38 protein-coding genes are annotated in these 41,972 nt (G+C 41.9%); 22 read left to right on the forward strand and 16 right to left on the reverse strand.

Annotated elements, in window-relative coordinates; translation table 11 throughout:
- Positions 1 to 880, reverse strand: an 880-nt coding sequence (locus tag AC37HE_RS16110) for a S10 family serine carboxypeptidase-like protein (RefSeq protein ID WP_500784007.1), incomplete at its 3' end; no start/stop codon positions are given.
- A gap of 189 nt (positions 881 to 1,069) precedes the next feature.
- On the opposite strand from AC37HE_RS16110, the gene AC37HE_RS16115 reads away from it, so the two are divergent.
- Entirely contained in the window at positions 1,070 to 1,720 is a 651-nt protein-coding gene (locus tag AC37HE_RS16115) for an HAD hydrolase-like protein (RefSeq protein WP_500784009.1), read from the forward strand.
- 304 nt (positions 1,721 to 2,024) lie between these two features.
- Here the strand turns inward: AC37HE_RS16115 and pheS are convergent, their stop codons facing one another.
- The 4 genes from pheS to AC37HE_RS16135 all read right to left on the reverse strand — a co-directional run bounded on the left by pheS (position 2,025) and on the right by AC37HE_RS16135 (position 6,068).
- Entirely contained in the window at positions 2,025 to 3,044 is a 1,020-nt protein-coding gene (pheS, locus tag AC37HE_RS16120) for a phenylalanine--tRNA ligase subunit alpha (protein WP_500784011.1), read from the reverse strand.
- A 68-nt stretch (positions 3,045 to 3,112) separates the two neighbouring features.
- Entirely contained in the window at positions 3,113 to 4,435 is a 1,323-nt protein-coding gene (locus AC37HE_RS16125) for a peptidylprolyl isomerase (RefSeq protein ID WP_500784013.1), read from the reverse strand.
- A 2-nt stretch (positions 4,436 to 4,437) separates the two neighbouring features.
- A complete protein-coding gene (locus AC37HE_RS16130) occupies positions 4,438 to 5,250 on the reverse strand; it encodes a peptidylprolyl isomerase (protein WP_500784015.1) in 813 nt (270 codons plus the stop codon).
- Positions 5,247 to 6,068, reverse strand: a complete 822-nt coding sequence (locus AC37HE_RS16135; protein ID WP_500784017.1) for a peptidylprolyl isomerase — start codon at positions 6,066 to 6,068, stop codon at positions 5,247 to 5,249. Before AC37HE_RS16135 ends, AC37HE_RS16130 begins: the two co-directional genes overlap by 4 nt.
- A 196-nt stretch (positions 6,069 to 6,264) precedes the next feature.
- Between AC37HE_RS16135 and AC37HE_RS16140 the strand changes: the two genes are divergently transcribed.
- From AC37HE_RS16140 to AC37HE_RS16155, 4 genes are all read left to right on the forward strand, one after another.
- A complete protein-coding gene (locus AC37HE_RS16140) occupies positions 6,265 to 6,804 on the forward strand; it encodes a GNAT family N-acetyltransferase (protein WP_500784018.1) in 540 nt (179 codons plus the stop codon).
- A gap of 258 nt (positions 6,805 to 7,062) precedes the next feature.
- The gene (locus tag AC37HE_RS16145; RefSeq protein ID WP_500784020.1) at positions 7,063 to 7,299 is read left to right on the forward strand and encodes an acyl carrier protein; all 237 of its coding nucleotides are present in this window, start codon (positions 7,063 to 7,065) and stop codon (positions 7,297 to 7,299) included.
- A gap of 142 nt (positions 7,300 to 7,441) precedes the next feature.
- Positions 7,442 to 8,254 (forward strand): mechanosensitive ion channel family protein, encoded by an 813-nt coding sequence (locus AC37HE_RS16150; RefSeq protein ID WP_500784022.1) that lies wholly within the window; start codon positions 7,442 to 7,444, stop codon positions 8,252 to 8,254.
- Positions 8,255 to 8,260: 6 nt separating this feature from the next.
- Entirely contained in the window at positions 8,261 to 9,136 is an 876-nt protein-coding gene (locus tag AC37HE_RS16155; RefSeq protein WP_500784023.1) for a DUF3078 domain-containing protein, read from the forward strand.
- 610 nt (positions 9,137 to 9,746) lie between these two features.
- On the opposite strand, the gene AC37HE_RS16160 is transcribed toward AC37HE_RS16155, so the two are convergent.
- Genes AC37HE_RS16160 through AC37HE_RS16170 form a run of 3 tightly spaced genes read right to left on the reverse strand, consistent with a single transcriptional unit; the run spans position 9,747 to position 10,699 of the window.
- The gene (locus AC37HE_RS16160) at positions 9,747 to 9,953 is read right to left on the reverse strand and encodes an RNA-binding S4 domain-containing protein (protein WP_500784025.1); all 207 of its coding nucleotides are present in this window, start codon (positions 9,951 to 9,953) and stop codon (positions 9,747 to 9,749) included.
- An 8-nt stretch (positions 9,954 to 9,961) separates the two neighbouring features.
- Entirely contained in the window at positions 9,962 to 10,315 is a 354-nt protein-coding gene (locus AC37HE_RS16165; protein WP_500784027.1) for an MmcQ/YjbR family DNA-binding protein, read from the reverse strand.
- A 21-nt stretch (positions 10,316 to 10,336) separates the two neighbouring features.
- A complete protein-coding gene (locus AC37HE_RS16170) occupies positions 10,337 to 10,699 on the reverse strand; it encodes a YraN family protein (RefSeq protein WP_500784028.1) in 363 nt (120 codons plus the stop codon).
- Between the two features lie 119 nt (positions 10,700 to 10,818).
- Here AC37HE_RS16170 and AC37HE_RS16175 point away from each other — a divergent pair, with 119 nt between their 5' ends.
- The 4 genes from AC37HE_RS16175 (at position 10,819) to AC37HE_RS16190 (ending at position 17,434) form a co-directional block, all read left to right on the forward strand.
- On the forward strand, positions 10,819 to 12,054 hold the full coding sequence (locus AC37HE_RS16175) for a TolC family protein (protein ID WP_500784031.1): 1,236 nt from the start codon (positions 10,819 to 10,821) through the stop codon (positions 12,052 to 12,054).
- An 11-nt stretch (positions 12,055 to 12,065) separates the two neighbouring features.
- On the forward strand, positions 12,066 to 13,262 hold the full coding sequence (locus AC37HE_RS16180) for an efflux RND transporter periplasmic adaptor subunit (RefSeq protein WP_500784033.1): 1,197 nt from the start codon (positions 12,066 to 12,068) through the stop codon (positions 13,260 to 13,262).
- A 14-nt stretch (positions 13,263 to 13,276) separates the two neighbouring features.
- Positions 13,277 to 16,360 carry an efflux RND transporter permease subunit gene (locus tag AC37HE_RS16185; protein ID WP_500784034.1) on the forward strand — a complete coding sequence of 1,028 codons (3,084 nt, stop codon included), beginning with the start codon at positions 13,277 to 13,279 and terminating at the stop codon, positions 16,358 to 16,360.
- A gap of 108 nt (positions 16,361 to 16,468) precedes the next feature.
- Entirely contained in the window at positions 16,469 to 17,434 is a 966-nt protein-coding gene (locus AC37HE_RS16190; RefSeq protein ID WP_500784035.1) for an NAD-dependent epimerase/dehydratase family protein, read from the forward strand.
- Here AC37HE_RS16190 and AC37HE_RS16195 read toward each other — a convergent pair.
- Positions 17,431 to 18,339, reverse strand: coding sequence for a S66 peptidase family protein (locus AC37HE_RS16195; RefSeq protein WP_500784037.1), 909 nt, complete (start codon positions 18,337 to 18,339; stop codon positions 17,431 to 17,433). The genes AC37HE_RS16190 and AC37HE_RS16195 overlap by 4 nt on opposite strands.
- Before the next feature lie 119 nt (positions 18,340 to 18,458).
- Between AC37HE_RS16195 and AC37HE_RS16200 the strand changes: the two genes are divergently transcribed.
- Entirely contained in the window at positions 18,459 to 19,103 is a 645-nt protein-coding gene (locus AC37HE_RS16200; protein ID WP_500784039.1) for an NADPH-dependent F420 reductase, read from the forward strand.
- 66 nt (positions 19,104 to 19,169) lie between these two features.
- Here the strand turns inward: AC37HE_RS16200 and AC37HE_RS16205 are convergent, their stop codons facing one another.
- On the reverse strand, positions 19,170 to 20,108 hold the full coding sequence (locus AC37HE_RS16205) for an HU domain-containing protein (RefSeq protein WP_500784040.1): 939 nt from the start codon (positions 20,106 to 20,108) through the stop codon (positions 19,170 to 19,172).
- A gap of 169 nt (positions 20,109 to 20,277) precedes the next feature.
- Between AC37HE_RS16205 and galE the strand changes: the two genes are divergently transcribed.
- The 5 genes from galE (at position 20,278) to AC37HE_RS16230 (ending at position 25,919) form a co-directional block, all read left to right on the forward strand.
- A complete protein-coding gene (galE, locus tag AC37HE_RS16210; RefSeq protein WP_500784042.1) occupies positions 20,278 to 21,306 on the forward strand; it encodes a UDP-glucose 4-epimerase GalE in 1,029 nt (342 codons plus the stop codon).
- A gap of 189 nt (positions 21,307 to 21,495) precedes the next feature.
- Entirely contained in the window at positions 21,496 to 22,416 is a 921-nt protein-coding gene (locus tag AC37HE_RS16215; RefSeq protein ID WP_500784043.1) for an RluA family pseudouridine synthase, read from the forward strand.
- 38 nt (positions 22,417 to 22,454) lie between these two features.
- Positions 22,455 to 23,510, forward strand: coding sequence for a dTDP-glucose 4,6-dehydratase (gene rfbB, locus AC37HE_RS16220; RefSeq protein ID WP_500784044.1), 1,056 nt, complete (start codon positions 22,455 to 22,457; stop codon positions 23,508 to 23,510).
- 99 nt (positions 23,511 to 23,609) lie between these two features.
- Positions 23,610 to 25,223 (forward strand): amidase, encoded by a 1,614-nt coding sequence (locus tag AC37HE_RS16225; protein WP_500784046.1) that lies wholly within the window; start codon positions 23,610 to 23,612, stop codon positions 25,221 to 25,223.
- Positions 25,224 to 25,310: 87 nt separating this feature from the next.
- Positions 25,311 to 25,919: a riboflavin synthase gene (locus AC37HE_RS16230; protein WP_500784048.1), complete on the forward strand. Its 609-nt coding sequence runs from the start codon at positions 25,311 to 25,313 to the stop codon at positions 25,917 to 25,919.
- 63 nt (positions 25,920 to 25,982) lie between these two features.
- Here AC37HE_RS16230 and AC37HE_RS16235 read toward each other — a convergent pair whose 3' ends face one another.
- A complete protein-coding gene (locus AC37HE_RS16235; RefSeq protein ID WP_500784050.1) occupies positions 25,983 to 27,083 on the reverse strand; it encodes a universal stress protein in 1,101 nt (366 codons plus the stop codon).
- Positions 27,084 to 27,356: 273 nt separating this feature from the next.
- On the opposite strand from AC37HE_RS16235, the gene AC37HE_RS16240 reads away from it, so the two are divergent.
- From AC37HE_RS16240 to tnaA, 5 genes are all read left to right on the forward strand, one after another.
- The gene (locus tag AC37HE_RS16240) at positions 27,357 to 28,088 is read left to right on the forward strand and encodes an SDR family NAD(P)-dependent oxidoreductase (RefSeq protein ID WP_500784052.1); all 732 of its coding nucleotides are present in this window, start codon (positions 27,357 to 27,359) and stop codon (positions 28,086 to 28,088) included.
- Positions 28,089 to 28,170: 82 nt separating this feature from the next.
- Positions 28,171 to 28,524, forward strand: a complete 354-nt coding sequence (locus AC37HE_RS16245) for a dihydroneopterin aldolase (protein ID WP_500784054.1) — start codon at positions 28,171 to 28,173, stop codon at positions 28,522 to 28,524.
- On the forward strand, positions 28,521 to 28,898 hold the full coding sequence (folK, locus tag AC37HE_RS16250) for a 2-amino-4-hydroxy-6-hydroxymethyldihydropteridine diphosphokinase (RefSeq protein ID WP_500784056.1): 378 nt from the start codon (positions 28,521 to 28,523) through the stop codon (positions 28,896 to 28,898). The genes AC37HE_RS16245 and folK overlap by 4 nt, the downstream gene beginning before the upstream one ends.
- A gap of 23 nt (positions 28,899 to 28,921) precedes the next feature.
- Positions 28,922 to 30,175 carry an alpha/beta hydrolase family protein gene (locus AC37HE_RS16255; protein ID WP_500784058.1) on the forward strand — a complete coding sequence of 418 codons (1,254 nt, stop codon included), beginning with the start codon at positions 28,922 to 28,924 and terminating at the stop codon, positions 30,173 to 30,175.
- 259 nt (positions 30,176 to 30,434) lie between these two features.
- Positions 30,435 to 31,814, forward strand: coding sequence for a tryptophanase TnaA (gene tnaA, locus AC37HE_RS16260; RefSeq protein WP_500784060.1), 1,380 nt, complete (start codon positions 30,435 to 30,437; stop codon positions 31,812 to 31,814).
- A gap of 78 nt (positions 31,815 to 31,892) precedes the next feature.
- Here tnaA and AC37HE_RS16265 read toward each other — a convergent pair whose 3' ends face one another.
- Entirely contained in the window at positions 31,893 to 34,145 is a 2,253-nt protein-coding gene (locus AC37HE_RS16265; RefSeq protein WP_500784061.1) for an inorganic phosphate transporter, read from the reverse strand.
- 292 nt (positions 34,146 to 34,437) lie between these two features.
- Between AC37HE_RS16265 and AC37HE_RS16270 the strand changes: the two genes are divergently transcribed.
- On the forward strand, positions 34,438 to 35,472 hold the full coding sequence (locus tag AC37HE_RS16270; protein ID WP_500784063.1) for a sensor histidine kinase: 1,035 nt from the start codon (positions 34,438 to 34,440) through the stop codon (positions 35,470 to 35,472).
- A gap of 91 nt (positions 35,473 to 35,563) precedes the next feature.
- Positions 35,564 to 36,271, forward strand: a complete 708-nt coding sequence (locus AC37HE_RS16275; protein ID WP_500784065.1) for a response regulator transcription factor — start codon at positions 35,564 to 35,566, stop codon at positions 36,269 to 36,271.
- Positions 36,272 to 36,372: 101 nt separating this feature from the next.
- Here the strand turns inward: AC37HE_RS16275 and AC37HE_RS16280 are convergent, their stop codons facing one another.
- From AC37HE_RS16280 to asnS, 4 genes are all read right to left on the reverse strand, one after another.
- Entirely contained in the window at positions 36,373 to 36,978 is a 606-nt protein-coding gene (locus AC37HE_RS16280; protein ID WP_500784067.1) for a phosphatase PAP2 family protein, read from the reverse strand.
- 13 nt (positions 36,979 to 36,991) lie between these two features.
- Positions 36,992 to 38,446 (reverse strand): RNA polymerase factor sigma-54, encoded by a 1,455-nt coding sequence (rpoN, locus tag AC37HE_RS16285; protein WP_500784069.1) that lies wholly within the window; start codon positions 38,444 to 38,446, stop codon positions 36,992 to 36,994.
- Positions 38,447 to 38,625: 179 nt separating this feature from the next.
- Positions 38,626 to 40,095 carry a DUF5723 family protein gene (locus tag AC37HE_RS16290; RefSeq protein WP_500784071.1) on the reverse strand — a complete coding sequence of 490 codons (1,470 nt, stop codon included), beginning with the start codon at positions 40,093 to 40,095 and terminating at the stop codon, positions 38,626 to 38,628.
- Positions 40,096 to 40,354: 259 nt separating this feature from the next.
- Positions 40,355 to 41,791: an asparagine--tRNA ligase gene (asnS, locus tag AC37HE_RS16295; protein ID WP_500784072.1), complete on the reverse strand. Its 1,437-nt coding sequence runs from the start codon at positions 41,789 to 41,791 to the stop codon at positions 40,355 to 40,357.
- Positions 41,792 to 41,972: the final 181 nt, after the last annotated feature.

Below are 41,972 nucleotides of genomic sequence, written 5' to 3' on the forward strand. Positions count from 1 at the left end.
CATCACTGAGCTGGTCCCCTTTCAACAGGGCCGGACCGTAGACGTTTTGTGTAAATTTTTCTACCTCGGCCAGGAAATTTTCCAGGTTTTCGGGCTTGTTTTCCAACGCATCATGGTACCAGGCCGTAGCTGCGTAGGTGGGCAGAAAAACATAGTAAGAAGTATCATCGTTGGGCGGGAATATAATTGATCGTAAATCAAAAACGGAGGAAACCATGATAACTCCCCGGAGGGTAATTCCCTGATCGAGCAAGTATTTCATGACTCCGGCATTTCGGAATGTTCCGTAGCTTTCACCCAACAGGAATTTGGGCGAATTCAGTTTTCCGTTAGCAATAAGAAACTGCTGGATAAACAGGCTTATGCTTCGGATGTCCTGATCGACGCCCCAAAAATCAGCATATTTTGCTTTTCCGGCCGGGACACTGAGACCGGTTCCAACAGGATCGATCATTACCAGGTCGGTCACATCAAGAATGGAATACTCGTTATTGACCACCTCGTAAGGTGCCGATTTATTGGGATTCGGATCGTCCAAAACCACACGTTTAGGCCCCAGGATAGCTATATGCAGTGGCACAGAGGCCGAACCGGGTCCACCGTTGTAAGCAAACATAATCGGTCGATTCGGGTCGCTTCCTTCTTTGGCGTAATAAGTAAATCCGAACTCTGCAATTGGTTTGTTTTCTTCATTGCGAAGGACCATTGTTCCGGCTTTGGCGGTCAAATTGATTGTTGTACCATTAATTTTTACCGACTGTTTTGTTGTGGAAATGTGATCCTTCGGAGTCGGTGCCGGAGATTTTATGGAATCAGTCGGCTGACCAATTGCGGATACCCCGAAGGACAGGATAAACAAAACGAGGTTAATTTTTTTCATATTAAGAGCTTTAAGGTATAGGATTGATTAACAATGTATTTGTGTTGATTGTTTAAGGGGCTGTTTAATCTTTTGAACTGATTAACAGGCAAGAGAACGAGTGAAGACTCTAAGGAGACCAGACATTAAAATGATTTTCAGTTTTACAAAAAGCAAATTTTCCTTTTTCTTTGCTTGAAAGATTTACAAATGGCCAACTTCTCACATATCATTTTCGATTTAGACGGAACCCTGATTGATTCTAAACCGGGTTTGTTAAATGCCCTTCGGGTTGTTCTGAGTAAAATGGGCTTGGACCGGCCGGCTGAAGAAATTATTGATTCGCTGATTGGCCCGCCGGTGCAACAAGGAATGCGTAATATTTTAGGTTTTAACGATCAACAGGTTGAAGTGAGTTCGCGCCTGTTTAGGGAATACTACCGTGAGCGCGGTTTGTATGAAGGAGCGGTTTACCCGGGAATTCAGTTGTTGCTGGAAGCGTTGCTTGCGGATGGCGCTAAGCTTTACATTGCTACCTCCAAACATGCCGTCTTTTTACCCATTATTTTGCGCCATTTTGAGCTGGAGCGCTACTTCGATGATACGGAAGCTTCGGAAGGGACTACGATTCAAACTAAGGCCGAATTAATCACCAATTTGATGGATCGGAACCGCTTGCAGCCATCGCACCAAATTGCGATGATTGGCGATACGAAATTCGATATCGTAGGTGGAAAAGCCAATGAAATTACCACAATTGCTGTTGGCTATGGATTTGGTATTAACGAGGAACTTCAGGAGCTCGAACCGGACTATTTTGCCGAAGATGTAGATGATCTGACAGAGATTTTGCTGGGCTAGCATCTGAATGACAGATTTCCTGAACACCTTGATTTTATTAGCCCCGAGGTAGGTGAGACCCGTCCCCCAGCAGTTTTTTTAATCCAATCGGCAAGGGGAACCGTCCCCGAGGCAATTTTTTTGGTCCAATCGGTAAGGTGGAGCGTTCAATCGGTAATTTTTTTGATTTAATTGGCTGCGGTATGCCTCCCATTGGCAATTTCTTGATCTCAACAGGCAAGATGGAGTCTTCCATCAAAAAAAAATTGCAGGACAGCCGTGGCGATCCTGCAACATATAATTGGACTGGTTTATCTAGTCGTTCTTAAATGCTTGATTCGAACTGGCGCAGGAATCGAACATCATTCTCGAAGAAGTGGCGAATATCTTTGATACCATATTTCAACATGGTAATCCGTTCGATACCCATACCGAAAGCAAAACCGCTATATTTTTTCGAGTCAATTCCGCAGAGTTCCAAAACGTTCGGGTCAACCATACCACAACCCAAAATCTCGAGCCAGCCAGTGTATTTACAAACGTTACAACCTTTACCACCGCAAATTGAGCAGCTTACATCCATTTCGGCTGAAGGCTCAGTAAACGGGAAATAAGAAGGGCGCAAACGGATCTCTGTTTTCTCGCCAAACAACTCGCGGGAGAAATAGAGCAGCGTTTGTTTCAAGTCGGCAAACGAAACGTTTTCGTCCACATACAAACCTTCAACCTGGTGGAAGATACAGTGAGCACGAGCCGAGATAGCTTCGTTACGGAATACACGTCCCGGGAAAATTGCACGAATTGGAGGTTGTGTTTTTTCCATCACCCGAACCTGAACGCTTGACGTATGGGTACGCAACAATACATCCGGATCTTTTTGAATGAAGAAGGTATCCTGCATATCACGAGCCGGGTGTTCCGGCGGGAAGTTCAGGGCTGAGAATACGTGCCAGTCATCCTCAATTTCAGGACCTTCAGCAACCGTAAAGCCTAAGCGTGCAAAAATATCGATGATTTCGTTCCGAACGATTGACAGCGGATGGCGCGAACCAACGCGTAAAGGCTCAGCCGGCATCGTCAGGTCGGTTTGACCACCTGCATGTTCTGCTGCTTCAAAGCCTTCTTTCAATTCGTTGATTTTATTGAGCGCGAATTCTTTCAGTTCATTGATTGCTTGTCCAACAGCCTTCTTTTGATCAGCTTCCACGTTTTTAAAATCAGCAAACAACTGACTGATCAACCCTTTTTTACTGATGTATTTAATGCGAAGTTCTTCGACTTCCTGCTTAGCTGAAGCGCTAATATTCTCAAGTTCCTCTCTTAACTCTTTAATTTTTTCTAACATCTTCGTATGCTGTTGAATGAAGGCGCAAAGATAATTATTGAAGTTTGAATAATTAAACGATTGCCTGGTTATTTTAAAATGGTGATCCGGCGGATGCGGATATCCTTTAGGGGACGGTATTCGCTGTCGACTGGCACTGCGTTGATTTTGTCGGCCACGTCCATACCCTCGGTAACCTCCCCAAAAATGGTGTAAGTGCCATCGATATGCGGAGCGCCACCAATGGTTTTGTATACCCGTCGTTGTTCCGGCGTGAATTTGTAACCAGTCTCCTTGCTAATATCATCAAGCTCCGAATCGGAATAAGTTCGGCCGGTAACAATGTAGAATTGAGAACCGTCGGAACGGCGTTTGCTGTTGCCGCGGTCTGGTTTCCGTGGTGATCCGATAACACCTCGTTTGTGGTACAGGCCGGGAACAATATGGGCCGGAAGTGTATAGCCGGGTCCTTTCCATCCCACTACATCGTTTTTACCGGCGTAACGGGTATCGGCCGCTCCGCTTTGTATGCAAAAGCCTTTAATTACCCGGTGAATTAACAAGCTGTCGTAGTAGTTTTCTTTCACCAGTGCGATAAAGTTATCGCGGTATTCGGGTGTTTGGTTGTACAGGCGAATTTTAATGTTGCCCATATCGGTTTCAATCAGTAAGCCTTTAATGTGTTTGTTAGCCTCACTGGTTGCCTTGTCGGTTGAGGATTTAAGCTGATCCAGGGGCTGGGGCGTTTTGCCGGCTTTCTGCATCAAATCCACAATTAAGTTGGAAGGGATCACCAGGTTCTGGTTTTCGTAGTCGATAATATCGGCATAGCCCAGTCCAATACATTTTTCGCCGGAAAAGACCGGCGTTCCGTAGCTTTTCGACCGAAATTGATTGGTGACCTGGTAACGCATGGAGCCACCAACATTACCGTGCTTATGTACTGTTCCCTTGTGTAAGGGGAGCGTGTTCCCTTGTGGTTTGGTGAGGTAAATACTTTTTTGATTGTTTGGTACGACTCCTTCAACCAAAGGAATTCCCGGTCGACTAATTGCCGAGGTTTTCAGAAGCACTAGATCGTTGATCCGGTCTACCGCCAGAAAACCGTCAATCTTATATTTCTGATTTTCGTTCCAGGGAGTGATTAATGCTGCGTTTGCTTCAATTAAGGGGCTTAGCCGGCTAACCACAAGATTGCTGTCGACAAAAAAAGCTGTTTCGCTTTCCAAAAACCGAGAATTATCGAAGCTCTCCAATTTTACGATGGAAGGAACATAGTCGAGGTAATTGATTTGCGATTTGCTTTGTTCTTCGGTTGTTTTTTTCGCTACTTGCTCAGTTGGCTTTTGGGGATTTGAAGAGCAGGCAGCCAGCAAGCTGACCAATAGGATGAGGCTGTATTTTTTCAGCATAGCTATTGAATAATTTTCACGGTTATTTTCACGTCGGTGTATGGGCGGTTGTTTTCGTCGGTTTTTAGCTTCGAGATCTTGTCAATCACATCGAAGCCTGAAATACATTCGCCAAAAATTGTGTATTTACCATCCAAATCGGGATAGCCACCAACGGTTGTGTAAGCTTTGCGCTGTTGGGCGGTAAACTTGAGGGTGTTTGGATTGAGCTTCATTCTCGCCGCGATATCGCTTTTTACTTTATCGGCAATTGCTCGGAATTCTTCTACTTTTTTCTCTGCTTTTAACTGTTTCAGTTGCGCTTTTATTTCGGGGGTGAAAACTTCGTTAATGATTTTTTGCCGAATAGGACGGTTAACAGCCATTTCCATGGTATCGAGTTCTCCCTCGGTGAAAACTTGTCCTTCAACAATGTAAAATTGTGAGATGTCGGATTGTTTAAAGGGGTTTACCTCATCGGGTTGTCGGGGAGCACAAAGCGCCCCTTTTTTGTGGATGTGTCCCGGTACGATTTCATCGTCGACGGTATGTTCCGGCGACCCGTAACCAATGCGCTTTCCGGGAGGTGCATTGCGCGACGACTTGGAGCCCCCCTGGATCAGAAAGTTTTGAATGACCCGGTAAAACAGTGTTCCATCGTAATAACCTTCGCGTGCCAGTTTCATAAAAGCATCGCGATGTTTTGGGGTGTCGTTGTATAATTTAAAACGCATGTTGCCGAGGTTGGTTTGTATCTCGACCAGGTGGTTAATTTGATTTTGAGCTTGCAGAGAGGTGAAAAAAAGGAAACTGAATGCTATGAGTAAATATTTCATTTTAAAACTTTTACCTTCATTTTTATATCTTGTTCCGGACGATCAAATCGATCTGTCTTCACAGCGGCTATTTTATCCAGAACATCAAATCCGTCGATCATCTCGCCAAAAACCGTATAAGCTCCATCAAGTGAGGGATAACCTCCTTCGCTTGTATAAATGGCACGTCTTTCATCTGAAATTTTGTAGGGTTCAGTCTTTTCCAGTTCCTGATCGGCTTGTTCTTTTAGTTCTGCTAACCGCATGTTGAGGCTATCTTGTTGGCCGCTTTGCATGAGTTTTGTGAGTTCATCCTGGTGTTCGCGGAATAGCTTTTGGCTTATTTCTTTGGCTTTTCGGTTGTTCATTTCTAGTTCCAATGTGTCCAGCGCTCCCGGGGTAAAAACTTTACCTTGTACAATGTAAAATTGTGAACCCGATGATCTTCTTTCCGGGTTTTGCACATCTCCCTGACGGGCTGCAGCTAAAGCTCCTTTTTTGTGGAAAAACTGAGGTTTGATCTCTGCCGGAATGGTGTAGCCGGGATCACCGTTTCCGAGACGCTGACCGGCCGGCGCATCTTTTGAATTCGGATCGCCACCCTGAATCATAAAATGATTGATCACGCGATGGAACAACAAATCATCGAAGTAGCCCTCTTTAGCCAATTTGATAAAATTATCGCGGTGTTGCGGTGTTTCGTCATATAGGCGGAAGGTCATTGTCCCGTAATCGGTATCAATTTCTACGGTTGTTCCTTTTTTCCCCGAATTATTGCTTGCACAGGATACCTGCAGCAACATGATAAGAAGCAGAAGCGAACTGTAAATTTTAGCCATTGTAAGATTCATTTAAAGGGTTGAGACGAAATTTAATAAGCTTTTGCAATTTGACCACAGGTATGGCGAACTGCCGCCTATTTCTTCTAACCATACAAATATAATTATTCTGCCAGCCGGATAAAATTAGTGAGCTCAGCGCTGTAGCGTATAACGAAATTATAAAAGAACTACATTTGTTGAAATTGAAAACGTTATGCACGAAATTTTAGTCAATAATCAGATTTGCTTAGAGAAGATTAAATATTCACATGCTTTCCAGGTATTTCAGGCTATTGATGCGAATCGCGCGTTTCTGTCTCCTTGGTTACCCTTTGTACAACAAACCAAAACGCAGGATGATACAGAGGCTTTTATTCGGTCCATCCTTTCAGAACAGGGTGAAAGAAAAGATGAGGTGTATGTTATTTGGTACAATCGGCGCTTTGCGGGGTTAATTGGCTTGAAGGATACCGATTACCTCAATCTGAAGACCGAAGTTGGGTATTGGCTTATTGAAAATATGACAGGTAAAGGAGTTATGACCCGTTCGGTAAAAGCGCTAATTGAATTTATTTTCAATGTGATGAAAATGAATCGGATTCAAATAAAATGTGGTGTTGGTAATGACAAGAGTTCTGCTATTCCGAAGCGGTTGGGTTTTGTTCTTGAAGGAATTGAGCGTGATGGAGAAAAGCACCAAAAACGATTTATTGACTTAGAAGTTTACAGTTTATTAAAGAAAGAATACAGGTAAATTCTTAAAAATTGAAATAGCAACACCGATTGTTAATTTTGATTGTTCGATCTAAATGATCTCAATTTGATTCCAATTGCATCAAAATGGAAAAATATGCGTGGGAAAATGTCTAATTGAAACATACGATTTCTCTTTCCAAATAGCAATTAGCATATTTTAAAGTTAGAACGGTTTAATTATTTGTTCGATTTTTTAATTTTGGCACGAAATTGGTAACCATTAGTAGCCAGAAGGTTATCAGAAAACAAGAGAAAAATGGAAAATAAAACTGCAAGAAGGACACTTTACAAAGTGCTTCGTAAAACAGGAGTTGCCCGGGATGCAATTGAATTGGATGCATCTTTTCAGGAAGACTTGAAGTTTGACCAGTTGGACTGGAATTTATTTCTTTTCTACATGGAAGAAACATTGAATGTCGATATTGAAGAAGATCAGGCGAGAAATCTTCTTCAGGTTAAAGATTCACTTGAGCTATTAGAGAATATAGCCTAGGGTATATTTAGTTTAGTTAGTTAGTCAGGGATATTTTCGAAGAGAATATCCCTTTTTTATTGCCATAACTTGCGTTGTAAAACCTTAATAGCGTAAATTTGTTTGAAAGGACTAAACAATTAATCATTTTATCTCAAAAAGTATGGAAATTTTTGAAAAAGAATCAGGAGCGATTAGAGAGTTAATCGTTACCTACGGGTTGAAAGTCGTTATGGCTATTATTGCCTTGATTATTGGTTTGTGGATCATCAAACTTATTGTAAAAGGGCTGGCCCGTGTGATGGAGAAAAAATCAGTAGATCCATCATTAAGAGGTTTTATCAATAGTTTAACAGGCATCATGTTAAAGATCATGCTGTTTATCACTGTAATCAGTATGGTTGGTATACAGATGACTTCTTTCATTGCAATTCTGGGTGCTGCCGGTTTGGCTGTAGGTATGGCTCTTTCGGGAACTTTGCAAAACTTTGCCGGTGGTGTTATGATTTTAATCTTTAAGCCATTTAAAGTGGGTGATTTTATCGATGCACAAGGACATATGGGAACTGTTTCCGAGATTCAGATTTTCATTACAGTGCTAAAAACTCCGGATAACAAAACGATTCTGATTCCGAACGGAGGCTTGTCTACCGGTTCGTTAACTAATTTCTCAACGGAGGAAACCCGTCGTGTTGATTTCTCTTTCGGTATTGCCTACGGAGATAGTTACGACGATGCAAAAGCTTTATTACTCAAGTTGATCGAGAAAGATGAACGAATTATGAAAACCCCTGAGCCATTTATTGTTTTAGGAGCGTTGGCTGATAGCTCAGTGAATATTACTGTTCGTGTTTGGGTGAAAGCTTCTGACTATTGGGGAGTCTTCTTCAATATGAATGAACTGGTTTACAAAGAATTTGATAAAAACGGATTACATATTCCATTTCCACAAATGGATGTACATCTGGATAAATAAGATTCCATGAGGAAATTACTATTTATAGCCTTAATGCTGCCGCTTTTTGCGGCAGCTCAAGCTCCTGCTGACTCGGTAAAAGTATGGAAGACCGGGGGCTCTGCCTCCGTTAATTTTAGCCAGGTATCCCTGTCAAACTGGGTTGCCGGGGGCAAAAGTTCAGCATCGGGGACTTTTCTGGTGAACTTGTTCGGGAACTACCAAAAGGACAAGGTGAGCTGGGAAAACACACTAGATATGGGCTATGGGCTTTTAAAGCAAGAAAATGATAAGGTTTTAAAATCTGAAGACAAGATCGATTTTAGCTCAAAACTGGGATATAAAGCTACCGAAAAGTTCTACTACTCTGTTTTGGCGAGCTTTAAATCGCAGTTTACAGATGGCTACGATTACAAGATTGATGAGCGGCCAGTGATTTCCCGTTTTCTGGCTCCGGCCTATATTACCATGGCTCTGGGGATGGATTATAAGCCGAATGAGCATTTTTCACTATTTGTATCACCCTTAACCGGTAAGCTAACTTTAGTTACCGATCAAACGTTATCAGATGCCGGTGCCTTTGGTGTTGATTCTGGTCGTAAAAGCCGGTGGGAGTTGGGTGCCTATTTAAAGACAGCAATTAAGTATGAGCTTGTGAAGAATGTATCTCTGGAGTCGAAATTTGATCTTTTCTCCAACTATCTGGATCAACCACAAAATATGGATGTAAACTGGGATATGACCATTAATATGAAAATTAACAATTTCATGTCGGCCAAGTTGATTACGAACATGATTTATGATAACGATATCAAAATTGATGTCAATAATGATGGGGTTGTTGATGGGCCACGTATTCAGTTTAAGGAACTGTTTGGAGTGGGATTGAACGTTAATTTTTAATTTTTGATCGATCAAAATGGGTATTTGTACGATCAACCTGATAGTTTGAATGGCGAAGTTGCTATTTCGCATGAAACGACAGATTTCAAGTTGACTTGTATTATGTTTCTGGCGTAACTTTGTTATGCTTTTAGAAACTACACGATGTAGAAACAATTTTATTTTTCTCTTTCATTCCACTCTTAAGCGCACAAGCATTCCAAGCCGACAGTTTCCTGTCGGCTTTCTTTTTTAGGCAAAAATGTGATTTCTGTTTGTTTGGATTCGGGGATCTTTGTTGTTTTGATTAAGAAGCTGAAACTCCTGGTTACCTCTATCTGCTTTTTAAAGGAAGATTACTTGGAAGCAATAAGTCAAACCGGGCTAAAATTAGATCGATTTTGAAATGAGAAAAGTATCCTTCGTATAGCGAGAATGTCGTTTCATCCAGAATTTATAGTCGTTCATGAAGTTCTTTTGAAATAACTTGACATGTATCCTGTTTCTGGCTTAACTTTGTTTTGCTTTTAGAATATACCATGCGTATAGTAAACCAATTTTATTTTTCTCTTTCATTCCACTCTTAAGCGCACAAGCATTTAAAAAGCCGGCAGAGATCTGCCGGCTTGCTTTATTTTATAAGGATTTGTTGTCCATCGAACTCGATGACATCTCCGGAGCGAATTTTAGCTCTTTTCCGATGCTCAACTTCGCCGTTGAGAAAAACGTAGCCTTCGTCGACAACCAATTTCGCCTGTCCGCCTGATTCGACCAGCTGAAGTAGTTTAAGCAACTTTATTAATTCAATGTACTCCGTGTTTAATTCAAATTCAATCATCTTTTTAGCTAAAGGTTTCGTAATTCGTCTTTCTGTTTACGGGTTAATTTCTCAACGACTAAGTTGTATGATTCGTCAACCAGGTTTTCCAGGAAGTTTTCGCTTAGTGAACCATCAATGCGAATGGTATTCCAATGCGACTTATTCATATGAAAAGCCGGTGTTATGCACGAAAATTCTTCCCGTAGTTCGATTGCTTTATCCGGATTACATTTCAGGGTGATGGCAAATTCGCTTTCCAAATCGGTTAAAACAAACATTTTCCCCATCACTTTGAAAACAAGCGTAGTTTCGTCAAAAGGAAACTCCTCGGTCGTACCTTTTTTCGAAATGCAATAATCTCGGAGCTCTTCAATATTCATACCTCAAAATTACGGATTATTTTATGCCGTTGGGTAAAAAGCATCTTTGTAATGTTCCAATGTATACTGATCGTTTAGGAAAATGATTGTTATAACATCGAAACGGGTGTCGCAATGACTGTCGGTTTTGAAAATGTAGGCTTCGGCAGCTTCAATCAGGAAACGGATTTTTCGCTTTCCAACAGCCTCGCTGGGATGTTCGAAAGCTGTTCCTGTACGGGATTTCACCTCGACAATGACGAGTTCATCTCCATCCTTCGCAATAATGTCTATTTCGTAATGATGGAAGTGCCAGTTCGTCTCCAGTATCTGGTACCCAAGGTTCTGCAGGTATTTTTGGGCTATTTCTTCGCCTTTGTCCCCTATTTCTTTTTGTTTCGTCATTTTGTGAGGTTAAAGTTCGACTAATCAGTTTATTATTTGATACAAATATCGTAAATTTAGTAGAGAACATTTTTGCTGGATTGTCTGTTTCAAATTAAACATTTGCTTTAAACAAGATTATGACTAAAACCTTAACCTTATTCTTTCTCTTATTTCCGTTTTGTTTGTTTGGTCAGAACCAATTATTGACTCTTGAGGCCGCTGTTGATTCGGCATTAGCCAATAATGCCATGTTGAATCAGTCGCGTGCTATCATGGAAATGAAGCGAAATGAGTGGAAAACCCTGACCGGAATTGAAGCTCCTGAAATCAGTTATTTTGATGAAGGACGGAACAGGTCTGCAACTCAACCTTTCCAGGAGCGTCGGTGGACTATTTCTCAGACCATTGATTTTCCCTTGACCACAGTTTATCGCCTAAAGGCCTTAAAGCAGGAAGGAGAGGCCCTGGATTATCAAATTCAGGCGCAACAAAATCAAATTACGGCCGAAGTGAAGTCCCGTTATATCGATGTACTTTATGCGCTGCATTTGCAGCAACTGGGTAAGCAACGTAAAGGTTTGGCTGATGAGCTTTATAAGGCTGCTTATACCAAGTTTGAAACCGGAATGGGCAATGGTATTGATTTGACCAAGGCTGAACTTCAGGTTGCAGAGGCTGAGAATTTTCAGAGTGAAGCTGAGCGAATGCTTCACATGGGAAGGTATAGTTTGTTTCGCTTGATGGGGCTTGAAATACCGGATATCAATTATGGCATTCAGTTCTCCGATACACTCAATAACAAGGAGGTTACTGTGAGCCAGATTAAGGCTTTGTCGCTTTTGCACCACCAACCCGAGTACCTGGCTGCTATTGCTGCTTATGAGGCATCTGAAAATAAGATTAGAGAAGCCCGAAGTAATATTTTACCCGATATTCGATTCAACTTGTACAAACAAAACTATGGCGATGGCTTTAAATACAATGGTTTTGAGGTTGGCTTGAGTATACCGATTTGGTTGCCGTTTGAGCAAAGCGGAAAAATAAAAATGGCAAAAGCCCGGCAAACCGAAATAGAATGGCAACAAAAGGGAATTGAGCAGGAAATGAAAGAGCGGATTGAGCATGCCTGGCATAGCTACAGTTCCAGCAGGCAAATCATCGATCGTTACAAGCAAACGATTAGTGCTAAATCGGCTCGTTTGCAGCAATTGAGCATTGATGCTTACCGTTTGGGCGAAATTGATTTGATGAATCTGATATTGGCTCAACAAACCTATTTAGATAATCAACGCAGTTATCTGGATGCATTGCACGACTTCTATCTACAGCTGGTTCAGCTGGAAAAATATTTAAATCTCGAATTAGTTTATTAATAACCAAGACTATGATATTGAAAAAATCCATCTGGCTTTTAGCATGCGCGATCGTGGCTTTAGCAGTTTCCTGTTCATCAGAGAAAAAGCAGGAGCAAGATAAAACTGCTATTCCGGAGACTCCCCCTTCGGTTTCCGGAGAGCAACCCGGAAGACTTCTTATTCGCTTGTCTGACAAAGAAAAGGAAGAACTAACAATTGAAACGGAGCAAGTGTCGAGCGACGTTACCAATTATCGACTAATGGCATCCGGTGTTGTTTTTCCTGCAACCAATCATTCGAGTGTGATTAGCACACCTGTGGATGGTCGGATTGTTGGCATTATGGTTCACGATGGACAATTCGTTAACAAAGGGCAGGAGTTATTCAAGTTGGAAAGTCTGGTATATGGGAACCTTGTTGCTGAATATTTACAAGCTGTTGCTGAAGAAAAATTTCAGACTACCCGGTTGGAACGAATGAAACAACTGGTTGAACAAACCATTAGTTCCAGATCGGAGTTAGACCGGGCACAGTCGGACTACGAACGGGCACGAACCGTGTCTATTGCAGCGGTTGCCAAGTTGAAGGCAATTGGTATCCCCGATCATGAGATTAAGGCACTTCAGGATGTTGATCAAATTGATCCCGGTTTAAAAATTCATTCCCCGATATCCGGAAGTTTTGAACAGTTAAAGGTTGAGTTGGGACAGTCGGTCAATGCACTGGATATGTTAGGTCGCATTATCGATCTGGAAAAGGTTTTGGTAAAAGGGTATTTAAGCCCCGAGGATGCTCGTTTTGTTAATCCCGGGGATACGGTTATGATTTCGAGACGCGACAACGATCAGGAGAAGCTGATTGCTCTGATTTCGTCCGTGAACCCGGGGTTGGATGAAGATAACCGATCAGTCGTTGTGAATGTGGAGCTTAGTCCCCAAAAAAACTGGCCGAAACCAGGGGAAAATGTTCGGTTAGAAATTAGCACTTCTTCCAGTGGGGAGGTTTTTGCCATTCCACTAAAAGCAGTTACTTATGATGGAAATCAAGCGATTGTTTTTGTGAAGAAAGGACCTGCACTTTTTGAGAAGCGGCCAGTTGAGATTGCTGAAATTCGCGATCAATTTGCGATTGTGAGGCAAGGAATGAATGAAAACGAAGAAGTTGCTGTATCCCAGGTTTTCAGTCTGAAAGCCCTCTCCCGTTACGAAATGATTGCCGAAGAATAACCAAGATCCTAGCTATGTTAAACCAAATTATTGTTTTCTCAGTTCGCCAAAAGTTTGTTGCGCTTTCGCTGGTTGTTTTAATGGCTGCTGCAGGAGTGTACTCCTTGATGCAAATTCCCATTAACTCGTTGCCCGATGTAACGCCGGTTCAGGTTTTGGTGATTACAAAAGCCGGACGCTATTCACCCTATGATGTTGAAAAACTGGTTAGCTACCCGATTGAAACGGCGATGAATGGCTTGCCCGATGTGAAGGAAGTGCGCTCTATTTCGCAGTTTGGCTTATCGGCAGTAACTGTTGAATTTGAGGAGAACACCGATATTTATTTTGCTCGACAGATGGTTAGTCAGCGGTTGCAATCTATTTCCGATGAGTTACCCCCCGATGTTTCTGCGCCACAACTTGGGCCGATATCAACTGCCTTAGGAGAAATTTACCAATATCAGGTGAAAGGTGAAAATTATTCATTGACCGAGTTGCGCGAGATTCAGGACTGGATGATAGCACCACAGCTGAAGGTTGTAAAGGGCGTTACCGAGATCAACTCTTTTGGTGGTTTTGTGAAAGAATATAATGTACTTATTCAACCCGGCAAGATGCGGATGTATGGCGTCAATATTCAGGATATTATTGATGCTATTGCACAAAACAACTCCGTTTCAGGTGGTAATTACCTGGTTCACAATCGAGAGCAGTATATTGTTCGGGGCTTTGGACAAATCAATAAGAGAGAGGATATTCTGAATATCGTGGTTACCAAACGCGAGAATACGCCTGTTTTTATCAAGGATGTAGCCGATGTTGAAATCGGAACCCAAATCCGGCAGGGCGGCGTTACTCGTGATGGTAAAGGGGAAGTGGTTACCGGAATTGTTATGATGCTTCGCGGAGGAAATGGTCGCGAAGTAATTGCTGATATTGAATCGAAAATTGCGTCAATTAATAAAAACCTTCCGAAAGGCGTTCAAATTGAAAAATTCTATGATCAGTCGGATTTGATTAACCGAACTACCGGTACAATAAAAACCAATCTTGTTGAGGGTGGCTTCTTGGTAATTGTGGTTTTGTTGTTGCTTTTGGGGGAAATTTCTGGAGCATTGATCGTTGCGATGGTGATTCCTTTGTCGATGCTTTTTGCGTTTATAGGAATGCGCGAATTTGGATTGGCCGCCAACCTGATGAGCCTAGGTGCGATTGACTTTGGTATGGTTGTCGACGGTTCGGTTGTGATGGTTGAAAATATTATCCATCGGTTGCAAGGACGAAAAGAAGATGAAATTCCGGATGATACAATCATTTCTGCTGGGAAACAGGTTGTTCGGCCTATTTTCTTCGGGGTTTTAATTATTCTGTTGGTGTATGTGCCAATTATGACCTTCAGTGGAATGGAGGGGATTCTTTATCGGCCGATGGCTATTACCGTGGCAGCAGCTGTTTTAGGCTCTTTGCTTTTAGCCTTGGTTTTTATTCCCTCGGTTGCTGCAATCATATTCCGAAAAGGAGTAAAACTGCGTCGAAATATTTTAATTGATTGGCTGAAGCCGCGATACCTGAAAGTACTCGAATGGCATATGGAGAAGCGGGTGCTGGTGTTGGTTTCAGCCCTACTACTATTTGTATTTTCCGTTATTGTGATGTTGCGACTTGGAAGTGAGTTTCTACCGGAATTGGAGGAAGGTTCTATTTTGGTTGAACAGGTTCGAATGCCTTCGGTAACTCTGGATGAGTCAATCGAAAATGCGAATTGGCTGGCTGGTGAACTCATGAAAAATATTCCGGAGATAAAAACGGTTGTTCCGAAAACAGGGCGTTCCGATTTGGCCAACGACTGGATGGGAGTGCACCAAACAGATGTATGGGTTGTGTTGAAAGATCCAAAAGAATGGCGAAAAGGGATGACTAAAGAGGATATTATCAAGCAGATAGAACCCTATTTGCAAACCGAACCTGGTTTAGCTTATAACTTCACTCAACCTATTGCCATGCGTGTTGATGAACTAACCAGCGGAGTGAAATCAGATTTGGCTGTTAAAATTTACGGGGAAGATCTGGATGAGTTGAACCGAATTGGGGAATCAATCTCGAAGATTACTGCTTCGCTGGATGGTACGGATAACTATTTTGTAGAACAACCAATTGGGCAGCCTTACTTAACCATTGAAATTGATCGGGAGGCTGTTGCATCTTTTGGCTTGAATGTGGATGAAGTGCAACAGGTGATAGAAGCCGGTATTGGAGGACAAGTGGCCGGGCAGGTTTACGAAGGGCAGCGCCGTTTTGATATCCTGGTTCGCTATCCGAAGGATATTCGCGAGAAATTGCAACAGATTCAGGAAATTCCGGTTTACCTGGGGAACGGACAATTTATTCCGCTGAAGCGTGTAAGTAACATTGTCGCTCAGGAAGGTCCTCGCGAAATTCAGCGTGAAAATGGTTGGCGCCGGTTGATTGTTGGTGTGAATATCAAAAATATCGATATTGGTACTTACGTGGCTAATTTGCAAGCTGCGATTGATAAAAAGGCCAATGTTCCTCCCGGATATTTTCTGGAGTACGGAGGTACTTTCGAAAATCAACGGCGGGCGATGAACCATTTGTTGCTAGTTGTTCCCTTGTCTTTATTCATCATTATTGGCTTGTTATACCTCAATTTTGGCAGCATGCGCTTTGCGATGATTATCCTGTTGAACCTCCCATTTGCGTTGTCAGGAGGTGTGTTCTTGCTTTGGTTGCGGGGAATGTACCTGTCTGTATCAGCCAGCATTGGTTTTGTTGCTTTATTTGGGGTAGCAGTGCTAAATGGTATTGTATTGCTCGATCATATTAATGAGCTTCGGAAAGAACATTCCGGCTCGCTTAAAAAACTGGTTGTTGAAGGAGCAGGGGACCGGCTACGCCCGGTTTTGATGACTGCCTTAGTAGCAAGTTTAGGTTTCATCCCTATGGCTTTCAACTCAGGCCCGGGCTCCGAAGTGCAACGACCATTGGCAACTGTAGTAATCGGTGGTTTAATTACCTCAACCTTTTTAACACTATTGGTTTTGCCTACGATTTATTTGTGGGTCGAAGGGAGACGAAAGAAAGAAAAAGATATTTAAGTAGTTTTAATACCTCCATTCATTTTATTAATCAGTCTTTAACTAAAGAGTTGTTCCAATAGTTATACTTTGCATTTGAACCTAAGTGAACGATAAGATTTAACTAAAATGATGGATAAAAAGGAAGTTTCCGGTACGGAAGTCAAAAAGCATACAATCCTTGGGGCAGGAGGTTCTATAGGAAACTGCTTGGCTGAGGAATTATTAAGTCAGAATAAGTCAGTGCGATTGTTTAGTCGGCGAGCTTATTCGATGCCAAGAGCTGAATCCGTAAAGGGTGATCTAACCTCTTTCCTGGATGTTTTAAAATCGGTTAAAGGATCGGAGGTTGTCTATTTGTGTGCGGGTTTGCCTTACCGCTATGAGGTTTGGAAGGAAGAATGGCCTCGCATAATGGACTATGTTACCGAAGCTTGTATTAAGGAAAATGCCTTGTTGGTTTTCTTTGATAATGTCTATATGTATGGTGCTGTTCATGGAAAAATGACGGAAGAAACACCGTACAATCCTTGTAGTAGAAAAGGAGAGGTAAGGGCTAAAATTGCCCGACAGCTCGAAGAGGAGATGGCTCAGAAAAACATTCGGGCAATTATCGCCAGGTCTGCAGATTTGTATGGTCCACATTCAGTACATACAAGTATGCTCTGGAATCTCGTTATTCATAATCTTGAAAAGGGGAAGAGAGCCCAGTGGCTTGGAAATCTAACAGAACCTCATTCATTCACTTATACTTGCGATTGTGCTAAGGCTTTAGCTTTATTGGCCGATGCACATGAAGCACAGGGGCAAGTCTGGCATATGCCAACTTCAAATCCGGGTCTTACTGGTCAAGAATGGGCCCAATTGTGTGCCGAACAGATGGGAAAAGATCCTAAGTGTACCTTAATCCCTAAGTGGGCGTTGAAGCTCTATGGTTACGTTGATAAAATGGCTGAGGAACTTTACGAAATGCTGTATCAGCAAGAGTTACCTTATATTTTCGATTCTTCGAAATTTGAGAACGCTTTTAACTTCAGGCCAACCTCCTATGAGGAAGGCGTAAAAGAAACCCTGAAATTTCTAAAGAAATACTAGTTGTTTACAGGAGAAACTCTGATTTTGTCCTCCTGCTCGCATATCGAATAGTTTTGTCCAAAAACCAATGGCATATTTTCGTCGATATGTCCTGAGGGACAGTTAAAGTAAACCGGATAGTTGTAGTCTTTAACAGCATTGAAGATAATTTCTTCAACACTCTGGCCATAGGGTGAATCATTGTCTTTCATGTCAGTAAAGCTGCCAACCAATAGGGCTTTCAGGTTCTTCAATGATCCGGAAAGCTGAAGTCCGTACATCATGCGATCCAGGTGATAGAGATATTCCGACAGATCTTCGATAAAGAGAATTTTATTGTCGGAATCAATTTGCTGCGGTGTTCCAAGCAGGCTGTAAACGATCGACAGGTTTCCGCCGCACAACTCCCCTGTAGCTTCTCCTGAGCGGTTTAATGCTGCTTTTTCGAATGAATACGCCGGTATTTTACCGGAAATGAGCTGCATTAGCTGATGATAACTTTCTGTAGGTTGTCCTTCTTTTAAATAGAAACCCGGCATCGGACCATGGATACTGCAAAATCCTTCTTTTTGAAACCAAGCGTGGAGAACGGTAATGTCGCTGAAACCAATCAACCATTTGGGGTTTTGTCGAAAACGATCAAAATTTAATTGATTGGCAATACGAATTGTTCCATAGCCTCCGCGCGAGCAAATAATAGCTTTACATTGCGGGTCATCCAGGGCTTCCTGTAAATCGGATAACCGTTGATCGTCGGTAGCCGAAAACTGAAAGTGAGAATCGAAAACAGACTTGCCTGTAACGACTTCGTATCCTTCTTGTTGGAGTAATTCAAGAGCTGGTTTTATTTTTTCAGCACTAATTTTTCCAGCTGGCGAAACGATGCGAATTCGGTCTCCTGGATGTAAAAATGCGGGTTTCTTCATGGACTTCAATTTGGGTCTGAAGATAATAAATCTTCGTGCAAGCAGCTTTTAACTTAATGACTAAAAGATCGTAAAAGATAACAAAATGGTTCTTTCTTAAATTATTAAATATTGGAGTTATGAGAAATCGGGTAGGTGTGCTTGGATCCGGTGTTGTTGGTCGGGTTCTCGCAAATGGTTTCCTGAAACACGGTTACAAGGTGAAGGTTGGCACACGTCAACCGGGAAATTTGCAGGATTGGCTGCAGGAAGTCGGAGAAGATGCGTCGTTAGGTTCGTTTGAGGATGCCGCGCGCTTTGGCGATGTTGTGGTGTTGGCAGTTAAAGGAAGTGCTGCTGAATTCGTACTGGACTTGGCAGGTGGAGCAAATTTACATGGAAAGACAGTGATTGATACTTGTAACCCGATTAGCAGCGATCAGCCTGATCATGGTGTTTTACGTTATTTCACGGCGCAAAACTCATCGTTGATGGAACAGCTGCAGGCAAAATACTCCCGAATCAATTTTGTTAAAGCGTTTAACAGTATTGGTAACGAGTTGATGGTTGACCCGGATTTGAAAGAAAAACCGACCATGTTTATTTGTGGAAATAATGATGAAGCGAAGAATGAAGTCAAAACTATTTTGAAGGAATTTGGCTGGGATTATGCCGATATGGGAAGTGTGGAAGCTGCCCGACCGATTGAGATGCTTGCTGTGCTATGGTGTATTCCCGGTTTCCTGAGACACGAGTGGAAACATGCTTTTAAGTTGATAAAATAGAAATTGGTGGGATTATAATTGAAAAAGGCTGTCGTAAAGACAGCCTTTCAATATATGATCTGATTTTTACATCTTCTTGTAAATCCAGGCCCCGGATCCTGATGACTGGGCCATGTAATTTTCACGAGCGTTAAGCGCATCGTCGATGTTCACATAACCACCCAGCGAAATGTAATGCAATCCTTTAATTACGCCAAGGTTGGTTCCCTGGAAACCTTTTTTGTCGAGTTGATGGATGAATGTTTTCGCATTCTCTTCGTTTTTGAAACTACCAACAATCAGGAAGTAGCGAGCAGGAGCTTCTTGAATTTGCTCTTCAACCGGAGCTTCTTCAATGGTTGCTTCTGTTGCAGGATTGACTTCAGTGGTTGTTGTTTCTTCTTCAACCGGAGTTGGCGCTGGAGCCATCATTTCGCGGATGTAGCTCATATCCGACTTCTGAATATTAGAAGTATTATTTTTTAACGGAATTACAGCTAAAGCAAATAAAAGCGGAACTGCCAAAAGTACCTTTTTCAAACTGCGTTTTTGAAAGATTACTTCAACTGCCTGACGGTCTTCCTGTGAAATAGCTTTGCGGGCAATTTGACGAGCAAACAAACTTTCGTATGAAAATGAAGCTAATCCAAAAGCATCAATATTCAGGTTCTCTTCGATCTTTGGGATGAATACTAAGTGTTGCTGCTCATCATAAAGGAGATTCCCCAAGCCTGAAATAGTAACTTCTTCGCCATCGGTCAAACGGTAATTCAGTTCCTGAACCAGCAAATCAACTTTTTTGCGTGCAGCAATGTAGTTGATCCCTTCTTCCGATGCGATGTGGTTGATCAATAATCCATCGTTAAAGTTCAGCTTTCTGTTGAAACTAACAGATTTACTTGGCGGTGTGAATTGAGATGCGTGCAGCCCGGCTTGTTTGTAATTGGTTACAAAACCGCCAAAGCCCGGAATGATCACACAGTCATTCAACAATAATAATTCTTTGATGTAAGCTAGTAATTCCACAGATTTCATCTTTATTAAACCAAAAATAAGGAAAATTTAATGGGCTGCCAACGGAAAGTTTTCAACAGGTTGAGGGATTTTTGAACTCTTCGCGTATTAATATACACAGTCCGAACTGACTATGGTCGATTGATTATTGCTATTTTTACAAAAAAATTAAAACCAACTTATGGCAACAAAAATATTGGTAACCGGCGGAACCGGTTACATTGGTTCTCACACAGTAGTTGAACTTCAACAATCGGGTTACGACGTAGTTGTTGTTGATGACCTTTCAAACTCAAGCATCGAGGTATTAGACAATATCGAAAAGATTAGCGGTAAAAAGCCAGCTTTCGAGCAGTTAAATCTTGCAGATGCTGCAAAAACAGACGAATTCTTCAGTAAAAACACCGATATCGCAGCGATTATTCATTTCGCGGCTTCTAAGGCTGTAGGCGAATCAGTTCAAATTCCGTTGCACTATTATCGTAATAACTTGGTTTCGCTGATGAATATTTTGGATTGTCAGCTGAAGTATAACATCCCGAATATTGTATTCTCTTCATCTTGTACCGTTTATGGTCAACCGGATGTTTTGCCGGTCACTGAAAAAACACCTCGCAAGGATGCTGAATCGCCTTATGGAAATACGAAACGTGTGAACGAAGATATTTTGAATGACAGCATAAAGGCTTATCCCCAATTGAAGGGGATCGCTTTGCGTTATTTTAACCCAATTGGTGCGCATCCAACAGCCTTAATTGGAGAACTTCCTTTGGGCGTTCCACAAAACCTGGTTCCTTTTATCACACAAACAGCCGCCGGTTTGCGCGACGAGCTTAAAGTGTTTGGTGATGATTACGATACAACAGATGGCTCGGCTGTTCGCGATTATATCAATGTGGTTGATCTGGCTCAGGCACATGTTGTTGCCATTGCCCGTTTGCTGGAAGGTAAAAACAAAGCAGGTTATGAAATTTTCAACCTGGGAACAGGAAACGGTTACTCCGTTTTGGAGATCGTAAACGGTTTTGAGAAAGCAACTGGTGTGAAATTGAATTACAAAATTGTTGAGCGTCGTGCCGGAGATATCGAAAAGATTTGGGCCGATACAACCTATGCGAATGAAGAGCTTGGCTGGAAAGCTGTGAAAGGCTTGGAAGAAACGTTACTTTCAGCCTGGAACTGGGAAAAACGCGTTCGCGGAATTCAATAGAAATTAGAATTTATTCGGATATACAAGAGAGCCTTTCCTGATTTTGGGAAGGCTCTTTTTGTGTCTTCTAGTCATCCTGAAAGCGGATCGTGTGTTGTTTCTCAGCGCTTGCTAAAAGTATCAAGAATAGATATATCTTTGTGGCGGTCAGATCGTTTTCATCGGTCTGCATTACATAGTTGATATAGCATGAAAAACAAGAACGAAAGCAGCGATAAAAACAAGACGCCAAGAGGTAAGAAACCAGAGTCGATTCGCTTTAAAGTGAAGCAAGAAGCTGAATTGATGAAATTTCTGATTGAGAGCCTTCCACATAAAAACCGGAATAACATAAAAACCATGCTTAAAAAGCGACAGGTGGTTGTTAATGGTACGGCAATTAGTCAGTTTAATCATGTTTTGAAACCTGGCGATTCAATTGAATTAAGTCGTCGTCCGGCCGAGAGTGCGGTTAAGATGCCCGGTGTCGTTATTGTTCACGAAGACGAACATGTTATTGTCGTGAATAAAAATGCCGGTTTGCTGACCATTGCTACTGAAAAGGAAAAACGCGATACGGTGTACAGTATGCTCAGTAGCTATGTGAAGTCGCAGGATCGGGGCAATAAAATATTCATTGTGCATCGGCTTGACCGCGAAACAAGTGGTTTGATGCTTTTTGCCAAGTCGAAAGAAATAAAAGACCTCATTCAGGAAACCTGGACACAAACAGTTGCCGAGCGAACTTATCTGGCAGTTGTTGAAGGCCAGCTGGATCCCCCGGAGGGGACTCACAGCTCTTACTTGTTCGAAAGTAAAGCTTTTATCGTCTATTCCTCACAAAATCCGGAGAAGGGACAACATGCCATCACAAATTACTCGACACTGAAAGTGAATGAGGCCCTTTCGCTCTTAAAAGTGAATCTGGAGACCGGTCGTAAAAACCAGATTCGTGTGCATATGAAAGATTTGGGACACCCGATTATTGGTGATAAAAAATATGGAGCAACAATGAATCCGATTCGCCGCCTGGGATTGCATGCCTGGGTTTTGGCCTTTAATCATCCGGTTACCGGGAAAAAACTACGCTTTGAAACGTCCATCCCCGGAAGTTTTTTGAAGTTGTTTTAGTTGGTATCAAAACCTACCTTTAGGTTTTAAAAGTATCGATGATGAAGACTATTTTAATTACCGGAGGAGCCGGGTTTATTGGTTCGCATGTCGTTCGTTTATTTGTTAATAAATATCCGGACTACCGAATTATTAACCTCGACAAACTCACTTATGCGGGAAATCTGGCTAATCTGAAGGATGTCGAGAACAAAACAAACTATGAGTTTGTGAAAGGCGATATTGTTGATGGTGAAGCAATGTTGGCTTTATTTCGCAAATACCGTTTTGATGGCGTTATTCACTTGGCTGCCGAGTCGCATGTTGATCGTTCTATTTCAAACCCAACAGAGTTTGTTTTCACGAACGTAATTGGCACCGTAAATTTGTTGAATGCAGCCCGCGATATTTGGAAAGACAATACCGACGGTAAGCTGTTTTATCATATCTCAACCGACGAGGTTTACGGATCGCTGGGAAAAGAAGGCCTATTTACTGAAACCACTAAATATGATCCGCATAGTCCCTATTCGGCTTCCAAAGCAAGTTCCGATCATTTTGTACGGGCGTATTGCGACACTTTTGGATTGCCGACACTGGTTTCGAATTGCTCCAACAATTACGGGTCGTACCAGTTCCCCGAAAAGTTAATTCCGCTTTTTATTCACAACATCCGAAATAATAAACCGCTTCCTGTTTACGGGAAAGGCGAAAATATTCGCGATTGGCTGTGGGTTGATGATCATGCCCGGGCAATTGACGTGATCTTTCATCAGGGGGAAATAGGTGAAACCTATAACATTGGTGGCCATAACGAATGGACAAATATCGATTTAATTCATTTGATGTGTCGGATCTTGGATCGCAAGCTCGGACGAGAAGAAGGAACCTCAGCCCAATTAATCACTTTTGTGAAGGATCGGGCAGGGCATGATCTGCGTTATGCAATCGATTCGTCAAAATTGCATAAAGAATTGGCTTGGGAGCCAAGTTTGCAGTTCGAAGAAGGATTGGAGAAGACCATTGATTGGTACCTCGAAAATGAGCGATGGTTGGAGAATGTCACCAGCGGCGATTATCAAAAGTACTACGAGCAACAGTATACAAAAAGGTAAAACACCAAAAATAGTGAACAAAAAGGAGTCAGTTGGCTCCTTTTTTCGTTTTGTAAATCAAGGGTTAATCTCTAAATTGGGGTTTGAAAAAGAAATCCTATGAAACGTCGCAACTTTGTAAAATCAGCACTGGTTAGCGGTCCGGTTTTATCCATGACCGGACTTACCGCTTGTACTTCAACTCCGGGAGAAAATAAAGAAAGTCACGAAACTCCCAATTTGAGTGACTTTGAACTGAACGAGTTTACCGTTGATCAGCTGCAGCAATTGATGGCTGAGGGCAAAATGAGTTCAGTTGAGATTTGTCAAAAATATCTTGACCGTATCGCCTTAGTCAATCCTGCTTTGGAAGCGGTTATCGAGGTTAATCCCGATGCTCTGGAAATAGCTAAACAGTTGGATGATGAACGGAGTGCTGGGAAAGTGCGCGGTTTACTGCACGGAATTCCGATTTTAATCAAGGACAATATTGACACTGGAGATAAAATGATGACAACTGCCGGTTCATTGGCCTTGGCGGGTACTTCTGCTCCTGACGATGCTTTTATTGTGAAAAAGTTACGTGATTCAGGTGCAGTGCTGTTGGGAAAAACAAACCTCAGCGAGTGGGCCAACATTCGTTCAACCAACTCGAGTAGTGGGTGGAGTGGTCGCGGTGGGCAGGTTAGGAATCCTTTCTTTCTTGATCGTAGTCCTTGCGGGTCAAGTTCCGGTACAGGTGCAGCGGTTTCTGCAAACTTATGTGCTATCGGCATTGGAACCGAAACAGACGGTTCGGTTGTGTGTCCATCGGGCATCAATGGCATTGTTGGCATAAAACCGACGGTTGGGATGTGGAGTCGGGATGGAATCATTCCGATCTCTCATAGTCAGGATACGGCAGGCCCCATGTGTCGCACGGTGAAGGATGCCGCCATTTTGCTGGGAGCTTTGGCTGAATCGGATCCAAATGATGCGGAGACAAATCTGGGGCCAGGGAAAATCTATGCTGACTACACGCAGTTTCTGAATGAGAATAATTTGCAAGGAATTCGGGTGGGAGTGGTACGTAGTATGTTTCTTTCTAATTTGGAAGTAACCGCTTTGATGGAGCTTGCTTTAGAAGATTTGAAAAGTATAGGAACTGAGATTGTTGATAATTTAGAGTTGAAAACCCGCAGCGAATGGGAAAAAGCCGAGTGGACAGTGTTGATCACGGAATTGAAGGCTGATATGGGAAAATATCTTGAAAGTAGAACTGATCAGTCATTAAGGACTTTGGCTGATTTAATTGACTTTAATAAAAAGCATGCTAAAGAAGAAATGCCTTGGTTCGGACAAGAGATCTTTGAAGAGGCGGAACAGACTAAAGGGTTATATGATCCGGAATATCTGAAGGCCTTGAAGACATCCAAAGACAAATCGCGTGGAGAAGGTATTGACCGGTTGATGGATGAACATCAGTTGGATGTTCTTATTGCACCAACTAACGGTCCATCGTGGACTATCGACTGGGTGAACGGTGACCATTTTACCGGATCAAGCAGCGATGCTGCTGCAGTTGCCGGGTATCCGAGTGTGACTGTTCCGACAGGTTTTGTAAAAGGCTTACCCATTGGGATTTCTTTTTGGGGAAGAGCGTGGAGTGAGCCTGTTTTACTCAAGTTGGCCTATGCCTATGAGCAAAAAAGCCAGCATCGTAAGTTACCCGGCTTTGAAAAGACAATCAGCTAAGTGGTTGAGCATGGTTTTTAAAGCCAGCGATTATTTTCGGGATTGAGTGCTTTTCGGTAAATTCGCCCAAATTAAAAATCAATTAGCATGTTTTCAGGAATCGTAGAAGAATATGGCGTTGTTAAGGCCATTGAAAAGGAACAGGAAAATTACCATTTCACGTTGACCTGTTCGTTTGTTGATGAGTTGAAGATTGATCAAAGCCTGGCGCACAATGGTGTTTGCCTGACGGTGGTAAAAATCGATACCCAAGCGAAGACGTACACCGTAACGGCTATTAAAGAGACCATTCTGAAAACGAATTTGGGTTATCTTGAAGTTGGTTCAAAGGTAAACCTGGAGCGTAGTATGATGATGAACGGTCGGTTAGATGGTCACATTGTTCAGGGACACGTGGATCAAACTGCGGTTTGTAAAATGGTTGAAGAAGCCGACGGGAGCTGGTACTATACGTTCGAATATGTGTTTGACAAATCAGCAGCGCAGCAAGGTTATATGACCGTTGAAAAAGGTTCGGTTACAGTAAATGGTGTCAGCCTGACGGTTGTGAATTCGAAAAATAATTCATTCCAGGTTGCTATTATTCCTTACACCCACAAGGAAACAAACTTCCACACGTTTAAGGAAGGTACTGTTGTGAACCTCGAGTTCGACATTATTGGGAAGTACCTGGCTAAATTGAACACATTCAAATAAGAGTTTATTATTGTTGGATATAGCAAAAGAGAGCGTATTGTTTAAATATGCTCTCTTTTGTATTTAAGAGTGAAAAACTAACAAGGGAGTCTTCACATGAAAAACCATTTTACGAGCTACACTCGGGTTGAAAATTCGGGTTATCATGTTGCGCTTGTGTGTGGTCAGCGACAGCACATCGATCTTGTTTTCCTCGATGAAGTGATCTAAGTCGTCCAGAATGTTCGAACCTTGTTTCACAATACATTCAATCGGGGTATCCGGGTATTTTTGACTAAGCATGTTGTGCAATGCTTCCAGTTTGGCTTCATCCCATTCGCGGGCTGCATCTGGCCCGATATGTAAGCAGGATACTTTTGCGTTGAACGGTTTCAGCAATCCAAGCAATTTGTCGATTGAGAGAATATCTTTCTCATCAAAATTTGTCGCATAAACGATATGTTTCATCGATGCCAGATTTAACAGCGGAGCTTTGGCGGGGATCACCAAAACCGGAACAGCGGATTTGTAGATCACTCCGGCTGTTGTGCTACCCATAATATCCGGATTTTCTTCGTCGGGACCTTTGATCCCCATAACGATTAGTCTTGGTGGGTGTTTGTCTGTGTAGTACAGAATATCATCTTCGGGATATCCCAATTTGATCATGTGTTCCGATTCAATGGATTCCCATACTTTTTGCCCTACATAGTCTTTTAGTTTGGTCGCAAATTTACTTAATTCCTGATCGGCCAGTTCTTCCCGTTCTTTGAGATGGTCGTACAGACCGGAGTTGAATGCCATAACATCGGAGTAAGGCATACTGAAAAAATCGGGTTGCTGAATGACGTGAAAGAAGATGAGTTTAGATCCCAGTTTCTGGGCAATTTCAAAAGCCATTAAGGCAGCTTTAAAGGAATAGTTGGAGAAATCCACAGGAATTAAAATCGTGTTCTCCGTTTTTATTTCCTCTTTGGCTTTTTTCCCCATTAGCTGGTCGATAATTGGCCAGGCTTTTTTGACGTCCTCTTCATAAATGCGCACTTTCACCCCGGAGGCAACCGCTCCCTGGATTAAATTAATATTTTCAAGGGTGCATTCGATACCTTCAGCTTCCAGCATCGAACGTAAAACTTCTGCTTTTGAGTATGGTAGCAGAGCAATCGTGATTAGTTTCTCGTTCATGGCTCGACGTTTTTGGGATTCAGAATCTATTTATTATTTCGTATTTAAAGTGGCGATTGTTTCAAACATTTTAATCTTTCTTGGTTAAAATGTTATTTAAGTTATTTTAGAAGTAGGATGATAGACTACTTTTGATTTCTTTTTAGATGCGTAACCCTCGTTTAAAAGAAATTAGCTATCTTTTTATGTGAAATTTTGTGGAATGGACATGATTAAACAAAAAACAATGAAAGAGACCTGTGCATTCCCAAACTTTAAAGCTTGAGAGACAATATGACAAAACGAACAGCATTAATTACCGGATCGGCCAAACGTTTGGGAAAAGAAATTTCGCTTCACCTGGCAGAGCAGGGGTGGAATTTGGCTTTGCACTACAACACATCGGAAAAGGCGGCCAATAAGCTGATCAATGAACTTCAAAAACATTACCCGGAGCAACAATTTGTGTTGTTCCAGTCGAACATGCAAAATCCGTTTGCGGTAGAAAGTTTAGTGCCCGAGGTATTACGTGTGTTTGGTCAGCTCGATTTGTTGATCAACAATGCTTCTGTGTTTGAAGGGGCTTCTATTTTTGAGACCCATTTTGACCTGCTCGATCGAATTATGATGATTAATTATCGGGCGCCCTTTTTACTGATTCGCGATTTTGCCCGCCATATTGGCAAAGGCCTTATCGTTAATTTAGTAGATACCCGGATTACAAATAGCAAATCGGATTATGCGGCTTATAGCCTTTCGAAGAAAGCTTTGTGGGAATTAACTAAGATGGCAGCTCTGGAGTTTGGACCTTATATTCGGGTTAATGCGATTGCTCCCGGTGTTACCTTACCACCGAACGATAAAGATGAATCGTACCTTTGGTTATTGGCCAAGAAAACACCTATGCAAAAGCCCAGTGGAATAGAACCAATCTTGAAAAGTTTGGACTACATTCTGGAGAATGATCACCTCACCGGTCAGCTTTTATTTTGCGATGGTGGCGAAAACTTAGGACAGATTGTTTAGAACAGACAACATTCTTTTGGTCCTTATGTTATTCTAAAAAACCTTTGACAAAAAGGATGGTTGAAAATAAACAGCAAACATTATGGCTAAAATTCGCGTCAAAAATCTTTTACTACGAACTTATATTGGTTTTAATCCCGACGAGCTGGTTAATAAGCAAGATGTGATCATCAATGTTGAAATTGAAGCACCGGTTCCTCCTGAGGCCCTTAAGGCCGATGAGCCCGATGGAATTTACGACTATAAGATGATTACTAAAAAGATTATCGCTCATGTGCAGGAAGGACATTTTAAGTTGTTGGAGGTTTTGACTTCCAACTTGCTGGATATGATCCTGGAAGATGAACGGGTAACTTATGCGAAGGTTGAGGTGGATAAGCCTCATGCCTTGCGTTTTGCTGAGTCAGTTTCATACGAAATGGAGGTTCGTCGTTGAATCGGGTCATAATATCGATTGGCTCCAATATTCAGCCGGATGAAAATATTCGCAAAATGTTGCGGATACTGGATGCTGAATGTCGCTTAGTGCAAGTCTCGGAACTGATCAGAACAAAGCCGATTGGAATTGAGAATCAGCCCGATTTTGTAAATGGAGCGGCTTTGATTGAAACAGAGTCGGAACAATCGGTGTTTAACGCCTATTTAAAATCGGTTGAAGATCGCTTGGGTCGTGACAGGTCGCTAGCTAAATTTGGCCCCCGAACAATGGATCTGGACATTGTTGTTTGGAATGATGTTTTGATGGATGATGATTATTATACCCGCGATTATCTGCGTAAAGTAGTGGCGGAGCTTGGATTCAGTGATTAATCTTTTTTTCAAAATTATTGAGGATGAAAATGCTTAAGCAAATCTCTTGGTTGTTAGTTGTTGTAGTGCTCCTGGGAACGAATGCTTGTAAAAATGAAGATTCGGGTACAGTAAATCCGGTGCAGGAGACTTTAGTGAGTAGCCAGACTGCTGATCCGATTCCTCAGTTGCTTATTCAGGCCGGAATTAGTGCGCTGGAAGTTGAATATCCTGAAGTTTCCGGCCTTAGTAGTTCTGTTAAGTCAAGCGTAAATGTTTATAAAATAACCTATAAAACAACCTTTCAGGGTGAAGAGCTAACTGCTTCCGGGATTGTTGCCGTACCAGCTTCAGCAGGTAATTATCCATTGCTTTCATTTCAAAACGGAACCAATATATTGTATAGCGATGCACCAAGTAAAAGTTATCAGGTGAATAGTGTTGCTGATCTTCAGAATACAGTTGTGGTTTTGGCGAGTATGGCATCCATGGGTTTTGTCATTGCCATTCCGGATTATCCCGGCTTCGGGAGTTCCGAATCGGTTTTTCATCCTTACCTGGAGAAAGAAAATACCTTGCCGGCCTTGGTTGATATGATTAAAGCAACGAAAGAGTTGATGGACAAAGATGAAATTGAAGCTAATTTGAATGGCAATTTATTGCTGGCAGGTTACTCGCAAGGTGGGTGGAGTACTATGCAATTGTTAAAGGAATTGGATCAGGATCCTTTAGATGGTTTTTCGTTGCAAGCAGCCTCTTGCGGAGCCGGGCCCTATAATCTGAGCCAGATGACGGATTGGGTTCTTGCTCAAGAGACCTACCCAATGCCCTTTTATTTCCCCTATATTTTATACGCTTACCAGCAACATGGTTTGATTTCGAACACCATGAGCGATATTTTTGCCGAGCCTTATGCTTCTGAGATTCCCGATTTGTTCGATTTTGAAACATCAGGAGGTGAGATTAATGCGGCTTTGACCGATAATGTTTCAGGGCTTTTTACTGCTGATTTTATGTCTGGTTATGCCACGGATAGTCAGTTTTCATCGGTTAAGTCAGCATTGGAGGCAAACAGTATTACGGCTTGGGATTTAAGTACGCCAACACGACTGTTTCATGGCGATGAAGATGTTTACATTCCGCTTGTTATATCGGAAGACTTTTTGCAGGATTTCCGTGATTTAGGGGTGGATGACAATACCATTAGCCTGACAACGATCGCCGGCGCCGATCACAGCAGTGGTGTGCTTCCTTTTGGACTTCAAACGATTAGCTGGTTTAAGAGTCTTGAAAATTAGAACCTGATAAATCGCAGTTTATACCAATTTGTTTCGTTGTATTTTTGCAAAAAATAATTCAATTATGTGTCTTTTTGATGTCGAAATAGCATTTTACGGCCATCGATACCTTAACATCAAAAAACGCGATTCTTTCCATTTCTAATCGCTTAGTTTCTTATGCCCTAAACCGAACGTTTAGGGCCGTTTGCAATGCATTTGAATGTATTGCCTTTTCGTGTTTATAATATTCAAAATAACAAGCTAAAAAGATTAGAAGATGGAACTTCCTTTTGCAGAAAATTACCGCATAAAAATGGTAGAACCGATCTACCGTAGTACCCGTGAAGAACGTGAAACCTGGATTCGCCAGGCTGATTATAATTTGTTTAACCTCAGAAGCAATCAGGTTTATATTGATTTGCTTACCGACAGTGGTACCGGAGCGATGAGTGATCGCCAATGGGCAGCTGTAATGACCGGAGACGAAAGCTATGCCGGATCATCGTCATTTTTCAATTTAAAAGACCGTGTAAAACAACTTTTTGGTTTCGAATATCTGTTGCCTGTTCATCAAGGTCGTGCTGCCGAGAACGTCTTGTTTTCAGTTTTGGTGAAGGAAGGAAATGTTGTTCCCGGCAATTCACACTTCGATACGACTAAAGGACATATTGAGTTTAGAAAGGCGAGTGCAGTTGACTGTACGATCGATGAAGCTTTTGATACGACGATTGACCATCCTTTTAAAGGTAATATCGATCTCAATAAGCTTCAATTGGTGCTTGAGAGTTACCCGAAAGAGCAAATCCCGATGATCATTGTTACCGTTACCTGTAACACTTCCGGTGGTCAGCCGGTTTCAATGAGCAACTTACGACAAGTAAAACAATTGGCCGAAGGTTATGGAATACCGGTTGTATTTGATTCAGCTCGTTTTGCTGAAAATGCGTGGTTCATCAAACAACGCGAAGAAGGTTATGCTGACAAATCGATTAAAGAAATTGTGCGAGAGATGTACTCTTATGCTGATGGTATGACGATGAGCAGCAAAAAAGACGGGATTGTCAATATTGGTGGTTTGTTGGCTATGCGAAGCAAGGAGTGGTTCGATCAGGCGTCGGTTTATAACATCATGTATGAAGGATTTTTAACCTATGGCGGTATGTCGGGAAGAGACATGAATGCACTTGCTGTTGGCTTGGATGAGGCGACTGAAGCTGATTATCTGGAAACGCGGATTAGTCAGGTGCATTATTTGGGAAATAAATTGATTGAGGCTGGTGTTCCGGTTCAACGGCCATTAGGCGGACACGCTGTATTTGTCGATGCACGCCGCTTTTTGCCGGCTGTCCCCAAAGAAGAATATGTGGCTCAAACATTAGCTGTAGAGCTTTACCTGGAAGCTGGTGTTCGAGGTGTTGAGGTTGGAACCCTGTTGGCTGATCGCGATCCTGTAACGCACGAGAATCGCTATCCAAGTACTGAATATTTGCGTTTGGCGATTCCGCGCCGAACATATACAAACAACCATATGGATGTAGTCGCTGCCGGATTGATTAACCTATACAATCGACGGGAACAAATTACCCGTGGTTTCATGATTGAGCATGAAGCGCCTATTATGAGACACTTTACGGTTGGTCTGAAGAAGATTAATTAAGAAAGATATCGATATCTATAAGCAAAAAAATCCCGGTCGTAAAGGCCGGGATTTTTTTATATCAGATTTTTATTGCGTTTATTTTTTTGCATTCGTCGAGAAGTCACGATGTGCTTTGATCAGGTTGATATAGTGCATCAACAAGTTCTTGGTCTCGGATACAAGGTTGAAGAAAAGTACCGAGTTACGGGTATTCACCTCTTTGTTCTTGATGCGTTTAATTTGAGCTTTTTCAAGCTGAGCAAGTTTTTGAATGATTTCATCGCGCTTTTCAATTGCCTTATTTAACTCCTCATATTTTTGCTCTTTCACAATTTGTAGCGTTAAATTGACAAAGTTGGATGTGTTGGTTAAGAAATCAGTTAATTCCTCAATTTGCGATTCCTTAAATGGCTTATGGTTGTTTTCGAGATGTTCATATAACGGATCAACCAAATAGGTCAAAGAATGTGAAACTTCACGCATGTAATCAACCAGCTGAACATAGAAATGCCCCAAATCCAGTGAATCGCTTTGCTGTAACTTATCGATCACAGAAGAAACCTTATTTTTCATTTTTTTGGTCTTCTTGTCGAAATTGTTCTTCAATTCAACTGCTTCTTTCAGGTGGCCTCTTTTTTCATTTAAGAAGCTCTCCATTGCTGTTGTGTATACTTGATTGACTGTAATTACTGCGTTGATTACTTGTGTCTTGGTTTTTTCAATTACTTTGTCGGTACCATCACTTTCAATAACAATCTCTTCTTCTTCATTCTTTTGGTCGACTGCTTTCTTGCGTAATACAAGGTGTGTACGGACGACTGTGAATATTGCCACGCCAATAAAGACAAAGATCATGAAGCTTCCGCTAAGCGAAATAATTAGTGCGATAATTGCTGAAACGGTGAAGGCAACCAAAGCTGTCAGGAACCAACCTCCGACTACTGCAAATACCCCTGAAATTCGGTAAACTGCGCTTTCCCGTCCCCAGGCGCGATCGGATAGCGATGTTCCCATCGCAACCATGAAGGTTACGTAAGTTGTCGATAAAGGCAATTTATAAGATGTACCAATAGAGATCAGGATCCCTGAAACAATCAGGTTGATGGCCGCTCGAATTTTGTCAAAAGCAGCTTCATCTTCGAGGGCAAGAATACGTTCCCCTTTTGGATGTTCAAATCTTTGATCGATGAAATTGCCAAAGCTACCCGGAAGAACTTTGCGAACATTATTATTGAATTGAATTGTTTTGCGAACGATAATTCGTGACAATAGGGATGATCCGAAGCGTTCTTCTCCCTCGTTTTGGCGAGCCAGGTCAACTGTTGTTGCGACTACGTTGCGAGCTTTTTTAGACATGATTAGCGTTCCAATCATCACCAATCCGGCGATTAACAACATGTATGAGGGGGTTGCAACTTTACCCGTCAGCATTCCCATTGAAAAAGAATCGGGAGCAGTAGCGCCACTTGCCATCCAGGCTTTGAACGATTGGAAACCGGCTAAAGGTACACCGATAAAGTTTACCAGGTCGTTTCCGGCAAAAGCCATAGCCAAACCAAAGGTACCGACCAAAACAATAACTTTTGGGATATCAATTTTAAAAACCCAGCTTAGAAGCTGCAGAATGATTGTCCAACCAACGAAACTGATGAGCAAAATTTGCATCATATTCGTCTTCATGTAGTTCAGCATGTCTTCGGTAATGAAAGTCGCTCCTTTAGCACCTTTGATGATCATGAAGTATGTCATCGCAGCGATTGATAAACCACCGAAAATAGCTCCGTAATACTTCAGTGTACGGTGTTGACGGAATGAAAATACAATACGAGCTAAGTATTGTATAAGGGCACCAACAACAAACGCGATAATAACTGAGACCAGGATTCCTGAAATAATCGCCAACGCTTTTTCGCTGTTGATGTATTCCGATAGAAACCCAATTGGTTGGCCGGCAGCCTTAATTTTTACGATTGATACAGCAACGGCTGAACCGAGTAGTTCAAATACAATTGAAACGGTTGTTGATGTTGGCAGTCCAAAGGTGTTGAACATGTCAAGCATGATTACATCGGTAATCATTACTGCCATAAAAATGACCATGATCTCGGAGAACATGAACATATCGGGATGAAAAATCCCTTTACGGGCAACTTCCATCATTCCGCTTGAAAACACAGAACCCACCAATACACCAAGACTGGCGACGGCGAAAATAATCCATTTGGGGGCTGCTTTTGATCCGATAGCGGAGTTGAGGAAGTTTACTGCGTCGTTGCTAACACCAACAATGAGGTCTGAAATAGCTAGTGCAAAAAGCACGACGATCAGGATAAGGTAAAATTGTTCCATTTTTGATTTTTATTATAATCGGGGGCAAAAATAAACCCTCTGTTTACAGTGCTCAGAAATAATAAATTAAGAAAATATTAAGAATCCGTTAACAAACAAATACAGGCGAAATAAGCAATTTTTGTCCTGATTTCTCAATAAAAAATGAATTTCGTCGAAATTATTTGATTGATAATCTGATTGTAAGTTGTTGCGATTTATCTTTGTTGAACTGAAATTTCCGGCATTAACGTAAATTTGTGTACTTTGATCTAAAATGAGCTGCATATTTTTTATCCAAAATTTTAATTGAATGAAGATCTATCCTACGAAGCGTTTAGCTTTTTACGTGACGCTTTTAATCGCCGTGTTATGTATCTGTGAGGGTGTTGTATTGTTAATGTTTAACTTGCCAATCGGGGTGAAGGTCGTCATGATTGCCCTCTTATTGGTTGTTGTTTATTATCTGACAATTCGATTGTTGACCCGTTATATCAACGATAAAATAGAACCCATTTATAAGGTGATCCGTGAGACTCCTTTGCAAGGTAAAGCGGCGAAAAATAATAACCAACCTGTTAGTGAGATTGCCGATGTGCACAAGGAAGTAGAACAGTGGGCAAAAAATCAAACTCAGGAAATTATCCGTTTGAAGGACCTGGAGCGCTATCGTAAAGAGTTTGTCGGTAACGTTTCTCACGAGCTGAAAACACCAATTTTCAATATTCAAGGCTACATTTTAACCTTGCTTGAGGGCGGACTAGACGATCCTAAAATCAACATGTTGTATTTGAAACGTACTGAGAAAAGTATCGACCGGATGATTTCAATTGTTGAAGATCTGGAATCAATCAACAAATTGGAGTCGGGTGTGATGCGTTTACGGGTTGAAAGCTTCGACTTGGTAAAAATGGTTGACGACGTGTTGGAGATGGAGCAGATGATGGCCAGCGAGCGAAAACTGCAGTTGCTTTTTGATCGTCCGGAGAAACCAGTACTGGTTCGGGCAGACAAAAAACGGATGATGGAAGTGTTGACTAACCTGGTGACTAACGGGATCAAATACAGCCGGCAGAAGGGTTTTGTAAAAGTCACTTTTTACGATATGAAGGACCATCTGATGGTTGAAGTGATGGATAATGGGATTGGAATCGACAAGGGTGATTTACCGCGTATTTTCGAGCGTTTTTATCGCGTTGATAAATCTCGCTCGCGTGAGCAAGGGGGTACTGGCTTAGGCCTGTCAATTGTGAAGCACATCATTGAAGCGCACAAACAAACCATTAATGTTAAATCCGAAACCGATGAAGGGACAACTTTCACCTTCACGCTTGAAAAAGCCAAATGATTTTGGTATTTTTCGTGAAATTCAAGTTTATTTCAACTTTAATCGTAATATTACAACGTAGTAATATATTAGCCTTGTAACAATACCTGATATGAGTGAAGAAAAATATAAAATCCTTTTGGTGGATGATGAAGTTGATATTTTAGAGTTTATCAGCTACAATCTGGAAAAGGAAGGTTTCCAGGTGTTCACTGCCCAAAACGGAGCCGAAGCAATTAAGATTGCTGAAAAAAAGGTTCCTCATCTGATTATTTTGGATGTGATGATGCCCGAAATGGACGGTATTGCAGCTTGCGAAGAGTTGCGTAAAATACCAGCCTTGCAAAGTTGTATTATTGCCTTTCTGACAGCGCGCGGAGAGGATTATTCACAAATAGCCGGTTTTGAAGCTGGTGCTGATGATTATATTACCAAACCAATCCGTCCGAAAGTGTTGGTGAGCCGTGTAAAAGCATTGCTCAAACGTACTGGTGGCGGTGGTGGTGCTGCTACTGCAGCGGTTGTTGAAAATAGCAATACGGTATCTATTGGTGATTTGGTAATCGACAAGGAGCGTTACCTGATTAAAATGAACGGTGAAGAAATGATCCTGCCGCGTAAGGAATTTGAATTACTTTCGTTGCTCGTTTCCAAACCGGGTAAGGTGTTTACCCGCGAAGAAATTTACTACTCCGTATGGGGTGATAATGTTGTTGTAGGTGATCGTACCATTGACGTTCATATTCGCAAATTGCGCGAAAAGATCGGAAACGATCATATTAAAACCTTGAAAGGAATCGGTTATAAGTTCGTTGAGTAGGCTTTTATCCGACTAAAATATTTTTGAAGACACAGTCCTCTGGCTGTGTCTTTTTTTTCGGATTTGTTAAGCGGTAAATCCGGTTTCCTTTTCAGAGGATTCTAGATGAATTGGATAACCAGGAAATTGATTAAAAAGCCGAGTATAAATCCGGCATAAACCTGCAGAGGTCTATGTTTTTCAAGTATAATCCGGGAGGTGCCAACCACACCTGCAACTAGCAGTAACAGGCAAATTAACATTGATCCGTTGAAGTGTAAACGGAGCGAAAGGGCAAGAAAAACTCCAATTAATCCCCCAATCGCAGCCAGATGCGCGCTTATTTTCCAACGAATGGTGATAAATAGTAAGACGGCAATCGTTAAAACGCTCGAAATAAGCATTATTCGGTATATCGGATATACCGGTAGTTTCCCCAAAAAGTAAAAGCCCAGGTAATAAAAGAGCGCGGTGTTCAGTAGGGGAATAATTCGGTCGGAGGCTTTATCAAGATTTAGCTTAAAACGGGTTACTAACATCATGAGGCCGATGCCGGTTAATGGTAGTACCAACGTGCTAAGTACCACAATTATCATGATAAATTTCTTAGCCTCGAATGAAAGCATGGTAAAATAGAAACCGCTGTTCATTAAAAGCAAAAATCCCAGTGTCGGGATTAGTAACGGATGAAAAACATAGGATAGGGCTTTCGCTATACTTTTAGTCATGGGTAATCTTCTTTTAAAGTTCTTTGCGCATTCGGGCAACCGGAATGCCTAATTGTTCGCGGTATTTGGCAACTGTACGTCGTGCAATCGGGTAGGATTTTTCTTTCAGTATCTGTGCCAGTTTGTCATCGGTAAGGGGCTTGCGCTTGTCCTCGTTCGAGATACATTCTTCTAAAATCTTTTTGATCTCGCGTGTCGAAACTTCTTCTCCGGTGTCTTTCTGCATACCTTCAGAGAAGAAATATTTAAGCGGGAAAATTCCAAAGTTAGTTTGAATGTATTTGCTGTTAGAAACCCTGGAAATGGTCGATATATCGAGTCCCGTGCGGTCGGCAATATCTTTCAGAATCATTGGTTTCAACTTCGTTTCATCTCCTTCCATGAAGTATTCCTTCTGAAAATCGATAATCTCCGACATGGTAATCAACAAGGTTTGGTGTCGCTGGCGAATAGCGTCGATAAACCATTTGGCCGAGTCGAGCTTTTGTTTCACGAACATCATGGCATCTTTCTGATCCCGGGATATATTTTTCCGGTTCTCGCTGTAGCTTTTCAGCATATCCATGTAATGACCACTCATGCGGAGGTCGGGTACATTACGTTGATTCAGGGAAAGTTGGAGCTCTCCGTCATGGTTTTCCAGGATAAAGTCCGGAACAATAACCTGGTTCGATTTATTGAGCGGATTACTGTAAGAGCCACCTGGCTTCGGGTTTAACTTCAGTATTTCGTTCAAGCCTTCTTTTAGTTCGTCTTCAGTAATCTCGTATCTGCGAAGAATTTTGTCATAGTGTTTTTTTGTAAACTCATCAAAATTGTGAGATATGATCTTCTCGGCAAGCATGGTTGCAGGAGTGGCTTTCCTGCGCTGGATTTGGAGTAACAAGCATTCGCGCAGGTCCCGGGCACCAACTCCGGCGGGATCAAATTCCTGAATTACCTCCAGAAGTTCTTCCAGCTCTTCTTCGGTTACATTCATGTTCAGATTGAAAGCCAGATCGTCACTAATCGACAATAAATCGCGGCGCAAGTAACCGTCATCATCAATATTCCCGATGATGTATTCGGCCAGATTTCGCTTTTCTTCATCCAAATCTGTTAGCCCCAGCTGCTCGTGCATCGATTCGTGGAAGCTTGTTCCGGCCGAGTAGGGCATATCGATTTGTTTATCGTCCTTCGAGTAATTGTTGGCCGCCAGCTTATATTCCGGAATATCGTCCTCATCCATGTAATCTTCCAGCGAAAACTCCTCGTTATCCCGGTCGTTGAGGCTTTCTTCCTCCTGCATGTTCCCGTCATCGTCGGGGGTATCGCTCAGCATCTCCAGCACCGGGTTTTCTTCCAGCTCTTTTTTAATGCGTTGCTCCAACTGCACGGTAGGAATCTCCAAAAGTTTGATCACCTGAATTTGTTGTGGTGATAACTTTTGTAATAGTCGTTGCTGTAAACTTAATTTTTGAGATGGCATACCGTTATTACGTATTTGAGCTTAAATATATTCGGATTGCATTAATAATTTTAAGAGACCTGTTTAGCTAGTTGTCTTACCAAGACGTTGATTGTTCCTCAAAAATAAGATTTTTATACATTATAACGCGTGGTATCCCTTAAAAAGCCGATGATTGGCCCTTTTCCTTTAAGAATAGTTTAGCTTGGGTTGCGGAAGATTAGTCCGGTATTTCGTTTGCGCTTCACCTTTTTTAGCTTAAAGAAAGGCAAGTATTTCACGCGTTTGTAACTAACCTTGGGTCCAAAAAGGTTGAAGTCTACACCAAAGGTAAAACTGCTGTAGTCGGAAAAGTTTGGAACAAACGGAGACAAGATATTGTCAGTACCAAAATAGAATTGAGCAGCTCGCCAGCAATATTGCACTCCGAGAGGAATATTTTTAAATGAAGTACCGTAAACTCCCAATCCGGTAACAATTGTCAGGCGTTCGTTTGCTTTGTAGTTTGCCAAGGCAGAGAAGCTGTTGTGGCTCATGTTCTTCTCATATATATAACGGTTGACAATGCCGAGGCTTAGCTGGTCATCAATCGTATAATTCACTCCGGCATAATAGGTGGCTGGTAGCTTGGTCTTATAGCTTTTCGGGCTATCGGTTATCTTGTATAAACTCGCAATATGATCAATCAGGTCAACCTCGTCTGTCTCTTTTTCCAGTTTGTTTGTTTCAGGATTTAAGTGAATATTTTCAATGGCGTACATGCCATCTTCAAAATCAAGTTTGTAGAGGTATTTTTTCCAGGTTATGGAGCCAAGGTCGAGTGCACTGGCTGTAAATGTAAGTTGCTTATTGATTTTCCAGCTAACGCCCAAGTCGAAACCTACTCCAGGATTTCCTGAGTTAAAGATGTAATCGGCGATCGATTTTCCTCCCATCACCTGAATTTTAGTAGGAGGAGTATTAGCTGTACCGTTATCGCTTGCGGGGATCGAAAACAGCAAGTTTCCGGTTGAATTCGCATAAAAGGTACCGTTGTTTTCAATCATTCTTCCTCCAACATTGGATGTTGTAAAGGATTTGCCATAGTAAAGTTTGAATCGCATACCTACAGTCAATTTTCTGCGAATAAGTTCGTTGGCATATCCCAGCGAGTATTCCCTGAAATGAACTGCTTCGGTTGGAAACTGCTGAAGCTCGTTTAATGCGACTGTTTCAACACCGGTTGTGTCCATCAGGAAGCGCGAAAAATCGCCGCCGTATTTCATCAAACAATAGGCTTTTTCCTTGATTTGAAAGTTGAATGCACCATAGGGAGTGTTGACTCCAAAGCTTAGAAGATTCAGATTAAGATAGTTGTATGAGAGATCTTTTTTAACCAGGCTTCGAAATAACTCCTTCGACTTGTCATTGATTTGCTCGTTAAACAGAATTTTGCGGACTTTATCAATGGCGTCGTGGTTGTTATAGCTGTAGCCAATTCCGCTTAGTGGAAATATATTAAGGGTAAATTCTTTTTGCTTGGTTAAGGACGACGGGTTGTAATCAGATGAATTGTAGAACTTATCGGTGTGGTAAAACAAGATGTCAGATTGCCCAAAAGTTCTTATAGATGTTGAAACAAAGAGGATCAACAGAAGCACAAATTTTGGGGGATGTTTCAACACAGCCATTCGTTTGAAGGATATTTTTTTACCGATAATCGGGATACACGAGTCCTTAATTGGGATCAAAACAAATATAGGTAGAAATGAAAGCCATTTTGGCTTGTTTTTTTGTATTTATCAACGAATTATTGTTGGTAACCTTATGGGTGAAAACTATTCTTGCAGGACAGGTTGTTGGACCAGGAAGGCTGATAAAGAAAAACCTCCCAAAAGCGATAGCCCGGGAGGTTGATACTATGATTGTGTGTTTGTTGAAACAAGAGAATTAGAACTCGGCGTTTTTCGGAGTTCTAGGGAATGCTATCACGTCGCGGATGTTACCCATTCCGGTGACAAACAAAATGAAACGTTCAAAACCTAATCCAAAACCGGCGTGAGGAACAGTTCCGTAACGGCGGGTATCCATGTACCACCACATTTCCTCGGCCGGAACGTCCATTTCTTCCATCCGGCGCATCAGTTTATCGTAGTCGGCTTCACGTTCCGAACCACCAATAATTTCACCAATTTGCGGGAAAAGCACGTCCATTGCAGCAACTGTTTTTCCATCATCGTTTTGCTTCATGTAGAAGGCTTTGATGTCTTTCGGGTAGTCGATCAGGATGACTGGTTTCTTGAAATGTTTTTCAACCAGGTAGCGTTCGTGCTCACTTTGCAGGTCAATACCCCAGTCAACCGGGAACTGGAATTTATTTTTCTTATAAGGTTTCGAATTTTTCAAAATATCGATAGCCTCGGTGTAAGTACAGCGTACAAAATCGTTGGCCAGTACAAACTGAAGTTTCTCAATCAGTTCCATTGAACGCTGGTCGGCTGGTTTGTTTTTTTCTTCTTCCTGTAAGCGTTTGCTCAGGAATTGCAGATCGTCCATGCAGTTATCCAATGCATATTTGATCAAATATTTCAGGAACTCTTCAGCCAGGTCCATATTGTCCTTCAGCTCGTAGAAAGCCATTTCAGGTTCAATCATCCAGAACTCAGCAAGGTGGCGGGTTGTATTGGAGTTTTCAGCACGGAATGTTGGGCCGAAGGTGTAAATTTCACCCAAAGCAGTTGCTCCCAGTTCGCCTTCCAGCTGACCGGAAACGGTAAGGTTGGTTGGGCGACCAAAGAAATCCTGTGCGTAGTCAATTTCGCCTTCCTCAGTTTTTGGAGGCTCTACAGCAGGTAAGGTCGACACGCGAAACATTTGTCCTGCTCCTTCAGCATCCGATGCTGTGATGATTGGTGTATGCAGGTAAACAAATCCTTTGCTGTTAAAATAGTTGTGAATTGCAAATGCCATCGCGTGGCGAATGCGGAAGATCGCGCTGAATGTTGCTGTACGGAAACGCAGGTGAGCGTTTTCGCGCAAAAACTCCAGACTGTGTTTTTTTGGCTGAATCGGGTATTTCTCAGGATCAGCTTTGCCGTAAATTTTAATTTCAGTTGCGTTCAATTCAACTGATTGGCCACTTCCCTGAGATTCAACTAATTCGCCGGTGACTGCCAGCGAAGTGCTGGTGTTGATGTCTTTCAGGAAGCTTTCCCCAAACTTCTCAACATCGGCAACAATCTGCAAATTATTGATGGTTGACCCGTCGTTCAACGCGATGAAATTGACATTCTTGCTACCGCGTTTGGTTCGTACCCATCCTTTAACCAAAACTTGCTGGCCTGTTTGTCCGCCAGCCAATACTTCTTTAATTTTCAGTCGTTTCATACTGTTCGTATTATTTTTGCAGATTACCTATGCTTATAAAAATTGAAAGAACAAAAGTACATTTTTCTGTTGAAAACCATGAATCGGGTGACTTGAATCTTGAATCATTAGCAGTCAATTAACCTGAGTGCAAAGTCCGGGAGCTTTTGAGAAATATTTAGATGTATTCATAGATGTTTTC

It is taken from the genome of Mangrovibacterium sp., from assembly GCF_059905295.1.

Bases quoted from the DNA above. Each gene is read 5' to 3' on its own strand.
- AC37HE_RS16115 (WP_500784009.1), top strand. From the start codon at position 1,070: ATGGCCAACTTCTCACATATCATTTTCGATTTAGACGGAACCCTGATT.
- pheS (WP_500784011.1), bottom strand. From the start codon at position 3,044: ATGTTAGAAAAAATTAAAGAGTTAAGAGAGGAACTTGAGAATATTAGC.
- AC37HE_RS16125 (WP_500784013.1), bottom strand. From the start codon at position 4,435: ATGCTGAAAAAATACAGCCTCATCCTATTGGTCAGCTTGCTGGCTGCC.
- AC37HE_RS16130 (WP_500784015.1), bottom strand. From the start codon at position 5,250: ATGAAATATTTACTCATAGCATTCAGTTTCCTTTTTTTCACCTCTCTG.
- AC37HE_RS16135 (WP_500784017.1), bottom strand. From the start codon at position 6,068: ATGGCTAAAATTTACAGTTCGCTTCTGCTTCTTATCATGTTGCTGCAG.
- AC37HE_RS16140 (WP_500784018.1), top strand. From the start codon at position 6,265: ATGCACGAAATTTTAGTCAATAATCAGATTTGCTTAGAGAAGATTAAA.
- AC37HE_RS16145 (WP_500784020.1), top strand. From the start codon at position 7,063: ATGGAAAATAAAACTGCAAGAAGGACACTTTACAAAGTGCTTCGTAAA.
- AC37HE_RS16150 (WP_500784022.1), top strand. From the start codon at position 7,442: ATGGAAATTTTTGAAAAAGAATCAGGAGCGATTAGAGAGTTAATCGTT.
- AC37HE_RS16155 (WP_500784023.1), top strand. From the start codon at position 8,261: ATGAGGAAATTACTATTTATAGCCTTAATGCTGCCGCTTTTTGCGGCA.
- AC37HE_RS16160 (WP_500784025.1), bottom strand. From the start codon at position 9,953: ATGATTGAATTTGAATTAAACACGGAGTACATTGAATTAATAAAGTTG.
- AC37HE_RS16165 (WP_500784027.1), bottom strand. From the start codon at position 10,315: ATGAATATTGAAGAGCTCCGAGATTATTGCATTTCGAAAAAAGGTACG.
- AC37HE_RS16170 (WP_500784028.1), bottom strand. From the start codon at position 10,699: ATGACGAAACAAAAAGAAATAGGGGACAAAGGCGAAGAAATAGCCCAA.
- AC37HE_RS16175 (WP_500784031.1), top strand. From the start codon at position 10,819: ATGACTAAAACCTTAACCTTATTCTTTCTCTTATTTCCGTTTTGTTTG.
- AC37HE_RS16180 (WP_500784033.1), top strand. From the start codon at position 12,066: ATGATATTGAAAAAATCCATCTGGCTTTTAGCATGCGCGATCGTGGCT.
- AC37HE_RS16185 (WP_500784034.1), top strand. From the start codon at position 13,277: ATGTTAAACCAAATTATTGTTTTCTCAGTTCGCCAAAAGTTTGTTGCG.
- AC37HE_RS16190 (WP_500784035.1), top strand. From the start codon at position 16,469: ATGATGGATAAAAAGGAAGTTTCCGGTACGGAAGTCAAAAAGCATACA.
- AC37HE_RS16195 (WP_500784037.1), bottom strand. From the start codon at position 18,339: ATGAAGAAACCCGCATTTTTACATCCAGGAGACCGAATTCGCATCGTT.
- AC37HE_RS16200 (WP_500784039.1), top strand. From the start codon at position 18,459: ATGAGAAATCGGGTAGGTGTGCTTGGATCCGGTGTTGTTGGTCGGGTT.
- galE (WP_500784042.1), top strand. From the start codon at position 20,278: ATGGCAACAAAAATATTGGTAACCGGCGGAACCGGTTACATTGGTTCT.
- AC37HE_RS16215 (WP_500784043.1), top strand. From the start codon at position 21,496: ATGAAAAACAAGAACGAAAGCAGCGATAAAAACAAGACGCCAAGAGGT.
- rfbB (WP_500784044.1), top strand. From the start codon at position 22,455: ATGATGAAGACTATTTTAATTACCGGAGGAGCCGGGTTTATTGGTTCG.
- AC37HE_RS16225 (WP_500784046.1), top strand. From the start codon at position 23,610: ATGAAACGTCGCAACTTTGTAAAATCAGCACTGGTTAGCGGTCCGGTT.
- AC37HE_RS16230 (WP_500784048.1), top strand. From the start codon at position 25,311: ATGTTTTCAGGAATCGTAGAAGAATATGGCGTTGTTAAGGCCATTGAA.
- AC37HE_RS16235 (WP_500784050.1), bottom strand. From the start codon at position 27,083: ATGAACGAGAAACTAATCACGATTGCTCTGCTACCATACTCAAAAGCA.
- AC37HE_RS16240 (WP_500784052.1), top strand. From the start codon at position 27,357: ATGACAAAACGAACAGCATTAATTACCGGATCGGCCAAACGTTTGGGA.
- AC37HE_RS16245 (WP_500784054.1), top strand. From the start codon at position 28,171: ATGGCTAAAATTCGCGTCAAAAATCTTTTACTACGAACTTATATTGGT.
- AC37HE_RS16255 (WP_500784058.1), top strand. From the start codon at position 28,922: ATGAAAATGCTTAAGCAAATCTCTTGGTTGTTAGTTGTTGTAGTGCTC.
- tnaA (WP_500784060.1), top strand. From the start codon at position 30,435: ATGGAACTTCCTTTTGCAGAAAATTACCGCATAAAAATGGTAGAACCG.
- AC37HE_RS16265 (WP_500784061.1), bottom strand. From the start codon at position 34,145: ATGGAACAATTTTACCTTATCCTGATCGTCGTGCTTTTTGCACTAGCT.
- AC37HE_RS16270 (WP_500784063.1), top strand. From the start codon at position 34,438: ATGAAGATCTATCCTACGAAGCGTTTAGCTTTTTACGTGACGCTTTTA.
- AC37HE_RS16275 (WP_500784065.1), top strand. From the start codon at position 35,564: ATGAGTGAAGAAAAATATAAAATCCTTTTGGTGGATGATGAAGTTGAT.
- AC37HE_RS16280 (WP_500784067.1), bottom strand. From the start codon at position 36,978: ATGACTAAAAGTATAGCGAAAGCCCTATCCTATGTTTTTCATCCGTTA.
- rpoN (WP_500784069.1), bottom strand. From the start codon at position 38,446: ATGCCATCTCAAAAATTAAGTTTACAGCAACGACTATTACAAAAGTTA.
- AC37HE_RS16290 (WP_500784071.1), bottom strand. From the start codon at position 40,095: ATGGCTGTGTTGAAACATCCCCCAAAATTTGTGCTTCTGTTGATCCTC.
- asnS (WP_500784072.1), bottom strand. From the start codon at position 41,791: ATGAAACGACTGAAAATTAAAGAAGTATTGGCTGGCGGACAAACAGGC.